Annotated in this window: 47 protein-coding genes (2 of these 47 running past the window's edge); 26 read left to right on the plus strand and 21 right to left on the minus strand. The window is 63.6% G+C overall.

Going from position 1 to position 57,671, the window contains the following annotated elements; translation table 11 throughout:
• From BTHE68_RS32505 to BTHE68_RS32520, 4 genes are all read right to left on the minus strand, one after another.
• On the minus strand, window positions 1-562 hold the 5' portion of the coding sequence (locus BTHE68_RS32505; protein ID WP_162070373.1) for an alpha-ketoacid dehydrogenase subunit beta. The gene continues 455 nt to the left of window position 1, outside the view; the window shows 562 of its 1,017 coding nt (coding positions 1-562); it begins with the start codon at window positions 560-562; its stop codon lies beyond the left edge, outside the window.
• 18 nt (window positions 563-580) lie between these two features.
• Window positions 581-1,576 (minus strand): thiamine pyrophosphate-dependent dehydrogenase E1 component subunit alpha, encoded by a 996-nt coding sequence (locus BTHE68_RS32510; RefSeq protein WP_061177604.1) that lies wholly within the window; start codon window positions 1,574-1,576, stop codon window positions 581-583.
• 24 nt (window positions 1,577-1,600) lie between these two features.
• The gene (locus tag BTHE68_RS32515) at window positions 1,601-2,656 is read right to left on the minus strand and encodes an ATP-NAD kinase family protein (protein ID WP_162070374.1); all 1,056 of its coding nucleotides are present in this window, start codon (window positions 2,654-2,656) and stop codon (window positions 1,601-1,603) included.
• 200 nt (window positions 2,657-2,856) lie between these two features.
• Window positions 2,857-4,863 (minus strand): sigma-54-dependent Fis family transcriptional regulator, encoded by a 2,007-nt coding sequence (locus BTHE68_RS32520; RefSeq protein WP_162070375.1) that lies wholly within the window; start codon window positions 4,861-4,863, stop codon window positions 2,857-2,859.
• Window positions 4,864-5,032: 169 nt separating this feature from the next.
• Here BTHE68_RS32520 and BTHE68_RS32525 point away from each other — a divergent pair, with 169 nt between their 5' ends.
• Complete coding sequence (locus tag BTHE68_RS32525; protein ID WP_061177601.1) at window positions 5,033-5,263, plus strand: hypothetical protein; 231 nt, start codon at window positions 5,033-5,035, stop codon at window positions 5,261-5,263.
• 8 nt (window positions 5,264-5,271) lie between these two features.
• On the opposite strand, the gene BTHE68_RS32530 is transcribed toward BTHE68_RS32525, so the two are convergent.
• Together BTHE68_RS32530 and BTHE68_RS32535 are read right to left on the minus strand one after the other, a co-directional pair.
• Entirely contained in the window at window positions 5,272-6,039 is a 768-nt protein-coding gene (locus BTHE68_RS32530) for an SDR family oxidoreductase (RefSeq protein WP_162070376.1), read from the minus strand.
• Window positions 6,040-6,154: 115 nt separating this feature from the next.
• The gene (locus tag BTHE68_RS32535) at window positions 6,155-6,652 is read right to left on the minus strand and encodes a hypothetical protein (protein WP_162070377.1); all 498 of its coding nucleotides are present in this window, start codon (window positions 6,650-6,652) and stop codon (window positions 6,155-6,157) included.
• Window positions 6,653-7,037: 385 nt separating this feature from the next.
• Here BTHE68_RS32535 and BTHE68_RS32540 point away from each other — a divergent pair, with 385 nt between their 5' ends.
• Window positions 7,038-7,742 (plus strand): glutathione S-transferase N-terminal domain-containing protein, encoded by a 705-nt coding sequence (locus BTHE68_RS32540; RefSeq protein ID WP_162070378.1) that lies wholly within the window; start codon window positions 7,038-7,040, stop codon window positions 7,740-7,742.
• Between the two features lie 191 nt (window positions 7,743-7,933).
• Window positions 7,934-9,481, plus strand: coding sequence for a methyl-accepting chemotaxis protein (locus BTHE68_RS32545; RefSeq protein ID WP_162070379.1), 1,548 nt, complete (start codon window positions 7,934-7,936; stop codon window positions 9,479-9,481).
• Here BTHE68_RS32545 and BTHE68_RS32550 read toward each other — a convergent pair.
• The 4 genes from BTHE68_RS32550 to BTHE68_RS32565 form a co-directional block, all read right to left on the minus strand.
• Window positions 9,472-9,867, minus strand: coding sequence for a hypothetical protein (locus BTHE68_RS32550; protein WP_162070380.1), 396 nt, complete (start codon window positions 9,865-9,867; stop codon window positions 9,472-9,474). The two genes, BTHE68_RS32545 and BTHE68_RS32550, sit on opposite strands and share 10 nt — an antisense overlap.
• A 27-nt stretch (window positions 9,868-9,894) precedes the next feature.
• On the minus strand, window positions 9,895-10,506 hold the full coding sequence (locus BTHE68_RS32555) for a hypothetical protein (protein ID WP_162070381.1): 612 nt from the start codon (window positions 10,504-10,506) through the stop codon (window positions 9,895-9,897).
• 101 nt (window positions 10,507-10,607) lie between these two features.
• Window positions 10,608-12,074, minus strand: a complete 1,467-nt coding sequence (locus BTHE68_RS32560) for a mechanosensitive ion channel family protein (RefSeq protein ID WP_162070382.1) — start codon at window positions 12,072-12,074, stop codon at window positions 10,608-10,610.
• Between the two features lie 110 nt (window positions 12,075-12,184).
• On the minus strand, window positions 12,185-12,955 hold the full coding sequence (locus tag BTHE68_RS32565) for a GGDEF domain-containing protein (RefSeq protein ID WP_162070383.1): 771 nt from the start codon (window positions 12,953-12,955) through the stop codon (window positions 12,185-12,187).
• Window positions 12,956-13,228: 273 nt separating this feature from the next.
• Between BTHE68_RS32565 and BTHE68_RS37075 the strand changes: the two genes are divergently transcribed.
• On the plus strand, window positions 13,229-13,759 hold the full coding sequence (locus BTHE68_RS37075; protein ID WP_232078177.1) for a hypothetical protein: 531 nt from the start codon (window positions 13,229-13,231) through the stop codon (window positions 13,757-13,759).
• A gap of 84 nt (window positions 13,760-13,843) precedes the next feature.
• Here the strand turns inward: BTHE68_RS37075 and rpoD are convergent, their stop codons facing one another.
• The 5 genes from rpoD to BTHE68_RS32595 form a co-directional block, all read right to left on the minus strand.
• A complete protein-coding gene (gene rpoD, locus BTHE68_RS32575) occupies window positions 13,844-15,850 on the minus strand; it encodes an RNA polymerase sigma factor RpoD (protein ID WP_162070384.1) in 2,007 nt (668 codons plus the stop codon).
• A 255-nt stretch (window positions 15,851-16,105) separates the two neighbouring features.
• Window positions 16,106-17,518 carry a replication protein O gene (locus BTHE68_RS32580; RefSeq protein ID WP_502710614.1) on the minus strand — a complete coding sequence of 471 codons (1,413 nt, stop codon included), beginning with the start codon at window positions 17,516-17,518 and terminating at the stop codon, window positions 16,106-16,108.
• Between the two features lie 303 nt (window positions 17,519-17,821).
• Window positions 17,822-18,790 (minus strand): ParB/RepB/Spo0J family partition protein, encoded by a 969-nt coding sequence (locus BTHE68_RS32585; protein WP_162070385.1) that lies wholly within the window; start codon window positions 18,788-18,790, stop codon window positions 17,822-17,824.
• Entirely contained in the window at window positions 18,791-19,969 is a 1,179-nt protein-coding gene (locus BTHE68_RS32590) for a ParA family protein (protein WP_162070386.1), read from the minus strand. It lies immediately after the preceding gene.
• Window positions 19,970-20,142: 173 nt separating this feature from the next.
• Entirely contained in the window at window positions 20,143-21,582 is a 1,440-nt protein-coding gene (locus BTHE68_RS32595) for a site-specific integrase (RefSeq protein WP_232078354.1), read from the minus strand.
• Here BTHE68_RS32595 and BTHE68_RS37080 point away from each other — a divergent pair.
• From BTHE68_RS37080 to BTHE68_RS32660, 14 genes are all read left to right on the plus strand, one after another.
• The gene (locus tag BTHE68_RS37080; RefSeq protein WP_232078366.1) at window positions 21,484-22,227 is read left to right on the plus strand and encodes a hypothetical protein; all 744 of its coding nucleotides are present in this window, start codon (window positions 21,484-21,486) and stop codon (window positions 22,225-22,227) included. The two genes, BTHE68_RS32595 and BTHE68_RS37080, sit on opposite strands and share 99 nt — an antisense overlap.
• A gap of 115 nt (window positions 22,228-22,342) precedes the next feature.
• Entirely contained in the window at window positions 22,343-23,686 is a 1,344-nt protein-coding gene (locus BTHE68_RS32600) for an Nramp family divalent metal transporter (RefSeq protein WP_162070388.1), read from the plus strand.
• A 43-nt stretch (window positions 23,687-23,729) separates the two neighbouring features.
• Entirely contained in the window at window positions 23,730-24,893 is a 1,164-nt protein-coding gene (locus BTHE68_RS32605; RefSeq protein ID WP_162070389.1) for a dienelactone hydrolase family protein, read from the plus strand.
• Window positions 24,894-25,064: 171 nt separating this feature from the next.
• Window positions 25,065-28,532 (plus strand): autotransporter family protein, encoded by a 3,468-nt coding sequence (locus BTHE68_RS32610; RefSeq protein WP_162070390.1) that lies wholly within the window; start codon window positions 25,065-25,067, stop codon window positions 28,530-28,532.
• A gap of 47 nt (window positions 28,533-28,579) precedes the next feature.
• Entirely contained in the window at window positions 28,580-30,910 is a 2,331-nt protein-coding gene (locus BTHE68_RS32615) for a cytochrome P450/oxidoreductase (RefSeq protein ID WP_162070391.1), read from the plus strand.
• A gap of 904 nt (window positions 30,911-31,814) precedes the next feature.
• A complete protein-coding gene (locus BTHE68_RS32620) occupies window positions 31,815-32,996 on the plus strand; it encodes an acetyl-CoA C-acetyltransferase (RefSeq protein WP_162070392.1) in 1,182 nt (393 codons plus the stop codon).
• Window positions 32,997-33,128: 132 nt separating this feature from the next.
• Complete coding sequence (gene phbB, locus BTHE68_RS32625) at window positions 33,129-33,872, plus strand: acetoacetyl-CoA reductase (RefSeq protein WP_162070393.1); 744 nt, start codon at window positions 33,129-33,131, stop codon at window positions 33,870-33,872.
• 160 nt (window positions 33,873-34,032) lie between these two features.
• Complete coding sequence (locus BTHE68_RS32630) at window positions 34,033-34,251, plus strand: hypothetical protein (protein WP_162070394.1); 219 nt, start codon at window positions 34,033-34,035, stop codon at window positions 34,249-34,251.
• A 118-nt stretch (window positions 34,252-34,369) separates the two neighbouring features.
• The gene (locus tag BTHE68_RS32635) at window positions 34,370-34,678 is read left to right on the plus strand and encodes a hypothetical protein (protein ID WP_232078180.1); all 309 of its coding nucleotides are present in this window, start codon (window positions 34,370-34,372) and stop codon (window positions 34,676-34,678) included.
• An 89-nt stretch (window positions 34,679-34,767) separates the two neighbouring features.
• Window positions 34,768-35,205 carry a MarR family winged helix-turn-helix transcriptional regulator gene (locus BTHE68_RS32640; protein ID WP_162070396.1) on the plus strand — a complete coding sequence of 146 codons (438 nt, stop codon included), beginning with the start codon at window positions 34,768-34,770 and terminating at the stop codon, window positions 35,203-35,205.
• 59 nt (window positions 35,206-35,264) lie between these two features.
• Window positions 35,265-36,734: an efflux transporter outer membrane subunit gene (locus BTHE68_RS32645; protein ID WP_162070397.1), complete on the plus strand. Its 1,470-nt coding sequence runs from the start codon at window positions 35,265-35,267 to the stop codon at window positions 36,732-36,734.
• Window positions 36,735-36,761: 27 nt separating this feature from the next.
• Window positions 36,762-37,973, plus strand: coding sequence for an HlyD family secretion protein (locus tag BTHE68_RS32650; protein WP_162070398.1), 1,212 nt, complete (start codon window positions 36,762-36,764; stop codon window positions 37,971-37,973).
• A 60-nt stretch (window positions 37,974-38,033) separates the two neighbouring features.
• Entirely contained in the window at window positions 38,034-39,587 is a 1,554-nt protein-coding gene (locus BTHE68_RS32655; protein ID WP_162070399.1) for a DHA2 family efflux MFS transporter permease subunit, read from the plus strand.
• 115 nt (window positions 39,588-39,702) lie between these two features.
• A complete protein-coding gene (locus BTHE68_RS32660; protein WP_162070400.1) occupies window positions 39,703-39,903 on the plus strand; it encodes a copper chaperone in 201 nt (66 codons plus the stop codon).
• 62 nt (window positions 39,904-39,965) lie between these two features.
• Here BTHE68_RS32660 and BTHE68_RS32665 read toward each other — a convergent pair whose 3' ends face one another.
• From BTHE68_RS32665 to BTHE68_RS32680, 4 genes are all read right to left on the minus strand, one after another.
• Window positions 39,966-41,504, minus strand: coding sequence for an efflux transporter outer membrane subunit (locus BTHE68_RS32665; RefSeq protein ID WP_162070401.1), 1,539 nt, complete (start codon window positions 41,502-41,504; stop codon window positions 39,966-39,968).
• A complete protein-coding gene (locus BTHE68_RS32670) occupies window positions 41,501-42,577 on the minus strand; it encodes an HlyD family secretion protein (protein ID WP_162070402.1) in 1,077 nt (358 codons plus the stop codon). The genes BTHE68_RS32665 and BTHE68_RS32670 overlap by 4 nt, the downstream gene beginning before the upstream one ends.
• Window positions 42,578-42,589: 12 nt before the next feature.
• Window positions 42,590-44,182 (minus strand): MFS transporter, encoded by a 1,593-nt coding sequence (locus tag BTHE68_RS32675; RefSeq protein ID WP_162070403.1) that lies wholly within the window; start codon window positions 44,180-44,182, stop codon window positions 42,590-42,592.
• A 306-nt stretch (window positions 44,183-44,488) separates the two neighbouring features.
• Window positions 44,489-45,163, minus strand: a complete 675-nt coding sequence (locus BTHE68_RS32680; protein ID WP_162070404.1) for an antibiotic biosynthesis monooxygenase family protein — start codon at window positions 45,161-45,163, stop codon at window positions 44,489-44,491.
• Window positions 45,164-45,384: 221 nt separating this feature from the next.
• Here BTHE68_RS32680 and BTHE68_RS32685 point away from each other — a divergent pair, with 221 nt between their 5' ends.
• Window positions 45,385-46,341, plus strand: coding sequence for a LysR substrate-binding domain-containing protein (locus BTHE68_RS32685; RefSeq protein WP_162070405.1), 957 nt, complete (start codon window positions 45,385-45,387; stop codon window positions 46,339-46,341).
• On the opposite strand, the gene mug is transcribed toward BTHE68_RS32685, so the two are convergent.
• Window positions 46,247-46,807 (minus strand): G/U mismatch-specific DNA glycosylase, encoded by a 561-nt coding sequence (gene mug / locus BTHE68_RS32690; RefSeq protein ID WP_162070406.1) that lies wholly within the window; start codon window positions 46,805-46,807, stop codon window positions 46,247-46,249. The genes BTHE68_RS32685 and mug overlap by 95 nt on opposite strands.
• A gap of 15 nt (window positions 46,808-46,822) precedes the next feature.
• Window positions 46,823-47,875, minus strand: coding sequence for a GlxA family transcriptional regulator (locus BTHE68_RS32695; protein WP_162070407.1), 1,053 nt, complete (start codon window positions 47,873-47,875; stop codon window positions 46,823-46,825).
• A gap of 284 nt (window positions 47,876-48,159) precedes the next feature.
• Between BTHE68_RS32695 and BTHE68_RS32700 the strand changes: the two genes are divergently transcribed.
• From BTHE68_RS32700 to BTHE68_RS32730, 7 genes are all read left to right on the plus strand, one after another.
• Entirely contained in the window at window positions 48,160-50,958 is a 2,799-nt protein-coding gene (locus tag BTHE68_RS32700) for a 2-oxoglutarate dehydrogenase E1 component (protein ID WP_162070408.1), read from the plus strand.
• A 57-nt stretch (window positions 50,959-51,015) separates the two neighbouring features.
• Window positions 51,016-52,818, plus strand: coding sequence for a biosynthetic-type acetolactate synthase large subunit (gene ilvB, locus BTHE68_RS32705; protein ID WP_162070955.1), 1,803 nt, complete (start codon window positions 51,016-51,018; stop codon window positions 52,816-52,818).
• Window positions 52,819-52,836: 18 nt separating this feature from the next.
• Window positions 52,837-53,133 (plus strand): ArsR/SmtB family transcription factor, encoded by a 297-nt coding sequence (locus tag BTHE68_RS32710; RefSeq protein WP_162070409.1) that lies wholly within the window; start codon window positions 52,837-52,839, stop codon window positions 53,131-53,133.
• 70 nt (window positions 53,134-53,203) lie between these two features.
• The gene (locus BTHE68_RS32715; RefSeq protein ID WP_162070410.1) at window positions 53,204-56,461 is read left to right on the plus strand and encodes an adenylate/guanylate cyclase domain-containing protein; all 3,258 of its coding nucleotides are present in this window, start codon (window positions 53,204-53,206) and stop codon (window positions 56,459-56,461) included.
• An 11-nt stretch (window positions 56,462-56,472) separates the two neighbouring features.
• Entirely contained in the window at window positions 56,473-56,874 is a 402-nt protein-coding gene (locus tag BTHE68_RS32720) for a hypothetical protein (RefSeq protein WP_162070411.1), read from the plus strand.
• 35 nt (window positions 56,875-56,909) lie between these two features.
• Entirely contained in the window at window positions 56,910-57,329 is a 420-nt protein-coding gene (locus BTHE68_RS32725) for a MarR family winged helix-turn-helix transcriptional regulator (RefSeq protein WP_162070412.1), read from the plus strand.
• Between the two features lie 87 nt (window positions 57,330-57,416).
• Window positions 57,417-57,671, plus strand: partial view of a chloride channel protein gene (locus tag BTHE68_RS32730; protein WP_162070413.1) — the beginning only. The gene runs 1,062 nt beyond the window's last position; the window shows 255 of its 1,317 coding nt (coding positions 1-255); it begins with the start codon at window positions 57,417-57,419; its stop codon lies beyond the right edge, outside the window.

Here is a 57,671-nt window from a genome sequence, read left to right on the forward strand (position 1 = left end):
CGTAGAGGTTCTTGTGCTCGCAGAAGATGACCGGATCGTTGTCGCGGATCGCCTGGATCAGCAGACCTTTGGTGTCGTACGGCGTCGACGGACACACGACCTTCAGGCCGGGAATGTGCGTGAAGAGCGGCGTGAGCATCTGGCTGTGCTGAGCCGCCGCGCGAAAACCCGCGCCGACCATCGCGCGAATCACGACGGGCGTCTCCGCCTTGCCGCCGAACATGTAGCGGAACTTGGCCGCCTGATTGAAGATCTGGTCGAAGCACACGCCCATGAAGTCGATGAACATCAGCTCCGCGATCGGACGCATGCCGCACGCCGCCGCACCGATCGCCGCGCCGATATACGCCGACTCCGACAGCGGCGTGTCGAGCAGCCGGTCGCCGTGCTTCGCGTAAAGTCCCTTGGTCACGCCGAGCACGCCGCCCCACGCGTCCTTTTCGCCGTCCGCGCCTGCGCCGCCGACGATATCCTCACCCAGCACGATCACGCTCGGATCGCGGGTCATTTCCTGATCGATGGCTTCGTTGATCGCCATCTTCATGCTCAGTTTGCGGGCCATGATTGTCGTCTCCAGGATTTAGTATTTGACGTAGACATCGGTGAGCAGATCGGCGGCGCTCGGCAACGGCGCGTCCTTCGCTTCCTGCACCGCGCGATCGATCAGCGCGGCGACTTCCTTGTCGATCGCATCGAGTTCTCCCGGCGCGATCACGTCGGCTTGCGTCACGGCGGCCGCGAATTTCTTCAGGCAGTCCTTGTTCGAGCGGATATCGTCGAGTTCGCCCGGCGCGCGATACGTCTGCGCATCGCCTTCGAAGTGGCCGTAGAAGCGGATCATCTTGCATTCGAGCAGCGCCGGGCCGCCGCCTTCGCGCGCGCGCCGGATCACTTCGCCCGCCGCTTCGTACACGGCGAAGAAATCGGTGCCGTCGACCGTCACGCCGGGAATGCCGAAGCCCGCCGCGCGATCGACATAGCTATCCACCGCCGTGCCGTAATCGCGCGCCGTCGATTCCGCATAGCCGTTGTTCTCGATCACGAAGATCACCGGCAGATTCCACACGGCCGCGAGATTCAGGCTTTCGAGAAAAGTGCCCTGATTGGACGCGCCATCGCCCGCGAAGGTGATGCCGACTTCGCCCTTGCCGCGAAACTTCGCCGCGAGCGCCGCGCCGCAGATCAGCGGCGCGCCCGCGCCGAGAATGCCGTTCGCGCCCATCATCCCTTTGGACAGGTCGGCGATATGCATCGAGCCGCCCTTGCCGTTGCACGAGCCGCCTTTCTTGCCGTAGATCTCCTTCATCATTTCGACCGGATCGACGCCTTTCGCGATGCAGTGCCCGTGTCCACGGTGCGTGCTCGCGATACGATCGCCGTCGCTCAGATGGCTCATGATGCCGACGCCCGCCGCTTCCTCGCCCGCGTACAGGTGCACGAAACCGGGAATGTCGCCGCGTCCGAAATCGACGTGCAGGCGCTCTTCGAAATCGCGGATCGTGCGCATCTTGCGATACACGGTCAGCAGTTCGTCCTTAGAGAGCGGCAAGCCGCCCGCATTTTGCGTAGCTGTCATCTCTGTCTCCTTCGGTGGATGGGTCTAACGGGTATTGCTCGTGGGCCGGCGCATCAGCCCGGACGCCGCCGCGTAGCGCATGCACGCGGCGACATCGATGCTGCGAAAGGCGTTTTCTTTGAGCGTGACGGTCACTTCGTCACCGGGGCCGAACGCGAGCTCGCGTTCGCCGTCGAGCGCGACGATGCCGGTGCGCTGCTTCACGCGATGCGGCACGCCGTCGGTGAGGCGCGTCCAGTTCGCGATCGGCACGGCTTCGATGAGACCCGGCGCGATCGGCGCGTGCAGATCGAATTCGCCGAGGCCGCGCGCGGCCAGTTCGATCGCCACGCCGCCCGGATCGTGGCGCCCGAGCGGTTCGAGCAGACCCGCGATGGCCGACATGCCGATCGCCTGCGGATCGGCGTACGCGACGTAGACGGCGGCGAGCGTGTCGATCTTCCACAGCGCCCGCGCGCCGATGAAATGCTCGTGCGAGATCACGGCATCGACGAGCGCGATGTCGCGACGCATGTCGCCGTTCGACGCGCGGATCTCGATGTCGAGCCGCTTGTTCGACGCGAGCGCTTCGCCCGGCGGTACGCGGCCCGTCGCGTAGAGACCGGCGGCGAGTCCCGAGATGGTCGGCTCGCGCATTTCCGGATACGCGTTGTTGGTGCCAGTGGACAGACCCGCAATCGGCACCTGTCCGCATTCGCGCACGACCGCGCGATGCGTGCCGTCGCCACCGAGCACGATCAGCGCATCGACGCCGGCTTCGCGCATCATCCGCGCGGCGCGAAAGGTGTCGTCGACGCGCGCGGTCACGGGCATATCGAGGAAGTCGACTTTCGCGAGCGCGGCATCAGGGCCTTGCCTGCGCGCGAGATGGCGTTGCAGCATGACCTTCAGGCCTTCGCGGTCCGGCATCATCAGCACGCGCCCGACGCCGCACGACGCGAGCGACGAAAGCAGCCGCAACACGATGTTCACGCGATCCGCGAGCTGCAGGCTGTTCGCGTTCGCGATGACGCGGCGAATATCGCGCGCCGAAACAGGATTGGCGATGATGCCGACGAGCGGCGTCGCGCTTTCAGGCATGCCTGTGTCTCCGTTGTGTGTCGTATGTTTTGTGCGGCGGATAAAGGCAAGCGCCATGCCAATCGGCACGGTGTTTTCAGGCGCGTAAAAACGAGGGATTACCCGCGGAAAACGGGCGCTTCAGAGGGTGCACGGGGCGCCGCCGTGACAGGTGTCACAGCGGCAGGTGTATCGCGGGGTGTACAGGCGTATCGGCCTGCTCAGCGGCCATTCGCGTCGCGTTGATTCGGCGAGCGGATGCCGTAGCGCGCCATGCGCCGGTACAGCGTCATGCGGCTCACGCCGATCTGCCGCGCGACCGCGCTCAGGTTCCAGCTCGCCGCGCGCAGATACTGCATCAGCAACATGCCTTCCGGCGGCAGCCGATGCGGATCGAAATCCTCGATGACGCGCGGCGGCGGTTCGACCGGCGCAGCGGCAGTGGCGGCGCCGCCGAAGCCTTCCGGCAGGTCCTCGACGTCGATCAGGCCGTTCGAGCACACCGCGCGGGCATAACGCAGCACGTTGCAAAGCTCGCGCAGATTGCCCGGCCACTCATGCCGATGCAAGCGCTCGCGCGCCGCGGGCGATAGCGTGACCGCGCCTTCGACGAATTTGTCGACGAGCCAGTCGAGATCGGTGCGTTCGCGCAGCGGCGGCAGCGTGAAGCGCGCGCCGTTCAGACGGTAGTAGAGGTCTTCGCGGAAACGTCCGTCCTGCATGAGCGCATCGAGCGAATGATGGGTTGCGGAAATCACGCGCACATCGACCGATACGGGCCGCGACGCGCCGATCGCGAGCACTTCGCCTTCGGCCAGCACGCGCAGCAGACGCGATTGGAGTTCGCGCGGCATGTCGCCGATTTCATCGAGAAAGAGCGTGCCGCCGTCGGCTTCCTGAATGAGACCTCGCTTTCCCTTCGCGCCCGCGCCCGAAAAGCTGTTCGGCAGATGCCCGAACAGTTCGCTTTCGATGAGCGTCTCCGGAATCGCCGCGCAGTTCACCGCGACGAACGGCCCCGCGCGCCGCGCGCTCGCGCGATGCAACGCCTTCGCGAAGAACTCCTTGCCGCTGCCGGTCTCGCCGTTGACGAGCAGGTTGATCGGTGAATCGACGAGCTTCGCCGCGCGTTCCAGTTGGCGCTTGAGCGTCGCATCGCCGCCGCTCAGCGCGGCCAGCGCCGCGGGCACTTCGACATTGCGTTGTGACACCGCGTTCGTCGCAGGCGTGACGCATGGCGCGGGCGGCATCACGCTCAGATACAGCAGCGCGCCCGATTTCGCGAGCGGCACCGCGCGCAACTCGCTCGGCCGCGAATAGACGAAGCGACCCAGTTCCTCGATGCGTGCATCGAAGAGCGTATCGAACGGCACGCCGATCAGCGACGCCACCAGCTCGCTTGCAAATGCGCCCGGCGCGATCGGCCGGCCGATCTCCGCCGCGAGCATCGCGTGCGCGCGCCGATTGTGTCCGACGATGCGTCCGCTCGCATCGAGCGCGATCAGGTATTCGGGATCGACATCGACGAATTCCGGCGATGTGTTCAGCTTCAGAATCCAGTCCTGCCGATGCGTGCGCAGGAAGTTTGCGTTCTCGATATGTCCAGCGTAGATACGCACGAGCTGCAGCGCCAGATTCTGGCTGTCGCGCGCCTGCGGCGAGGTGAGCGCAGAGATGTCGAGGATCGCGGCGAGCGCGCCGCGCGAATCGAAGAGCGGCGCGGCGGTGCAGGTAAGCGGGATGTGCGTCGCGTCGAAGTGATCGACCTGATGCACCGTGAGCGCCTGGCCCGTCGTGAGCGCGGTGCCGACCGCGCAGGTGCCCGCGCCGGCTTCGCTCCACTCCGCGCCGAGATACAGCCCCGCGCGGCGCAGCGCGGAATCCGTGTTCGCGTCGCCGAGATAGTCGACGGTCACGCCGGACGCATCGGTGAGCAGCACGACATAGCCCATGCCCGCGACATGCTCGTACAAGGTTTCGAGACCGTGACGCGCGATCCGCGCGAAATCGTCGATGCGCTGCTGATGCTCGCGCAGGCGCGTCTGCGTCAGGATGCGCGCTTCCTGCATGCGCGACGGATCGAGTCCGTACTGATGCACGCAACGCCGCCACGAAGACTCGATGATGCTCTCGTGCGTGCGCAGCGGCGCGGGCGCGGACATGGCCGGTTCCGCCCGCGTGGTCGCCGCGACGACTGCCTCGATGTGCTCGCGTTGCCGCATGTCCATCGTGCTCTCCTTTGCGCGCGAACGCGGGATAAACCGATTCGCACGAGCGTGTCTCAGGCCATATGATGCTCGAATCGGCACAACGCGTCATGCGGCGATAGCGCTGCGCCGCAGCAAAAACGCGTGCGGAAACCTCGGCGCATCAGAACGAAAACACAGGAGACGACGGATGGCGAAGATCGCTTACGAAGATTTCGAGCGACAGATCGTGCAGCATCACATCATCAAGGGCAACGTGTACGAGAACGGCGCGGCGCTCGTCGAGCGCGCGAACAGGTGGATCGAGGAGAACGGAGTCGACGTGCTGAACGTCGAGAGCCTCTCGACGTTCGGCGCCGGCGACGATACCAGCGTGAGCCACTGGTACTCGGGCATTCGCGTCTGGTATCGGACGGCGTAGAAGAAGGGTCAGCCGCGCCCGACGAACGGCATCTTGGTGGCCATCACGGTGTGGAACAGCACGTTCGCCTCGAGCGGCAGATTGGCCATGTACAGCACCGACTGTCCGACGAACTTCACGTCCATCATCGGTTCGACGGCGATTTCGCCGTTCGCCTGCGGCACGCCGCGCGACATGCGCTCGGACAGCTCGGTGAACGCGTTGCCGATATCGATCTGACCGACCGCGATGTCGTACTTGCGGCCGTCGAGCGATGCGGTCTTGGTGAGGCCCTGGACCGCGTGCTTCGTCGCCGTGTAGGCCGCCGAGTTCGGGCGCGGCGCGCTCGCGGAAATCGAGCCGTTATTGATGATGCGCCCGCCCATCGGCGTTTGCGCCTTCATCGTGCGGAATGCCTGTTGCAGGCAAAAGAACATGCCGTTCAGATTGATGTCGACGACGTTGCGCCATTGCTCGGGCGTCCAGTCCTCGAACGGTCCGGGGGGATTCGTCACGCCGGCATTGTTGAACAGCAGATCGACGCGGCCGAAGCGTTCGACCGCCGCCTTGAAGAGGTTTTCGACCGATTTCGGATCGGCGACGTCGGTCGGCACGGCGAGCGCGCGCGCCCCAGCGTTCGATTCGCCGATCACCGCTTCGAGCGGCGCGGGACGCCTGCCCGCCAGTACGACCGACCAGCCGTCGCCGAGCAGGGCCAGCGCCGCCGCGCGGCCGATGCCGCTGCCCGCTCCGGTGACGATTGCGATTCGTTGAGACTGGTTGGCTGCATCGGACATATCGGCGTTCTCCTGTCGTTATGCGCGCGACACTTGCGCGCGCTGAATTCGGGAGAACATTATCGACGACTCAGCGCATTTCGGCGCTGATTCAACGCGCGCTTCAACGCGCGTTTCACCGATTACGTGACGCTTCCGTCGTGACCGGCCCCGCCGTGTTGCGCAACGCGCTGCCGTCGCAGAAGACGGCGGTCATCAGCATTGGCACGATCTGCTTCACCACGGCCGTGCTGCCCGCTTCACGCACCTTCTCTTCGACCGTCTCCGACGCGGCGAGCACCACGACGCCGTACGCGGAGTCGTTGATCGGCTGGCCGCTGCCTCGCTTGAACATGTCGTCGCCGTGCTCGTAGCCCAGCACGGCATAGACGCGAAAACCGTATGCCGTGAGTTCACTGCCCTGCGTCGGCTTGAAGGCGTTCACGGAATTCGCCTCGACGCGCATCGGTCGCGCGTCGATGGACTTGTCGGCGACGAGCGGCGCAATGAACCTGTGCGCGCTGGACTTGCAATCGAGCTGGCTTTCCAGAGGGGTTGCGCCGGACAGGCTGGGCAGCAGTCCCCCGACCACGGCAGCGAATGCGGTAAGCGTTGCGAGAGGAGCGGTTTTCATGGCGAGTCAAAACCAACGGTTCGTAAGGGCCGACAGGAATGCTCAGGCATCCTAGTCGATGCAATAAGCGAGCCAGCGAATCTGGCGAATCGGCCCGCACCTCGCGCACGCGCTGCATTATTCCCGCAGGGGCTTGGTTTCTAGTGTTGGTTGACTTCTTGACCTTTGGCGTTACGCGCAATCCTCGTTCTCGTACAGCGATTCCTACAATCGCTTTTGTAGTGAAGTTAAAGACAGGTTCTGCGCTTCGACAGGCGGCGTCTGTACGAGATCCCTCAATCTTCACTTTTCGATGCGGCGATCCGATGACTGCGCGCGCAAGCCGTAAGCAACAGGAAAACGTCGAAATGGTTATATTCGCGGTTCCGACCTTCGAGGACCCTAAATGACCGCGCTTGCCGATTTTCCGATCACCCGCAAATGGCCTGCTCAGCATCCCGAGCGCATCCAGTTGTACTCGCTGCCGACGCCCAACGGCGTGAAAGTCTCGATCATGCTCGAGGAAACCGGCCTGCCCTACGAGCCGCATCTGGTGCGTTTCGATACCAACGACCAGCTTTCGGACGAGTTTCTGTCGCTGAATCCGAACAACAAGATTCCCGCGATCATCGATCCGGACGGGCCCAATGGCGAGCCGTTGCCGCTGTTCGAATCGGGCGCGATTCTCGTCTATCTGGCGGCGAAGAGCGGCAAGTTCATGCCCGACGACGTCGCGAAGCGCTACGAAGCGCTGCAATGGCTGATGTTCCAGATGGGCGGCATCGGCCCGATGTTCGGGCAAGTCGGCTTTTTCCACAAATTTGCCGGCAAGGATTACGAGGACAAGCGGCCGCGCGCGCGTTACGTCGCGGAATCGAAGCGGCTGCTTGCGGTGCTCGAAAAGCGCCTCGACGGGCGCGACTGGATCATGGGCGACGAGTACAGCATCGCGGATATTTCGGTGTTTCCGTGGGTGCGCAATCTGATCGGCTTCTATGAGGCGCGCGAACTCGTGGACTTTCATGAGTTCGGGAACGTGGAGCGCACGCTCAAGGCCTTTCTGGACCGGCCCGCCGTGCAGCGCGGACTCGAGATTCCGAAGCGCAACTGAGTCGGTGCTCGCGCTTCGTGCCCGTTGCAATGCGCGCGGGCACCGGGCGCAAACGTATTCGGCACATGAGGGATGCGGTTGTCACACAACCGTCTTGAACCACCGGTAGATTGCGCTTCTCGAAAAAGTCTGAAGATAGGCCGCTCGCGCCGAACCAGACTTTCCACGCGCACTTTTCTCCTCTACCGCATATGTCGAAGCTCACTGTCAGGGCGCGCCTCGCGATCGTCACGGGCGCGGTCGCCGCCGTGCTCGTCGCGGTCGGCACCGTCGGGTTATTCGGGGTCCAGCAAGGCAATGCCGCGCTGCGTCACGTCTTCGAAGGCCGCGCGCAGGCGCTGCAAACCATTTCGACCATCGACGAACTCATCACGCAGAGCCAGTTCGCGATCAGCGACGCGGTGCTCGATCCCTCGGCGCAAAAAACGCAGACCGTGGTGACGTCGACGCAGCAGCGCATCGCGAATATCGACGCCCTGCTCGGCCGCTATCTGCGCTATCCGCTCGATGCCACCGAAGCGCCGCTCGCCAAACGCCTCGCCAGCGATTGGGCAGCGCTGCGCGACAAGGGTTTTCGCCCGACGGCCAGCCTGCTTGCCGCGAACAATCTTTCGGAAGCGCAGTGGATCGTGACGCAGCAAATCGAGCCGACCGCCGCGCGCGTCAAGAAGGAAACCACCGAATTGCGCGCATTCCAGCTAAGCGCCGCGCAGCAGGAGTATGACCACGCGCAACGCGTAAGCCGTGTCGTGCAGTGGACTGTTGGCGCGTGCATCGCCGCGGGCGTGGCGCTCGTCGGATGGCTGTGCCTTTCGATGGCGCGCGCGCTGATCCGGCAACTGGGCGGCGAGCCGGCGCTCGCGGCGAACGTCGCGCGGCGCGTGTCGCAGGGCGACCTGCTGACGGACGTGCCCGTCGCGCCCGGCGACACGCAAAGCGTGATGCACGCGATGAGCCTGATGCGCAGCCAGCTCGCATCGATGGTCGGCGACATCAAGCGCTCGACCGACACCATCGGCATCGCGGCGGCGGATATCACCGAGGGCAATCACGCGCTGTCCGCGCGCACCGAGGAGCACGCGGCGAGTTTGCAGCAGACGTCGGCGAGCATGGAGCAGATCGCGTCGACGGTGCGCGCGAACGCCGACCACGCGAACCGCGCGCGCGAGCTCGCGAAGGAAGCGTCGGTGCGCGCGAAAGACGGCGAACGCGCCGTCGCCGACGCGATCGCGCGCATGACCGATTTGTCGGCGCGTTCGGCGCAGATCGGGCAGATCACCGGTGTCATCGAATCGATTGCATTCCAGACCAATCTTCTCGCGCTGAATGCCGCCGTCGAAGCAGCGCGAGCGGGATCGCTCGGGCGCGGCTTCGCCGTCGTCGCGGAGGAAGTTCGCGCGCTCGCGCGTCGTTCGTCGGGAGCGGCGAAGGAAATCGCCCAATTGACGCGCGAAGTCAACGCGCATGTCGAGTCGAGCGGATCGACGGTGAAACACGCGGGTTCGACGCTCACCGATCTGCTCGCTTCCGTCGATGGCGTGTCAGCACTCGTCGAAGCCATCGCGACGGCGTCGAGCGAGCAAAGCGGTGGCATCGATGAAGTGAACGACGCTGTCTCGCAGATGGATCGGCTGATGCAGGGTAACGCGGCGCTCGTCAACGAGGCGGCAGCGGCGGCGCTCTCGCTCGATGCGCAAGCGCGCGAACTCAGGCAGACGGTGCAGGCGTTTCAGGTTTGACGTTCTTTCGATTCGGCTCGGCGCTTTGTTGCTGGTCGCCGTGGTTTCGGCGCGACGCCGATGCGCGGATCACGTGAAAGGACAAGCGAGGTAACACGACGGACGACATCCTCGAACGCAGGGTCGCTCTGCTTTACGCAAAGCCATTTCCCGAGGACCTGATGCGGGTGCAAGGCGGGCATTTCCTTGATGAGCGCAGCGTGTCGTTCCTGCGACGTGCATACCAGCAAACCATTCCACGGTTCATCGCGGTCGGCCACGACCAGGCACAGCAGCCCATCGACGTATGCCGCGTCGCAGCCGAACATTCGCTTTCGGAAATATGTCTCGTCGCCTTCGAGAGGCTCGAGAATCCAGAGCAATGAGTTTCTGACCTTGGATGACATCGAATATTCAACTCAGCGTTCGGCGTTCTACCTGTCGTCGGCCCGAGAGCGACGCTTCTTATAGCTCACCGCGACTGGCGCCGATGGCGTGGAAGGCGGCGCATAGGGAGACTCGTCGGGGCCGAACTCCTGCGTGGCCGCAAACAACGCATCGTTGAGCGTTTCCTCAAGGGCCTGCTGCGATTCCTCACCGACGACTGAACTACGCGTTTCGTCGTCGCCCTCTTGGGAGTCTGCTTGGGCAGGCCCCGCGGCGCTCGTCTGAAGACCGTGCGGCGAGCCGGACAGAGCCCACTGCGCCACGAGCTCTTGCGCTCGGGCATAGGAACATGTGATGACACCGCGAACGGTTTCCACCTGCAGTGCGCGCCGAGCCGCAAGCGTCTCTGCGTCGACGTGGTGGTCATCAGCCAGCATGAGCGCAGAGATGTCGAGGGAGTTTGCCTCGCCCGCCGCCAACCTCGCGTTGGTAGCCACCAGCTCTCGCCATCGATCGAACCCGCAACCCGACGCCACGGCTTCGAGCGCCTGATTCAGGCGCAGCGCGTTCTTGCCACCAGCCAGCTCCTGCAGGAGCTCTGCCTTTTCCTGTGCGGCGTCGGACGAAATCAAGTAGCGTGCGCTTACCTCATTAGCCATGCCTATGTCACCCTCTGCGGAAATCTGAAAATCAACTGTCCTGCCGTGCAGACAGGCCTTTCGGCATTATCGTGCGCGTTGGTCGAATTTTAGCTCGCCCGCTAGTCGGACTCATCGTTCAACGAATGCCGGTTCCAGACTGTTGCGAGCAGCCACTGGAACAGCGTGTGGCCCTTTTTCTGCTCATCAGGCATCGGAGCGACGAGCTTACCAAGCTTGTCCTGCCGATATGCAAGTAGCTGACACATCTGCTTCGCAACCTCGGGATGATCCTTGAGAAACGAAGTCATGTCGTCCTTGCCGAGCTGGAACAAGACCGACGGCGTGAGCGTTGCGATGGACACGTGCATCGAGAGCCCCGCGAGCAGCCCCGCTTCGCCGAACGCTTCACCCGGCCCAATCCGAGCGATTTCGCGGCTACCTGCCGACTCGACGAGGGAAACCGACAGCACGCCGGAATGCACGATCGAGAGACTGTCCGGCACGGTGTCCGGCGCCAGAATCTCGTGTTTCTCCTGATACTCGTGTCGGGAGAGGCATTTCGCCAGCCTTGTCACCTCCTCGCCCGACAGGCTGTCGAACAGGCTTACTCGCTTCAGGAGCGCCTCCTTCTCGTCACGCGACGTGAGCGCCGGCGCCGGCACGCCAAGCGCCCGTAACGCTACGTCAGCCGACGCGAGATGGCGGTAGCAGAGGTCGAAGAGTTCGCTTGATACAGCGAGCTTCTGGTTCATGTCGGCCACGAAGGCTACGACTTCGTACTGCACCGAGTTTGCGGTGGTGCGCTTCATCCGGGCGTACGGAGCCGGCGTTGCGAGGATGACATTGCAGCCCGTAAGCGCACGCCCCAAGGCGTCCAGCACCGTTTTCGGTCGCGCCTCGGGTTCGATTTCGAGAATGAGCGACAGCCCGTGGACGTCCCCCGGCCTGCTGTTGTTGGTGATTTTCGCCTTTGCCGCGACAGCGTTCGGCACGATGAGCGTGTTTCCCTGACCCGTCAGTAAGTGCGTCGCGCGCCAGTTCATCTCGACGACCTTCCCTTCAACGTCGTCAATCGTCACCCAGTCACCTATTGCATACGGCTCCGTCGTGTTGATGACGATGCCCGCGAAGACATCGCTGAGCGTGCTCTGAATGGCAAGGCCCAGCACGATAGCGAGTGCGCCCGATGTCGCGACCAGTCCGCGTACGGGCAATTCGAGCACGAAGCCCAAGGCGGCCACTGCCGCAGCGAGAAAGACTACGGCGCCGAACACATCCGAGAAAAGACGCTGCTTTCTCCAGGCGCGCGGCAGCAGCAGGGTGTCGAGCGAAAGCGTGAGCAGACGCGCGCCCATCAACCACCAGATGATTTCGAGGACCTGCCCCAACCAGTGCAGCTCGACCACGTCGATGTAAGGAGCCTGCGTAAAGGGACTAAGGCCAGACGAAAAAAGTATCCAGCTGAGCCCGAAGAAGAGCGCGAGCCGAATGAAGAGTCGTGCCAGGTCGTTCGCGGGCAGCTTCGCGCGCCACACGACCACGTCCACAGCGACAATGGCGAGACCCAGAATCAGGGGGTTCTTCACGGCGGCTCCTCTCGAGGAACGACTTCGAGAGAATACACAGTTGATGCTATCTGCGCGCTAGCGACGGCTCGCGCGCAAGCACGCGGGGCACGTAATCGGAGCCTGTAGACTCAAGTCGTAATAGCGGCTTTGGTCAGTTCGACAGCATGTACGCAATTGCGGCCAGCCGTTTTGGCGGCGTACATCTGCGCGTCGGCCGCTTCTACCAGGTGAGCTGGCGCGATGTCTTCGCCCGGGTTGCATGTCGCCACACCAATTGAAACTGTGATGCATCGATGTTCGTCTGTGATGTGCTGAAGCTGCAGGCCTTGCACCTCCGTCCTGATTGCATCGGCCATCACGGTTGCTGCTTCGTTCGTCACCTTGGGCAAGACCACCACGAATTCTTCACCGCCATAACGGCTGACGAAGTCGACGGAGCGACGAGCCACCCGTCGAACACAGTGCGCGACAGCGACGAGTACTTCGTCGCCGGCGGCATGTCCGAGGGTGTCGTTGAATCGCTTGAAGTGGTCGATGTCGATGAAAAGGACTGAGAGACGCGAGCCACGTTGCCGCGCCCTATCCCATTCCTGAGCAAGATGCGACTCAAGGCTGCGGCGATTCGCAAGCCCGGTAAGCGGGTCGGTAGTCGATAACCGCCTGAGCGTGGTCTCCTTGCTGACCTGCTCTCGAAGCACAAATGCGAAGAGCCAGGAGGCGGAAACTGCCACGGCCCCGAGCGTCGCGGCGAGCACGAGTACCGTTGCATCCCCGAGCGTCATTTGTACCGCATCGAGCAACAAGCTCACCAGACCAAGGACGAGGCCTGTGCCGAGGACCCCGATAATCATTGGATGCACGCCGAGAATCTGCGCCGTTCGGCGCAAGACGAAATGCATGCTGGCGCCCGCTTGACTGCTGCTGGGCGAACTACGGGGCTCAAAGGTTGCCATGACCGGATCTCACCGAATGCCGGGCCCTGATGGGTGCCGGGACCGCCTTACTGCTTCATGGTTTTTGGCCTGAGCAATGATTGACTGATCAAGCAATATGATAAATCGCAAATTGAAACGCACCCGCGACAAGTCGCCGCGTGAGTGCGTATAGCGGACGTTATTCGAGAGCTACATCGATTTTTGGCGCGATGACACGAATTTCGCAACCGGTTCAGAATGGACGACGAAGCAGCGCGCGAATTTCGCACGCCGCGGGAAATGCGTTACGCATCAACCCGTTGGCCCGGCGATGCTCAGGATATCCACATGCTTGTGCACGGAAACTGTGGACAAGCTACGTTCTTCGATGCGATGTCAGACGGTGGTGACGCCATGGATGCCCTTCCCTGCTCTTTTTCCTCTCGCGAATTTCCCCTTCGCTCCATCCGCATGCGACGATTTCCCGCCATTGCGGCGATCGGGCTGATGTGCGTCGCGGCCCACGCGCAGACGCAGTGTCCCGGCTATGTCGAAACAGATGCCGGCAGCGCGTTCGACATCGCTTCGATCATCAGGGATACCGGTTCGCCGCAATCCGCGCTCGACAAGGTGCGTAACGCGGTAGCGCGCGTCGATGCGGGCGGCGGATGCGCGATCTTCCGCGACCGCCTCGCATGCGAAGAGACGCTTACGCTCGCGAACAAGGCCATCGCCGCGCTGCAGGCGTGCGCGTCGTCCCGCGCGCCGAAAAGCACTTCGCACGGGTAGTGAAATAAAAAAAGCGCGTGCCGCCCGATTCGGCGGCACGCGCTTTTGAGTGCGCCCAAACGTAGGTTCGGGCGTCTCGAAGGATCAGCGATCCAGGAACGGACGCAGCTTGTCGGCGCGGCTCGGATGCATGAGCTTGCGCATCGCCTTGCTTTCGATCTGACGAATACGCTCGCGCGTGACATCGAACTGCTTGCCCAGTTCTTCGAGCGTGTAGTCCGAAGCCGTGTCGATACCGAAGCGCATGCGCAGCACCTTCGCCTCGCGCGGCGACAACGCGTTGAGCGCATCGTCGATCGCGGCGCGCATGTTCGCGTGCACCGCAGCGTCCGCCGGCGATGCGGCGCCCTGGTCTTCGATCATGTCGCCAAGCGTCGCATCGGCATCTTCACCGACCGGCGTTTCCAGCGACACTGGCTGCTTCGCGATCTTGAGAATGCCGCGGATCTTCTCCTCCGGCATTTCCATGCGCTCGGCGAGCACCGACGGATGCGCTTCCTGACCGGTCTGCTGCAGGATCTCGCGCGAAATGCGGTTCAGCTTGTTGATCGTTTCGATCATGTGAACCGGCACGCGAATCGTGCGCGCCTGATCGGCCAGCGAACGCGTCACGGCCTGACGCACCCACCACGTTGCGTAGGTCGAAAACTTCCAGCCGCGGCGATATTCGAACTTGTCCACCGCCTTCATCAGACCGATGTTGCCTTCCTGAATCAGATCCAGGAACTGCATGCCGCGATTGACGTACTTCTTCGCAATCGAAATGACTAGACGCAGGTTCGCTTCGATCATCTCGCGCTTGGCCTGACGCATCTTCAACTCGGCAGCCGTCATGCGGCGGTTGATCTGCTTCAGTTGCTGAAGCGGCATCTCGACCACGCTTTCGACGTCGATGAGCTTCTGTTGCTCGGCCTGAATGGCAGGCAAACTGCGCTCGAGCGAGGCGCCGTACTGCTTCGAGCCCGCCGCCGCGCGCGAGGTCCATTCGAGATCGGTCTCGTGACCGACGAACGATTCGACGAACTTGTCGCGTGGCATGCCGCAACGATCCACCGCGATCTGCAGCACGCGACGTTCGATATCGCGCACCTGCGCGACGCGCTGCTGCACGTCCGCGCACAGGCGGTCGATGGTCTTCGCCGTGAAGCGGATCGAGCCGAGCTCGCGCTGGATTTCAGTGCGCGCCTTTTCGACGGCCTTGATCGCGACCGCGCCCGAACCCTTAGGATTGCTTGCCTGTTCCGCCAGCTCGCTCACCCGGGCGAAGATCTCGAGGCAGTCCGCCTTCAACTGCTTCAGACGCGCTTCGTTCGACGCGCCGGCATCAGCGCCGTCCACGTCGTCATCGTCGCTATCGTCGTCGCTGTCGGATTCGTCGGTGTCCGTATCGATGTCGGCTGATTCGCTTGTTTCGGAAGGCGAAATATCTTCGTCTACCGAATCTTCTTCCTTCAGGCCATCGACCAGTTCATCGATCTTCAATTCACCGGACTCGACTTGCGCCGCATCGGCGAGAATGGTCGCGACGGTCGACGGGCACGCCGCGATCGCCTGAATCATCTCGTGCAGACCGTCTTCGATGCGCTTCGCAATGGCGATTTCACCGGCACGCGTGAGCAGCTCGGTCGCGCCCATTTCGCGCATATACATGCGGACCGGGTCGGTCGTACGGCCGAATTCCGAATCGACGGTCGACAGCGCGTTTTCCGCTTCTTCGTCCGATTGCTCGTCGGTGACCACGCTCGGGGCGCTATCGCTCAACAGGAGCGTTTCGGCGTCCGGCGCCTGCTCGTAGACCGCCACACCCATATCGTTGAACGTGCTGACGATGGTTTCCATCGCCGCGGTTTCAGCGAAGTTATCCGGCAGATGGTCGTTGATCTCGGCATGCGTGAGGTAGCCACGCTCTTTGCCCAACTGAATGAGCGCGCGCATCTGGCGCTGACGCTCTTCGTTCTGCTCTGCGGTCATCGCGACATCGGGCTGCATCGTGCCGGTCTGGCCCTTCCCTTTGTTCGCCCGCCGGCCTGGTGCCTTGCGCGCCGGTGCGACGATATCCAGCTCCGAATCTTCCCGATCAAAACTTGCCATACTTTCTCCTCGACAGGTTTGCTCGGCGACGACAGATCCCCGGAGCGAGCGTAACGGCCCGCAATGATATCGATGACAGCTTCGACCACGGACGGCTGCTGAAAATCGCATCGAGCAAAGCACGCAGACCGCATCCGTACGCGGTTTTGCGTTTTCCAATCGCCCATTAAGGCGCAACCTTAGAGTATATCAGCATTTGCTGCGACGCAGCAGGTTTTTCAATACTTTTTGGGTTGCGGTCTTCGGCGGACCCTTTCATTCGAGTAGCGCGCGTGGCCGTCTCATTGAGACGGCATCATCGACAATTTGTTCAGACGAATCACCAAGGCTTGCCTTCGATGCGGCACGCGACACCGCTTGTAAGAGCGAACTCAAACGTGAGGGGCGTGACCGGTCTTGAGAGGCTGGTCGCATGGCGTCCCTCGAAGGGTTAGTTGGGGCACATCCTGCCCGCTTCAAGCGAAGAAACGCTTTGATCTCGCTGAGGTGCGTCTCGAAATTGGGGCTGGATTCGGTGGACCGCGAATTCATCTGGGCCGGCACCGGCGGGATGCGCGAGCGAAAGTGCGATGTGGAAGGCTGACCAGCGACGCGGTCGACCGTCGGGTCGACTGAGACGATGTGTCCTGCATCGAGCGCTGCGACGAAATCCTGCGCCCATGCGCCGGCATGCACGCGCGGTTGTGGCTCGTCGCGATGGTGGATCATGATGGAGCGCGCGTCCTCGGAGATTCGGTAGTTACGAACGCCATCGCGGCTGACGAAGGATTGGCCCGCGAGATTCGTGGCGACGTCAGCGGTGCGCCGCGATTCGGCGAGCTTCTGTTCTTGTGCGACATGGACGTCACGCTGGCTTCGTGCGCGATAGGCGAAGTCGACCGGAGCACGCAAAAGCGTACGGACATAGCTGATCGGATGTGTGGCGCGCTTCAAATGTTTCCAACTGGCCTCGACGATATCGGAAAGGAGTTTGCCGTGGGCCTTCGCCTCGCGCATTAGTTTGAAGATCAGAAACTCACGAAATCCCAGTGGGACGAGGCGCTGAAGATCGGCGGGAAGCCGTCCTGGTTGTCTCTTTTGAGTAGTAGGGATTAGATCCTTATATATAGCACCGTCTGCCACGGTGACAGACGGCGGCACGCAAGAAAAGACGGGGGCGGTCGGGATCGGGTCGTCCTGATGATTGGCGGAGGGCGCTTCGTTGGCGGCAACAGACTCGACGAGACCCAGCAAAGAGGCCGCTTTCTCGGTCAGATGAAGATAGGCGCGGCCGAATAGGCCTGCCGCTCCGTATCGTGTTTGGGGCGGGCGCGTGATGAATCCAGCGAACTCGAGATCGTCCAGGCCGCGATAGAACGTACGCATCGATTGCTGCGCTCGCCCCGTGAGCAATTCTCGACGGGCGAAGATCGGGGCATAGGGACGAGAAGCGTCGACGGTACGCGCCAAAGCCGCGAGCAGCGCACGTGCACGAGCGGGCAGGGCGGCGGTGTGAGTCGCGCGATGTGCGGCTCGAAAGATCACCCAGGGCAGGTTCGATCGATCGCAGGCATAGTCATCGATCGCCTGTTGATCTTCCAGTTCGGAAGGCAGTTCGGGTTCTTGCAGGCGAAAACCAACCTCGCCAGCAACGGAATGTTGCGCGATACGCATGTCAAGTACGTCCATTTCGAAAAATGGAAGACAAACGCTTGACTGCCGATCGCGTTCCGCTAAACTTCGAGATGTGGACTCGTGACCCGATTGGCGTCGGGAAGCGGACCGGGCGATAAGCAGTTAAGCCCGATATTCAAAAGCCTTCGGTTGGCGCCGAAGGCTTTTGTCTTTTTGCAGCTTGTTCGTTACATAGAAGCCTCGTTAGTGCTCTGACGACAAGTCTTTGATTTTCAAGGAAGTTCTACTAGGTTCAACAACTATCGATTCCATCTGTTTCGTTAAGTTGTTGATTTAAAACGAAAACCTAGAAGAGCTTCAATCCTGCTCCGATTCGCTCAACGTTTTGTTGATGAACTCGGCAATCCGTTGACCCCAATGCTCTGCATCGCTTGCATCCTTCTCAAAGAATCGGACGCCGACTACGCCGTTTCGCGTCGAGATCTCGCAAACCTTGCGTCTACCAGAGCGAACCACGGTCGCGCTCGGTGCTGCCGTGCGCGGCTTCTCAGCCGCAAGAGCAACCGCTCTGTCCTGTGTGAAGTTGTCGTCTTCGATCAGCCGACGAACCGCCTCCACAACCTTGTCCGATTTGCCCGCCTCCGTGAGCGCCGCGAGCTTTTGCGCGGCATTGCTCCCCAGCCGCTCTGGCTTCTCCGCGAGCGCGATCTTGGCTGCTTCCGGCAAGGCGTCGAACGAAAAGATTCGCGTGACGTGACTCTTGCTGAGTCCGGCGCTCTCGGAAATCTCAGTGCGTGACAAGCCGCTCAATTCCTGCAGCCGTTTGAAATTCCAATACTTCTCGAAGTCGGTTAGCGAAGGCGAGAGCAGATTCGAGAAGAACGCTGCAAATTCGATTTCACCTTCTTCGATCGACGCGACGTTCGCGCGAATGGTCGTGCGTGCAAGTTCGCGATAGGCGGCGACGCGGTTGTGCCCCGCCACGATCTCAAAGCGATCATCCGGCAGCGCACGCACCAAAATTGGCGTGGCGAGTGCGTGCTGCGCGAGATTGCTTTTGAGTTCCTGAAATTGCTCCGCCGTCAGCTTGCGGCGTCGGCCGGGTACTTCGACGAGCGCATCGAGAGGCACTTCGAGCGCCGCTCGTTCCTCCAGTTGCGATTCGAGTTCCTTGATCCGTGCCTGCGCAGTATTGATGCGATGCTGCGCGTCCATCAAGCGTCCCGGCGACGTGCGCGCCTCCGTACTCACCGGCCGCGCCGGCGTCTCCGCCGGTTTGCTGCCGATGTTCGCTGTCTTGGCGAGGAGTCTGTCCCCGATGCCCATTTATGCCTCCTTCTGATTCCACGCGCGAACGAATTGCGCGTCGAGGTGTTCAGCGAGCCGGTCAAGCGGCTCCTTGAATCGGTTGTATGCGGCAGTGCTGCCGTCGGGCTTCGAAAGGTCATAGACCGTCGACAGCTGCGCAGATGCACCCTTCGGTACGGTCGACTCCGGAATCTCGAACGGCAGCACGCGATCGCCGTACGCCTTCTGAAGCCAGCCGCGCACGACCCGAGAGACGTCGTCGGACTTCGCCTTGGTCATGATCACGTTGACGAAATCGAATCGCTTCTGCTCGAGCACGCCCGGAAGCTTCTTCGCGATATCGGCGAAGAGGTGCCAGAACTGGGTGGAACTTGCGAAGTCGAGCGCCTCGGGCGGGCAGGGCAGCAGAATTGCATCCGACGCCAGCAGCGCGTTGATAGTCAGGTAGCTGAGTGCGGGAGGCGTGTCGATCACGATGGCGTCATACTCATTCGCGAGCGGCATCAAGCCCTTTCGGACAATTTCCCAGAACTCGAACGTGCTATCGTTGAGCACCTTCGCCGGAATTTCGAATTCGGCATCAAAGAGTGACGACGACGCCGGGATGAGATCCAGGTTGTGCCAATACGTCTCCTGCACCGCATAGTGCAGCGTCTCCCGATCACCATAGATGAGTGGAAGAAGGGTCTGATCGTCCGAGATTTCCGCGTCCGGCGCCCATCCGCAAAGCTGGGTGGTGGTGCCCTGCGGGTCACAGTCGATAACGAGCACGCGACGGCCGAGCAGGGTCAACGCCTGCGCGGCAGATACAGCTGTCGTCGTCTTGGCGACGCCGCCCTTGAAGTTCGCAACGGTCACAATTCGCCCGCGCTTACCTTCCGGTCGACGTGTTCGCTCCTTCGTCGCCCTGATCCAGGTCAGTGCTTCTTCGAGGCTGAACTCCTTGCTGCGGCCCGCTCCCTTTGACGTGCCCGCGGGCAAATCGCCCTTGGTTGTCAGGTACTGGAACCGCTGCTTGTCGACTCCGCAGAGCGACGCCACCTGGGCGCTCGTGAATGTCGGCGCGCTTTTGCGCGGATACGGCTCCAACATCGCGTCGCGGATCTGATTGAGAATGTCAGTGGCTTGGGCGGCCACTCCCAAGAGCGTTTCGATCGAAACGGATTGATCGACTTCGGGAAGCCGAGCGCTTAGCATGGAGTTCGCAGTCACTGGCGGGCCTGGGTAAGCAAATAATTCTTCGGTTTGTGGAAAACAAGCTGCAAACCGAAGAATAAACGGCGAACCGGTAAACCTCAAGTAAACTCTGAAGTACTTGAGCGACCCCAGCGGGCATTTTTACAACGCCGAGCGCTTGTGTAAACGCGAATTCAGGACCGCTCTGGCGTTTTCGCGAACGTCGAGGCGCTGCGAATCAGCTTCTCCACGCCTAGAAAGCGGCCAATGTCCTCGTTTTTGAGATACACCGCGGTGGTCGAAAGGTCGGCATGACCAAGTCCAATACTGACCTCGCGCAGTGCCGCGCCGTGTCCGAGCGCGTGCGCGGAGTGGGTATGGCGGAGCCAGTGCGTGCTCGCTCGTTTCAACTCCCGGCCCGTCCCGGGCTCCCGCGCTTCCATGAACACTGCCGCATTTGCGAAGATGCCCTTGAAGATCTTTCCGACACCGTCCGGCGTTAGCGCTCGCCCGCCTCGTGCCTGAGCCAGAATCGGCGTGCCTTCCGGGCAGTCGAGGGGCGCGCAAAGGCCGCGCAATGCGAGATTTTCCCCAAGGGCTTCGACGACGGCCGCCGGCAGGAGCACCGAGCGAGAGGCACCGCGACCCTCGTCGATCGCCAGACGCCAGACGGGGCCGATCACGCCCGATAACCTCCCGACGCTCAGTGCGTCTGTCGTCGCGGCCGCCAGCTCCGCGCGACGCAGGCCGGTGGCGTACGCGAGAAGCAGCGCCAGTCTGTCGCGATGCTCGGAAAACGAATAATCGGAACGTTCGACCGAAAGCAGCACGTTTCTCCACTGCTCCAGGTCGAGCGATCGCGTCGCCGACTCGAACACCGGCGGCGACGTGACGCGCGCGAAACCCGCAAACGGGTTGTCGGCGAGATAGTTTTCACCGACGAGCCATTCGCACAGCGCGCTCAGGATCGAGCGGGCCGTTTCCCGGCTGCGGTCCGAAAGTGGACCGGCGAAGGGTCGCCAGGTGGAGAGACATCGTTCGCTCCGATGAGACGCGATCCATCGAGCCGCCGGCCGAGGGTTCGGCAGAAACGCACCGATATATTCCGCGCATTCCGCCGGATCGAGCGACGAAAACGGTTTGTCTTTCTCGACGAGCGCCCACAGCAGCAGGCGTTCCGCTTCACGTCGGTACGCACGGCGCGTGTGCTCACTGCTCGATCGAGCGTCGAGCCAGGCGGAAATCGCACGGACATCCGTATCGAAACGCGCTCCCGCGCCGGTCCGATTCGACCCTTTTGACCCGTCCAGCCGCGCCGGAACCCGCAATACCTCCAGCGGGGCGATCACGAACACGTCGCTCCCATCGGTTTCGGAACGCGGCGGGGGCGACATTTCGCCGGTTCGCCATTGCCGTCGCGGCACGAGCGCGCGCGGCGAAAACGTGTGCCGCAGAGCCTGAGCGTGAAGTTGCAGCCAGTCGACCACACGTTGCGCGCCCTTCGGACCGAGTCGCGGCACGGCGGCGTACCAGCGATGCCTCCGCCGTTCGATCAATTCGATGACATCCGCGATCGTCGCCAGGCCCGCCGATGTGAGCCGCATCGTGATTGCCGGTTCGAACCAGCCATCGATGGGATGCTCCGGACTTGGGTCCTGCGCGAGCGATGCTTCCATGCGCGCAAGCGCATCCGCCTGCCGGCCCCTCAGCCTTACATTGCGCGCGGCACGCCGATCGAGGGAAGGGGAGGTGACTGGCGGAAATGCCTCTTCATACAGCGCCAGCAGTTCCGATTCACTGTAGACGCCGTCCGGATCGACGTTTTCGCGGAATTCGTCGAGTGTGGGCGCGGCCGTGGCCGGAGGCGGCTCGAAAAGCGGAATGCTGCCAGGACGAAGCCGCAACAGATGCGCGGCTTCCGTGTCACGAGCGCGCCGGGCAAGGACCGACAGCGTGTCACGCAGTGCGTCGATCAGTCGTCGCGTGGCGCGGACATCGGTCCCGGCATCGCCGTACGATGCGTGCAACTGCGCTTCAGACACGCCGTCCAGATAGCCGCGATACAGCGCGAAATGCTGGCGTGTGAGGCGGCTTGGAGCGCGCAGACGCGCGCTATCCGCGACGGAGTTCGTCGCGCCGTCTGCCAAACGGTCTACGGAAGCTGTGGCGTCGGGCCTCATTTATCCTTTCTTTTCAATCATTTGGGCCAAGGTTATCAACCAGCTTCGAATTTGACAACAAAAATCGCTACATCTGATAAGTCGAATTATCAGCATTGAGCGTGACTTTCGACGCGCGTTCTCACCTTCGCACCTGCGCGCGCTTGAATGTTCATCCGCCCCGGCGCATATTTTCAGCACGCCCACTGCCCGTATCCGCAGGAGAAACGAGCCTATGCTTGATCCTGTACGCCCCGCGTCGAAACCGCCCGAGCAGGATGACGCGTTCCGCCCGAGCTTACCGGAGGTGTACGCGTCGGTGCATGTGCCGACGGGCGGTCGATGGATTCGCCGCTTCCTCGCCTTCGCCGGACCCGGCTACATGATTTCCGTCGGCTATATGGACCCGGGCAACTGGGCGACCGACATCGCCGGCGGCTCGCGCTTCGGCTACACGCTGCTCACCGTCATCCTGCTGTCGAATCTGATGGCCATCCTGCTTCAGGCGCTTGCGGTCCGTTTGGGCATCGCGACCGGCCGCGATCTCGCACAGGCGTGCCGCGATCACTATTCGAAGCCGGTGAATTTCGCGCTGTGGCTCGCGTGCGAGGCGGCGATCGTCGCGTGCGATCTGGCCGAGGTGATCGGCACGGCCATCGCGCTGCAATTGCTGTTCGGCATCCCGTTGATTGCGGGCGCGCTCCTGACCGCGCTCGACGCCTTCCTTTTGCTGCTGCTGATCAACAAGGGCTTTCGCTTGCTGGAGGCGTTCGTCATCGCGCTGCTGGTCGTGATTGCGAGCTGCTTCGCGTTGCAGATCGCCGCCGCGGCGCCGCCGCTCGCCGATGTGTTGCGCGGCTTCATCCCGTCGCCGCGCATCGTCGCGGATCGCGAAATGCTGTACGTGGCCATCGGCATCCTTGGCGCGACGGTCATGCCGCACAACCTGTATCTGCATTCGTCGATCGTGCAGACGCGCGCGTACGGCAAATCGGTGCGAGCGCGTCGCGCCGCGATCCGCTGGGCGACCATCGACAGCACGATCGCGTTGACGCTCGCGCTTTTCATCAACGCGGCGATTCTGATCGTCGCCGCTGCCGTGTTTCATGCGAGCGGTCACGACGAAGTCGCGGAGATCGGCGACGCCTTCCATCTGCTGTCGCCGCTTCTGGGCCTGGGCATCGCATCGACGCTCTTCGCCGTTGCGTTGCTCGCGTCCGGCCTGAACTCGACCGTCACCGCGACCCTCGCCGGCCAGATCGTGATGGAAGGCTTTCTGCGACTGCGAATTCCGAACTGGGCACGGCGGCTCATCACGCGCGCGATCGCCATCGTGCCGGTGATTGTCGTGACGGCGATCTACGGCGAGAAGGGCACGGGTCAGTTGCTCGTGCTGAGCCAGGTGATTTTGTCGATGCAACTGCCGTTCGCCGTCATTCCGCTGGTGCGCTTCGTGTCGGACCGTCGCAAAATGGGCGTCTTCGCCGTCTCGCGCTGGACGAGCGGGCTGGCGTGGCTCGTCGCGGCGGTGATCGTCGTGCTGAACGTCAAGCTGCTCGCCGACACGCTGCTGTCGTGAGCGCGCGGTGGCCGCGAACACTACATATAAGGAGACGCACGCAATGAGCGGCAGGTTCATCGACATCACGCTTCGCGACGGCACGGCCATTCCCGCTTACGTGACCCAGCCCGCGAAGGGCTCGGGCCCAGGCATCGTGCTGTTGCACGACGACGCGGGCCTCGATGACTTCATCACGCACACGGCCGATCTTTACGCCGAAGAAGGTTACGTCGTGCTTGCGCCGCGGCTTCCCGACTACGATCCGAAGCCCGGCGGCATCGCGGCGGAAAATTTCGCGGCGCTCGTCGATGCGCTGCGCGCGCTGCCGCAGCATGCGGGCAAGGTCGGCGTGGTCGGTTTCGGGCGCGGCGGACGGCTCGCGACGCGCATCGCCGCGCAGGCCGACGTCGATTGCGCCGCCTGCTATTACGCTGACGATTTCGCCGCCTGCCGCGCCGATATCCCCACGATCCGCTGCCCGATGGTGTTCCACTTCCCCGAACACGGCGCGCCCGAACAGCGCGAAATCGAGGCCGCGTTCGTGGGCAAGCCGCACATCGAGCGGTATGCATATCCGGGCACATCGAGCGGCTTCATCGTTTCGGGCAGCGAACATTACGACAAACCCGCCGCGCTGATGGCGTACTCGCGCACGCTCGCGATATTGCGCAAAGTGCTCGGCCCGCTCTTCGACCTCAATCTGCTGTGGGAGCAGCACTGCTATTTCGAGTTCGGCACGCGCGACGTCGACGCCGTCATGCCGACGATGATCGCCGAGCCCTACGTGAATCACGTGCCAACGATGACGGGCGGCGTCGGTCACGATCAGTTGAAGCGCTTCTATCGGTATCACTTCGTTCATTCGAATCCGGCCGATACCAAGCTGATTCCGGTGTCACGCACGATCGGCGCGGACCGCGTGGTCGACGAGTTCGTGTTTTGTGCGACGCACGACCGCGAAATCGACTGGCTGCTGCCCGGCCTCGCACCGACGGGAAAATACTTCGAAGTCCCGATGCTCGCTGTGATCCGCTTTCGCGGCGACAAGCTCTATAACGAACACATCTATTGGGATCAGGCCTCGGTGCTGGTGCAGATCGGCGTGCTCGATCCCGAAGGGCTGCCGGTCGCGGGCCGTCAGACCGCGCGCAAGCTGATCGATGAAACGCTGCCGAGCAACACGTTGATGCCCAACTGGGCGTCGAGCGAAGGCAAGCCCATCTGAGCCATCCGAGAGACGGCGCGGCGCACAATTCAACGTCCTTTGCATAAGCGCAATGGGTGCACTACTCTGATCGAATTGCTGCCTACCGGCAGCACTAAGCAGACGCGTGCATCGTGGAACGATGCGCCGCACTGCTGAGCAAATCGAAACCGTCCGCAGGCCGAAGATCTCATGCGCCGCTCGTCCCTTCAGGTACGATCGACGCCGCTCGCTCATGCCATCTCGATTGCGTTCGGCGTCTCCATTCTCGTTCGCGCAGTGCCCGCGCTCAGCGCGTGCGACAGCACCGCGCCGCAGTCCGGCAAGAGCGCAACCTGCGATACCCGTCAGCCCAATCCGTCGACCGTTCCGGTCATCGCCGTTGCGGGCAGCGTCAATGTGACGATCAACGTGCTGTCGGGCGCCGAACTCGATATCACCAACCGCAACGGACTTTTTGTCCGCAATACGAGCACGGCGACGAACGCCGGTATCTTGCGCGTGAACGGCGATTCTTTCGACGGCATGACGTCGCAAGGCGCGACGGGACAAAACGTGCTTGTGAACCGTGGCGCCATCTTCACGACCGGCGTGAGTTCCGAAGCGATGTTCAACAGCGCGGCCGCCGTCACGATGCGCAACGCAGCCGGCGGCACGCTCACGACGAGCGGCGCGAACGCCACGGGAATGGGCGATTACGGCAGCCCAGGCGGCGGCACGCTGATCAACGACGGCGCGATCGTCACGAGCGGCTCGGGATCGCCCGGCATGGGCGCGAATACGAGCCGCGACACGCTCATCAACAACGGTTCGATCACGACGACGGGCGGATCGGCGAGCGGCATGACCGTGACCGGCTCGCCCGGCCAGAACGTCGTGACGAACAACGGCACAATCGACGTATCGGGCAACAACGCGCACGGGATCGTTTCGCAGGATGCATCGCCGGGCGCGATCACGAACACCGGATCGATACTCGCACGCGGCACGGGCGGGCGCGGCGTGTCGCTCGCCAATCCCGCGTCGGTCACGAACGCGGCGGGCGCGAGCATCGTGAGCCAGCGCGCGAGCGGCATCGTCGCGAACGGGGGCGGCACGCTGGAGAACGCGGGCACGATTCAAGGCGCGACCGGCGTGACCATCGCCGGCGGCGCCGAGAGCATCAACAACACGGGCACGATTCGCGGCGCGAGCGCGGAGGCGATCGTCGCGAGCGGCAAGATCAATGTGTCGGTCACGAACACAGGCACGATCGCGGGAGGCGCGGGCGTCGCGGTACGCACCGACACCGGCGCCGACACGTTCAACATGAACGGCGGCGTCGTCACGGGACAGATTCGCCAGGGCGACGGCGTCGACGCTTTCACGATGACCGCGGGCCAGGTCGATTCGCTCGATCAGGGCGACGCGCGCGACACGTTCACGATGACGGGCGGGCGCATCGTCGGCGTGTTCGCGAATGGCGATGTCGCGCGCATCACCGACGGGCGCATCGGCAATGTCGATCTGAACGTGGGCGCGAACATCTTCGAGATGTCGGGCGGGCAGATCGACACGAACGTGACCGCCGCGCAGAACGACGACACGTTCACGCTCTCGGGCGGCACGATCGGCGGACGCGTCGATCTCGGCAGCGGCAACAACGCGTTGACGATCACGGGCGGGTCGATCGGGCAGGGCGTTACGACCACGACCGGCACCGACACGCTGACCTGGAGCGGCGGCACGATCGCGGGGCCGGTCTCGCTCGGCGCGGGCAACGACTCCGCCGTGATCCGCAATCTGAACGACATCACGCTCGCCGCGACGACGCGCTTCGACGGCGGTCCGGGCGTCGATGCGCTGACATTCGACAACGTGCAGACGAGCGGCCTCGCGCGCTATGCCAATTGGGAGACGGTGAATGCGACGAACAACACGCAGCTCACGTTCGACGCGAACGGCCTCACGCTCGGCGACGCCGCGACCGGCACCGGCGCACTGAATCTCGATGCGACGAGCACGATTCTGGCGGGCGGCATCGGCAACACATCGATACAGCCGGCGATCGCCGGGCAACTCGTCGCGCTCAACAACGCGGGCACGATCGATCTGACCAACGGCGGCCCGAGCACGAGCGACGCGTTCGTCGTGAACGGCAACTACACGGGCAACGACGGACGGCTGCTCGTGCAGAGCGCGCTCGGCGCGGATGGTGCGCCGAGCGACCGGCTCGTGATCGCGCAGGGCACAGGCGCGGGAACGACGTCGATCGGCGTGACGAACATCGGCGGCACGGGCGGACTGACGGTGAACGACGGGATTCTGGTCGTGCAGGCGACGAACGGCGCGACGACGTCGCCGGGCGCTTTCACGCTTGCGCATTCGATGAACGCGGGCGCTTACACGTACTATCTGTTCAAGGGCGGCGTGAGCGAGGGAACGGCGGACAACTGGTATCTGCGTTCGAGCGTGCCGCCCGCTCCCGCTCCGGCAGTGGCGCCCGCCGTCCCACCCGCTCCGCCCCCGCCGACAACGCCGACAACGCCGACAACGCCGACAACGCCGACAACGCCGACAACGCCAACAACGCCAACAACGCCAACAACGCCAACAACGCCAACAACGCCAACAACGCCAACAACGCCCGCGGCCCCCACGCCGACTGCCGCCGCAGGAACACCGCCGCTTCCAGTCCCACCGCCGCCCGGCTCGGCGCCGATCCCGCTCTATCGCATGGAAGTGCCGGTCTACGCCGAGTTGCCGCCGATCGCGCGCGAGCTGACTATCCAGCAAATCGGCACGTTCCACGAGCGTCAGGGCGAGCAGGCGTTGCTGATGGAAAACGGCGCGCTGCCCGCGGCGTGGGCGCGCGTCTGGGGCGGCCACGCGACGCAGCACAACAGCGGCGCGGCCGATCCCGAGTTCAGCGGCGGCATCGGCGGCGTGCAGATCGGCCACGATATCTACGCCGATACGACATCGAGCGAACATCGCAATCACTACGGATTCTTCTTCAGCTTCGCGCGCGCGAGCGGTGATATCGACGGGTTCGCGCTCGGCTTTCCCAACTCCGACGCCGGCCATCTGTCGATCAATGCGTATAGCGCCGGACTCTATTGGACGCACATCGGCCCGAGCGGCTGGTACACCGACGCGGTGCTGCTCGGCAGCTCGCTCACCGCCGATCCGCAATCGAACCGCGGCGTCGGCGCGACGACGCATGGCAGCGCATTCGCCGCATCGATCGAAGCGGGCTTGCCGCTTCCGCTGCCCGCAGGCCTCGCGATCGAACCGCAGGCGCAACTCATCTGGCAGCACGCCAGTCTCCACGATATCGACGACGGCATCTCGACCGTGTCCTTCGATGAAGCGAGCGGTTTCGTCGGCCGGCTCGGCGTGCGCTTCTACGGTCACGTCGATGCGGCCGGCACAAGCTTCGAGCCGTATCTGCGCGCGAACCTGTGGCGCTATTTCGGCGCGACCGATACCGCGACCTTCGCGGGCACCACCGTCATCCCGACGAGCGTGTCCGCGACGACCGCGCAATTCGGTGCGGGCGTCGTCGCGAAGGTCAGCGCGCGCGGCAGTCTGTCCGCAAACGTCTCGTACTCGACCAATGTCGGGGGCTCGCACCGCAGCGCGATCGAAGGCGGTCTGGGCGTGCGCTGGAAGTGGTGAGCCGTTGCATACTATGGTCACGCTAAAAGAACAATCAGGAGACGAGCATGACCGATGTGGCCGGCGAAGACCGCGCGCCCCGCTGCCCTTTTCATGACGATGCCCGCGCGCCGAACGGCTGCCCCGTGAGCGCGCCCGCGGCGGAGTTCGATCCATTCGGCGACGGCTACAGCCAGGACCCGCCCGAATACGTGCGCTGGGCCCGTGAACAGGAGCCGGTTTTCTGGAGCCCGAAGCTCGGCTATTGGGTCGTCACGCGTTACGACGACATCAAGGCGATCTTCCGCGACAACCTCACGTTCAGCCCGTCGATCGCGCTGGAGAAGATTACGCCGACCGGGCCCGAAGCGAATGCCGTGCTCGCGTCGTACGGCTTCGCGCTGAACCGCACGCTTGTGAACGAGGACGAGCCCGCGCACATGCCGCGCCGTCGCGCGCTGATGGACCCGTTCACGCCGGAAGCGCTCGCGCATCACGAACCGATGGTGCGCGCGCTCGCACGCGAATATGTCGATCGCTTCATCGACGATGGCCGCGCCGATCTCGTCGATCAGATGCTGTGGGAAGTGCCGCTCACCGTCGCGCTGCACTTTCTCGGCGTGCCCGAGGAAGACATGGATACGCTGCGCCTCTACTCGATCGCGCACACGGTCAACACCTGGGGACGGCCGAGGCCGGAAGAGCAGGTCGAGGTCGCCCATGCGGTCGGCAAGTTCTGGCAGTACGCGGGCAAGGTGCTCGACAAGATGCGCGAAGACCCATCCGGTCCCGGCTGGATGCAGTACGGCATCCGCAAGCAGAAGGCACTGCCGGATGTCGTGACGGATTCGTATCTGCATTCGATGATGATGGCCGGCATCGTCGCTGCGCACGAGACCACGGCGAACGCCACCGCGAACGCGCTCAAGCTGCTGCTGCAACATCGCGACGCGTGGCGCGACATCTGCGAAGACCCGAGCCTCATTCCGAACGCGGTCGAGGAGTGCCTGCGTCACAACGGTTCCGTCGCGGCGTGGCGCCGGCTCGCGACGAAGGACGTGACGATCGGCGGCATCGACATTGCCGCGGGCTCGAAGCTTCTGATCGTCACGTCGTCGGCGAATCACGATCAGCATCAGTTCGCCGATGCCGATCTCTTCGACATCCGCCGCGAAAACGCCAGCGATCAGCTGACTTTCGGCTACGGCGCGCATCAGTGCATGGGCAAGAACCTCGCGCGCATGGAGATGCAAGTCTTTCTCGACGAACTCACGCGCCGCCTGCCGCACATGCGGCTCGCCGAGCAGCGCTTCACTTATGTGCCGAACACGTCGTTTCGCGGGCCGGAGCATCTCCTGGTGGAATGGGACCCGGCGATGAACCCGGAGCGCGCCGATCCGTCCGTGCGCGAGGCGCGCGCGGTGGTGCGGATCGGCGAGCCGTCGTCGCATGCGGTGAGCCGCGCGGTGTTCGTCGATTCGGTCGATGCGTGCGCGGATCGTATCGTGCGCGTGGGGCTGGTTTCGGCGGACGGGCGCGATCTGCCGCGCTGGACGGCGGGTTCGCATATCGATGTGGTCTGTGGCGAGACGGGCCTCTCGCGTCAGTATTCGCTGTGCGGCGACCCCGCTGACCGGCGCGCGTTCGAGATCGCCGTGCTGCGCGAAACGCAGAGCCGCGGCGGCTCGGCGTGGGTGCACGACAACGTGAAGCCCGGCGCCCACTGGCGCATTCGCGGCCCGCGCAATCACTTCCGTCTGGACGAAACCGCGAACCGGCTCGTGCTGATCGCGGGCGGCATCGGCATCACGCCGATCAGCGCGATGGCGCGGCGCGCGCGTTCGCTCGGCATCGACTACGAACTGCACTACAGCGGCCGCTCGCGCGCGTCGATGGCCTTGCTCGACGAGATGCGCGCGCTGCACGGCGAACGTCTTTTCGCGTACGTCTCCGAAGAAGGCACGCGCAACGATTTCGCGGCGCTCGCCGTGGACGAGGGCACGCTGATCTACGCGTGCGGTCCGGCGCGCATGCTCGACGCGCTCGGCGTGGCGAGCGCGTCGTGGCCGGAGGACGCGCTGAAGATCGAGCATTTCGAATCGAAACTCGGCACGCTCGACGCGGAAAACGAGCAAGCGTTCGAAGTCGAGTTGCAGGATTCCGGCCTCGTGCTGACCGTCCCGGCCGATCAGACGCTCCTCGCGACGCTCAGGCGCGCGAACGTCGACGTGCAGAGCGACTGCGAGGAAGGACTGTGCGGATCATGTGAAGTGCGCGTGCTCGCCGGGGATATCGATCACCGCGATGTGGTGCTGACCAAAAGCGAGCGCCAGTCGAACAACCGGATGATGGCGTGCTGTTCGCGCGCAAAAGGCAAAAGGATCGTTTTAGCGCTTTGAAAATTCAGCGACGCGTCGAGCCGATTTTCGTTGACGGATGACATTATGTCGCGGCATTACGCAAGCGATTAACTGCATATGGCTTCATCACGCCGTCATATATCAGCGTTAAGACGGTCCAAAACTCTTTTGCGTAAAGACGGATTGGTTATACGCAGTAGTTAATTCGCATATAAAGAACGGGGCGATATGCCCGCTCGGCGTCCACGACAGAAAAGCCCACGACAACAACTCAGCTACGTTTGTATTACGTATTTACCCGCGATTGGCGAAGTGATCATACAACTTGCGCAATTTTCGTCATCATATAGGATGATTAATGAACGCACGTTCGAGCATTGCTGCAATATTCAGCACGATCGGAGCGGGACTTTTTACGCGATCTAGGGTTTATACCTACTAATATGAAATTTTTTACGCATGTTTTGCGTTTAGAATTGTTACTAATTTGGTGCGACGCACAAGCGCGCACGACCGAATAACTTCCAATATGCTCTGCTGCCCGCCGGCGTGAATCTTCGCGCAGCGGAATTGCGCATTCGCGATTCACGGCAGCAAGGCGAAAGAGAAGGCCGGTGCTTAACCTGAGAGATTTATCCAAGGCCCATATAAATGGACCACGCAATTGGCCGCACGTTTGCCGCGTCCCGTTCGGGATTTTTTCTGCGGAACGAACTTCGTCTCACGGGCGAGGTCATCCGCAGTCGGCGCGACGCCTTTTGAAGTCGCTCGCTCATGCATCGGTCGGTCGGACATCGCTCCGCACGCGGCGCTGCGCATCAATCCGCCCGAGTTCGAGTCGAACTCACCCAGTCCATTCGTAATGGATGCGTTTTCGCGTCGCGAGCATTGCATCGCGAACGAAGATTCCGTTCACGCTTTCGCTGTTTGACGAGGATAGAAAATGACTGACGTAGTGATCGTATCGGCCGCGCGTACGGCGGTAGGCAAGTTCGGCGGTTCGCTCGCGAAGATCGCCGCCCCGGAACTGGGCGCAACGGTGATCAGGGCCGTGCTGGAGCGCGCCGGCGTGAAGCCGGACCAGGTGAGCGAAGTGATTCTGGGTCAGGTGCTCGCAGCGGGTTCGGGCCAGAACCCGGCGCGCCAGTCGCTGATCAAGGCCGGCTTGCCCGACATGGTCCCCGGCATGACGATCAACAAGGTCTGCGGCTCGGGCCTCAAGGCGGTGATGCTCGCGGCGAACGCGATCATCGCGGGCGATGCGGAAATCGTGATCGCCGGCGGTCAGGAAAACATGAGCGCCGCGCCGCACGTGCTGCCGGGCTCGCGCGACGGTTTCCGCATGGGCGACGCGAAGCTGATCGACACGATGATCGTCGATGGCCTGTGGGACGTTTATAACAACTACCACATGGGCACGACGGCGGAAAACGTCGCGAAGGAATTCGGCATCACGCGCGAGCAGCAGGACGCGTTCGCGGCGCTGTCGCAGAACAAGGCCGAGGCCGCACAGAAGTCGGGCCGCTTCAACGATGAAATCGTGCCGGTCTCGATTCCGCAACGCAAGGGCGAGCCGCTGCAGTTCAACACCGACGAATTCGTGCGTCACGGCGTGACTGCCGAAGCGCTCGCGGGCCTGAAGCCGGCGTTCTCGAAGGAAGGCACGGTGACGGCGGCGAACGCATCGGGCCTCAACGATGGCGCGGCGGCGGTGGTCGTGATGTCGGCGAAGAAGGCTGAGGCGCTGGGTCTGACGCCGCTCGCGCGCATCAAGGCGTACGCGAACGCAGGCGTCGATCCGAAGATCATGGGCATGGGTCCGGTGCCGGCATCGAAGCGCTGTCTGGAGCGCGCGGGCTGGTCGGTGAACGATCTCGATCTGATGGAAATCAACGAGGCGTTCGCGGCGCAGGCGCTCGCGGTGCACAAGCAGATGGGCTGGGATCAGTCGAAGATCAACGTGAACGGCGGCGCGATTGCGATCGGTCACCCGATCGGCGCTTCGGGCTGCCGGATTCTCGTCACGCTGCTGCACGAAATGCAGAAGCGCGACGCGAAGAAGGGTCTGGCGTCGCTGTGCATCGGCGGCGGCATGGGTGTCGCGCTGGCGGTGGAACGTCCGTAACGAAAGCAATAAACCGGCGCCGCATACGAGCGGGCCCGACGCGATATCAAATCACTATAAGCGTCGAGCCGACAGCGCAGCGCCGGTGCCATTCCGAGCATCATTAACCTGAGAGAATTGAGGAGTATCAGCATGACTAAGCGAATCGCACTGGTGACCGGCGGCATGGGCGGACTCGGCGAGGCAGTCGCCATCAAGCTGCACGACGCAGGCTACGCGGTCGTCGTGACGCATTCGCCGGGCAACGCGAAGGCCGGCGAATGGCTCGCGAGCATGGATCGCCAGGGCCGCAACTTCCGCGCGTATCCGGTCGACGTCGCCGATTACGATTCCGCCCAGCACTGCGTCGCGAAGATCCAGGCCGAAGTCGGCCCGATCGATATCCTCGTGAACAACGCCGGCATCACGCAGGACACGACCTTCAAGAAGATGACCAAGGTGAACTGGGACGCGGTGCTGCGCACCAATCTCGATTCGGTCTTCAACATGACCAAGCCGGTTTGCGAAGAGATGGTGTCGCGCGGCTGGGGTCGCATCATCAACATTTCGTCGGTGAATGGATCGAAAGGCCAGATCGGTCAGACGAACTATTCGGCGGCGAAGGCGGGCATGCACGGCTTCACGAAGTCGCTCGCGCTCGAAGTCGCGAAGAAGGGCGTGACCGTGAACACGATCTCGCCGGGCTATCTCGCGACCAAGATGGTGACCGCGATTCCGCAGGAGATTCTCGACACGAAGATTCTTCCGCAGATTCCGGCGGGACGTCTCGGCAAGCCCGAGGAAGTCGCGGCGCTCGTCGCGTTCCTGTGCTCGGACGATGCGGGTTTCGTCACCGGTTCGAACATCGCGATCAACGGCGGCCAGCACATGAGCTGATGCTGCGTGCGCCGTCTGGCGTTCGCATCGATAAAAACGTCGTTCGCGCGTCGCACGTTCGTCACGTGCCCGCGCGACGATATTCACGCGCGAGACATCACGTTCTCGCGCGTCGATTCAATCTTCATCCGTAACCTTCGCTTTTTCGACGGACCGTGCCATGAACAACCTCGGCGCAGGCACACATCCCTATAGCGTCGGTCATCTCGACTCGGCGATCGAACACCTCGAGCAGGTACTCAGCCTCGAAGGTGCGAATTCGCTTTTCTCCAAGACATACTGGCGCGGACGCGTCGTGCAGGCGCTTGCGACGCCGGGACTCGCGCCCTGTCAGCATTCCCGCTTGCAGCACTTGCTGGAGCGCATCGCGCAGGCTTGAGCGGGAACGACAAACTGCCGTCTTTCCTCTGATCCGTGAAGAAAATCGCGGGCGCTTGTACCATTCGGGCCGTATCTCAAATTCACGGTCCACGGATATGTTTTTTTCCCTCAGATCAATGCTCTCGACGCCGCGCGCGATCGGGACGATCGCACTTACCTGTCTGCTCGCCGCATGCGGTACGACCAACGGCGTTACGGCCGGCGCGAAGCCTGACACGTACACGGTTACCGGCAAGGCGACCGGCACGCGCATGTCGTGGGTGACCGCGCGCAATGCCGCAATGGACGCAGCCACCGATTACTGCAAGCAGCGCTCGCAGCGCGTCGTGGTTCGCTCGGAGGCGACTAGCGGTATTCGTTCGCTCGAAGAGCAGACTGCTACCGTCTCGTTCAGTTGCGTGGCGGAGAGTGCTGCGCGGGGGTGATCGTCTGACACCAAAAAATAGACATTGACAAATTCTGACTTTGCAGTAAATTTACGTTCCATGGAAGTTCGCAGCACCGGAGAACCAACATGGATCACTACACCCCCGAAAGCTTTTCCCTGACCAAGAGCGTCGGCTTCGCCGTCAACAAGGCGCGCAACCTCCTCGTCGGCGAGCTTGACGCAGCCTTGAAGGACCTCGGCATCACCACCCAGCAGACGGGCATTCTCATGTCCATGCGCGGCGGCGTGACGCAAACGCCGTTCGAATTGTCGAAACTGCTCGGCATCGATACCGGCCTCATGACGCGCATGCTCGACAAGCTCGAAACCAGGGGCTTGCTGCAACGCACGCGCAGTCTCGAAGACCGCCGCGTGGTCAATCTCACGCTGACGCGCGAAGGCGAGAAAGTTGCCGACGCGTTGCCGCATATCGTTCCGGTGGTGCTGAACAGGCGTCTCAGGAAGTTCAGCAAGAGCGAGTTCCAGGAACTGCGCCGCCTGCTCGACAAGTTCCTCGAAGACTGAACGCGCGACGCATGCCATCCACGCATTTTTTTTTGCCCATTTATCTGACAGGTCAGAAAATGAAACAGCAATCAAATCCCCATCCGTTGATCTCGCGCGCCGCGAAAACCGGCGTCACGCTGATGTTCGCCGCGGTGCTCTCCGCGTGCGCGAATTACGCCGGCATCCATAGCGACAAGGAAATGGCCCAGCCGCAGGCGTTCGCCACGCAGCAGAGCCTCCCCGCCGACGAAGGCCGCTGGCCCGCGCCCGATTGGGCCGGCCAGTTCGGCGACGCGCAACTGCGCGCGCTGCTCGACGAAGCACTTACCGGCAGCCCGACGCTCGAGCAGGCGCGCGCTCGCATCGCGGCGGCGTCGGCGTATAACGAAACCGCGCGGGCGAACACGATGCCGCAGGTCGGCGCGTCATATTCGTACACACGTCAACGCTTTTCCGAGAACGCGCTCGTGCCGCCGCCGTACGCCGGATCGTGGCAATCCGAGAACAAGGGACTGCTCTCGGCTTCGTATGAACTCGACCTGTGGGGCAAGAACCGCGCGGCGCTCGACGCCGCCGTTTCGCAGGTACAGGCGAGCACGGCAGATGCACAAGCCGTGCGACTGGCGCTCGACGCGTCCATCGCGCGGACGTACAACCAGCTCGCGCGTCTTTATGCGCTGCGCGATATCGCGCAGAACGAGGTCGGCGAACGTGAACGGATCCTGCGCATCACGGCGGGCCGGATCGGCAGCGGGCTCGACACCGAAGTCGAACGCAAGACCGCCGAGGCCGATCTTGCGTCAAGCCGCGCGACGCTCGGCGCGCTGGACGGCCGTATCGTCGCGACCCGCTATCAGCTTGCGGCGCTGCTCGGCAAGGGCCCGGATCGCGGTCTGTCGATTGCGCGTCCGCAACTCGGCATCGGCGATGAGGTGCGCCTGCCCGCCAATCTTCCCGCCGATCTCGTGAGCCGCCGCCCGGACATCGTCGCGGCGCGCTGGCGCGTCGACGCGATGACGCACGACATCAAGGAAGCGAAGGCGGAGTTCTATCCGGACATCAACCTGAGCGCATCGCTCGGGCTGGACGCGTTCGGCTTCGGGCGGCTCCTGACGGCGGCGAGCCGCACGATGTCGGCGGGCCCGGCGATCCATCTGCCGATCTTCGACGGCGGTGCGTTGCGCGCCCAGTTGAAAGGCCGTTACGCCGATTTCGATTACGCCGTCGCGACCTACAACCAGACGCTCGTCACTGCACTCAGCGACGTCGCCACGCAACTCTCGCAGATCCGTTCGACCGACGCGCAACTCGTCGATGCGAACGTCGCGCAGGACGCCGCCCACAGCGCGCAACAGCTTGCGCTCACGCAATACCGCGCGGGTCTCGCGAATCAGCTCACCGTGCTGAACGCCGAGACCAACGCACTCGCGGCCGAACGCGCCGTCGCGAATCTGAAGATGGACCGGCGCGATCAGCAAATCGCGCTCGCGGCCGCGCTGGGCGGCGGCTATGTCGACACATCCGCCGACGCGCTGGCCGCACGCTGATCGACCTTATAGAACCGGAGCACCAACATGAGCGACACCCTCACCACCGAACGCAGCATCACCGAACAACCCCAGCCGGCCGCCGATCTCAAACCGCGCAAGACGCGCAGGCTGCTGCTCTCACTGCTCGCGGCGGCGATCGTGGCGGCGGGCGCGGGCTGGGGCGGCTACTACTACACGACGGGCCGCTATTTCGAATCGACCGACGATGCCTACGTCAGCGGCAATCTCGTGCAACTGACGCCGGAAGTGAGCGGCACCGTAATCGCAGTGAACGCCGACGACACGCAGATCGTGCATCAGGGCGCGCCGCTCGTCACACTCGATGCCGCCGACGCGCAAGTCGCGCTCGCCAACGCCGAAGCGAATCTCGCGCAGACGGTCCGGCAAGTGAGCAGTCTGTACGTCAACAATGCCTACTACGCCGCCACCGTCGCGCAACGTCAATCCGATCTGACGCGCGCGCAATCCGACCTGAAACGCCGCCTGACGATCGCCGAATCGGGCGCGGTGTCTGGCGAAGACATCGCTCACGCGCGCGATGCCGTGAGCGCCGCGCAGGCCGCACTCGACGCGGTGCGTCAGCAATCCGAAGCGAATCACGCACTCACGGACCGCACGTCGATCGAACGGCATCCGAACGTGCAGGCCGCCGCGACCAAGGTGCGCGATGCGTGGCTCGATCACGCGCGCAACACGCTGCCCGCGCCGGTGACCGGCTATGTCGCGCGCCGCTCCGTGCAGGTCGGCGAGCGCGTCGCGCCCGGCACGCCGCTCATGGCGATCGTGCCGCTCGACGGCGTCTGGGTCGATGCCAACTTCAAGGAAGTGCAACTCGCGCACATGCGGATCGGGCAGCCGGTCACGCTGAGCGCCGACGCATACGGCTCGAAGGTGAAGTATCACGGTCACGTCGAAGGCTTCTCGGCGGGCACGGGCGCCGCCTTCGCGGTGCTGCCCGCGCAGAACGCGACAGGCAACTGGATCAAGGTCGTGCAACGCCTGCCGGTGCGTATCCGGCTCGATCAGCGCGAACTGGACGCGCATCCATTGCGTATCGGCCTTTCGATGGCCGTGGAAGTCGCAACGCGCGATGAATCCGGCACGCAACTGGGCGCGGCATCGACCACGTCATATCGAACCGATGTCTTCAGCCGCTACGGCGAAGAGGCGAACGCGGAGATCGAACGGATCATCGCGGAGAACGCGATGCCGCAGAGTTCACAGGCGGCCCGCTGACACGCCAATTTTTTCGACCCAATAGCTGACAAGTCAGTCATAGACAATTCAGGTGAAGCAATGAACCCGACGACTCAACCCGCGCCGCTGCAAGGCGGCAAACTGGTTCTGGCGACGCTCGCCGTCGCGCTCGCGACCTTCATGAACGTGCTCGATTCATCGATTGCCAATGTGGCGATTCCGACCATCGCGGGCAATCTCGGCGTTTCCGTCGATGAAGGCACGTGGGTCATCACGCTTTTCGCCGCCGCCAACGCGATCTCGATTCCGCTGACCGGGTGGCTCACGCAGCGCGTCGGGCAAATCAAGCTGTTCGTGTGGGCGATATTGTTGTTCGTCGTGTCGTCGTGGCTGTGCGGCATCGCGCCGAATCTGCCGACGCTGCTGGCCGCGCGGATTCTGCAGGGCGCGGTGGCCGGCCCGCTGATTCCGCTGTCGCAGGCCATATTGCTCGGTTCGTATCCGAAAGAGAAAAGCTCGACTGCGCTCGCTCTCTGGGCGATGACCGCGACTGTCGGCCCCATCGCCGGCCCCGCGCTCGGCGGCTGGATCACCGATAGTTATTCGTGGTCGTGGATCTTCTACATCAACATTCCGGTCGGGCTGTTCGCGGCGGGCGTGACGTGGGCGATCTATCGCGAACGCGAAACGCCGGTGAAACGCGTGCCGATCGACAAGATCGGGCTGCTCTCGCTGATCGCCTGGGTAGCGTCATTGCAGATCATGCTCGACAAGGGCAAGGATCTCGACTGGTTCGACTCGCCCGTGATCGTCGCGCTGGGCGTTTTCGCGCTCATCAGCTTCGCGTTCTTTCTGATCTGGGAGCTGACGGACAAGAACCCCGTCATCGACATCAAACTCTTCGCGGGGCGCAATTTTCTGGGCGGGACGGTGGCGATTTCCGTCGCCTATGCGGTGTTCTTCTCGAACCTCGTGCTGCTGCCTCAATGGATGCAGGGCTATCTCGGCTACCGTTCCGTCGATGCCGGTCTCGCCACCGCGCCGCTCGGCATTTTCGCCGTGATTCTCGCGCCCGTGATGGGCAAGCTGATGCCGCGCTCCGACGCCCGCGTGCTCGCCACGCTCGCGTTCTTCGGCTTTGCGGCCGTGTTCTTCATGCGCTCTCACTACACAACCGGTGTGGATACGTACACGCTCGTCGTGCCGACGCTGCTGCAAGGCATTCCGACCGCGCTGTTCTTCGTGCCGCTCACGGCGATCATTCTGTCCGGTCTGCCGCCCGCGAAGATTCCTGCGGCGGCGGGGCTCTCGAACTTCGTGCGCGTGTTCGCGGGCGCGGTGGGCACCTCGCTCGCGACGACGGGCTGGAATGACCGGACCATCCTGCATCACGCGCAGCTCGCCGAGCAGGCGAGCGTGCATAACCCCGCGTTCGTCGGCGCGATCGATTCGATGCAGAGCGCGCTCGGCGGCAGTCCGTCGCAGGCGCTGGCATTCTTCGAACGTTCGCTGACGACGCAAGCCGCGATGCTCGGCCTCAACGACATCTTCTGGTTGTCGGCGGTGATCTTCATCGCGATCGTGCCGCTGATCTGGTTGACGAAACCTGGAAAGGGCGCGGGTGCCGGCGCGGCGGGTGCGGGTGGGCATTAGAAAGTGATCCTGAATTTGTACGCGCGACGCAAGACTGTTGGTCCGCGACGGGTGTGCAAATCTTCGATGAATGCGCCTAGATTGAAATCGTTAGTTCACTACTGGAGCCATGCAAATGAAATTCTCGGTCAAGCAGCACATCCATTCCGGCGATATCGCGACGCTCGAGCACGCGATGCGTACCGTCGACGCCGATGCGAAAGTGCACGTCGACATCGACACGAAGACGGTCAGCGTCGATTCGTGGTTGATGCCTGAAGAGTTCATCGTCGCGTTCGTCGATGAAGAGTACGACGTGCGGATAGTCGAGGCGTAGCTAAGAGGCGTCCCAAAAAAAAGGCCGGAGCCCACGCGCTCCGGCCTTTTGCCATCCGCGGTTCAACGCCCCGCGTACCTGCCGTCATAAGTCGTCTCCCACCCACCCCCAAGCGACTTGCACAACGTGATGAGATTTTCCGCGGCCTTGGCCTTGCTCTGTTCGAGATTGCTCTGCGCCTCCAGCAACTGCTTCTGCACGTTGAGCACGTCGAGATAGTCGAGGGCGCCGGCCTTGTATCGCTGTTGCGCGACGGCGAGCGCGCGCTGATTGAGGCTCACCGCCGAGGCGAGCCGCTCGCGCCGTCGCTGTTCGGCGTCGTAGACGAGCAGCGCGTCATCGACTTCGCGCCAGGCATCCAGCACAGTGCGCTTATACAGAATCGCCGCTTCCTGCTGCTGCGCCTCGCGCAACTGCAACGTTCCCTTGAGACGCCCGCCCTCGAAAATCGGAAACGTGATCGACGGCCCGACGACGAACTGCCCCGACGCCCAATCGGCCAGACTGGAAAGCTGCAAGCTCTGGAACCCCGCGCTCCCGTTCAGCGAAATACGCGGATAGAAATCAGCCTTCGCCATGCCGATCGACGCCGTCGCCGCGTGCAACGTCGCCTCGGCTTTCTTGATGTCGGGCCGACGCTGCGCGAGTTCCGACGGAAAGCCGATCGGCACCTGATCGGGCAACTTCGGCACTTCACGCGTTTCGCTGAGCATCTTGCGCAGCGCGCCCGGCTGTTCGCCGAGCAACACGCCGATCGCATTGATGGTGGTATCGCGATGCGATTCGAGCGTCGGAATCAGGCTTTCGATGGTTTCCATCTGCGCCGAAGCGTTGGCGACGTCCAGGTCCGTCGTGACGCCTTCGCGCACCCGAATTTTCGTGAGCCTCACGGCATCGCGGGCGATATCGAGATTCTGTGTCGTGATCTCCAGCAGCGACTGCGTATCGCGCAATTCGACGTAATTGCGCGCGAGTTCCGCGCGGGCCGAAAGCAGGATCGCGTTGCGGTCTTCATAGGACGCGTCGGTCAGCGCGCCCGCCGCTTCGACGCCGCGCCGCACGCGGCCCCAGATATCGATTTCCCAGGACGCATCGAAGCCGGCCTGATACAGGTTGTAGGCCGGCGAGCCCTTGGAGCCGGGCATGCCCGACACACCGAGCGGCGCGTCGCCGGACGCCGATTGCGGCTGACTCTGCGACGGCGTGACGCCCAGCAGCGACAGCACACCGTTCTCGCTGCCGCGTTCGCGATAGTACGACGCCGCGCCATCGAGCGTGGGCAACTGCGCCGCGCCGGCCACGCGCTGTTCGGCGCGGCTTTGACGCAGCCGGGCGGAGGCCGCGGCCACGTCGAGATTGGCGTCGGCGAGACGCTTTTCGAGCGCGTTCAGCACGGGATCGTCGAACAGCGTCCACCAGTCCGAGTTGAAGTCCGCCTGCACCGCCTTGCTCGATGCCTGCGCCGTCTGGGTTCTTTCGAAGACCTCCGGCGTGGCGGACTTCGGAGACTGAAAATCAGGCCCGACCGTGCATCCCGCCATCGCGAAGCTCGCGAGAACGGCGAGAACGATTGCACGAAGAGAAGTATCGGTCGCTTTCATTCTGTGTCGCCTCCTTTCGCGAGTGTTTCGCCGCGCCGGCCCACGGCCACTTCCGCTTCGACCGAAAGCCCCACGCTCAGCGCCGATGCCGCTTCCTGTCCGCGATCGATCGTGATCTTGACCGGCACGCGCTGCACGATCTTCGTGAAGTTGCCGGTCGCGTTGTCGGGCGCGATGGGTGCGAAGCTCACGCCGGTCGCGGGCGCGAGGCTATCGACATGGCCGTTGATGACGACGCCCGGAAAGCTGTCGACCTTGATGTGCACGCGCTCGCCGGGCCGCATCCGCGTGATCTGGTTTTCCTGAAAATTGGCGACGACATACGCATCCGACAGCGGCACGATGGCCAGCACCGGCGCGCCCGGCGTCACGAACGCGCCGACGCGCGCAGAGCGCCGGCCCACCTTGCCATCGACGGGCGCGCGAATCTCGGTGTACGACAGATTCAGTTTCGCCTGCTCCAGCGCCGCCTCGGCGCGCGCTCGCGCGCCCGCGGCCTTGTCGCGTTGGGTGCGCAGCACATCGAGGTTCTGTTCGGTCGTCGTCAATGCGGCGCGGTCGTGCTCCTGCTGCGCAATCTGTTGCGCCAGCGTGCTCGATGCGCGCTGCTGTTCCTGCGCCGTGCCCGCGCCCGTCTCCGAGAGATTCTGATAGCGCGACGCGTTCGCACGCGCGAAGCCGATCGCCGCTTGATCGGAACGCAGGGTCGCGCGCGCCTGCTCGACCAGCGAGGGGTGCCGCGCGATTTCGGCATCGAAGTTCGCGACAGCCGCGCGCGCCGCGTCGACGTCGGCCTGCGCGCTCATCAGCGCGGCGCGATAGTCGCGGTCATCGATACGCACGAGCAGTTGCCCCGCCTTGACCGACTGATTGTCTTCGACCGGCACTTCCGAAATCTGGCCGGCAACGCGCGGTGCCACGAGCGTGAAATCAGCGTGGACATAGGCGTCGTTGGTGGATTCGGTGGTCGAACCGGACAGCAGTCTGACGCATACCCAGGCGATGACGGCGAGCGCGAGCACCGGCGCGGCGATGCGAATGAGTCTGGAGTGGGAGCGGATGAAGGATGACATGGCAAGCGTCCCTTAATGAGAAGACGGCGGAGAAGAAGTCCACGGCGGATAGATACGCACGGGCAACAACGGAACGAGAAACAGCAGCGCGACGGCGACGCAAGCCATCACGCGATAGAGATCCGCCGACATCAGCACGAGCGCCTGCTCATGCACACGATGCGCGAGTTCGCCGATGCCATGCGTCGCATCGATGCTCTGATCGGTGATGAGCGCGCGATTGCCGAGCTGATCGACGAGCACGTTCGAATGAAAGCGCTCGCGCGCCGTGCCGAGACCTTCGATGAGACCCGTCGCCATCGCGGCGGAAAAGGTCTTGAGCGAGTTGAACATCGCCGAGGCGAACGGGCCTTCCGTGGGTGGCAGACCCGTCGTGACGCCCATCAGGATCGCGACGATCACCATCGGTTGCGCGGCGATCTGCAACGACTGCAACAGATAGAAGTTGTCGCGGATCCATTCGGATGTCATGAAGCTGCCTATCGCGCAGGTCGCGATCATCAGACACAGTCCGAGCGCCATCACCCAGCGGGAATCGACACGCTTCAGATTCAGCACGGCGGCGGTCAGCGGAAGCGTGATCAACAGCGGCAGCGCGACGAGGAGCGACAGCGGCGTCGTCTGCAACGCGCGATACGCGTGAAGCCGCGCGAGATGCTGGCCAGGTATCGCGGCAACGCCGACCAGGAGAATCACGGCGCCCGCGAGCGTCGTGAGTCCGTGCGAAAAGTTTCGTCGCTGCAGCAACTGGAGCTTGAAGAACGGCAGCGGATGAAACCATTCGTTGATGAGAAACGCCACCAGCAGCGCGGATCCGCCGATGAACATCACGCGGATGAGATCCGAGTTCAGCCAGTCGAGGCGATCGCCTTGCAGAAAGCCGATCACGAGCATCGCGATGGCCGGGCATCCGGTCAGGAATCCGGACCAGTTGAACGAACGCAGACGTTCGAGCTTGAGCGGATCGTCGGGCAGGCCTTGCTGGATCGCCACGCAGGTCGCGATGCCGAGCGGCACGATCTGCCAGAACGCCATCTTCCAGCTGAAGTACTCGGTCCAGAGCGCGGCGAGCGGCGTGCCGAGCGCCGGTCCGAAAGTCGCGGTCAGCGCATAGCCGGCGAGCCCGTACAGCTTGATTCGGGGCGGAAGATAGCGCAGCGCGACGATGATCAGCATCGGCGGCAGGCAGCCGCCCGCGATGCCCTGCAAAACGCGCAACGCATAGAGCGACGGAAGATTCGGCGCGAATGGGCACAGGAAGCCGAACAGCATCGTGGCCACGACCGCGCCGATCGTGAACCGTTTGAGCGTGAAGGTGATGCCGAACCACGGCGCGAAGACCATCGTCGCGACGTTGGCCGCTTCGAACAGCGTGGTCAGCCAGGTGCCGTCGTCATGTCCGATCGAAAGTGCGCCCTGAATGTCGGCCATCGCGAACGCGGTGACTTGCTCGTTCAGTATTGCGAGCAAGGACGCGAGCAACATCCCGATCAAGCCGATGGCAAGCCGGAGTGAAAGCGTGGCTTCCTTCACGGGAAGCTCTGCGGGTGCCGGCTCGACTATCGCGTCTTGCCGGCCGCTTGCTGTGGAAGTGACGTGTGTCATGAGAGTTCGGTGTCTGAACGTGTTCAACCTGGCATCGCATCCGGGATCGATGATTGATGCGCCGCAACCCGGAATCGGCTTATTGGAATTCTAGAAAGGGAGTGGCGCGAGATGAAGCGGAGACAGGCCGGCTATTGGGCCATTTCGCGTGTGTTTCTTGCCAGCGTCGAGTGCGCGGTTATTCGGGAATGCTATGGAGTATAGGCGCGTCGCGTCCATGCGCGCGCATAAGTGCTCGCCGTTGGAATGAAGCGGCGAGCACGTCCGGTCGTTCTCTTCTGGCGCGCACGTATGGAGACGAAACAATCACGCCTTGCGTTGCGCTTCTTCAAAGAATTGCGGCGCTTCGCGTCGATCGAACATGCCGTATTCACGGATCACGCGAATGTGACGCAGGCGCACATCGCTCGGGCGCGAAGCTTCGCGTTCGAACGATTCGGCCGCCGCCTGATCGCGCCACGTCGCCACGGCGATCACGTCGCCGGGCGTCAGCAGCGCGTGGAACACGTCCCACGCGACGAGACCGGGCGCTGCTTCATCGATGCCCAGCGACCGCGCCACGACATGCGGCCCGGCCTGCGCGATCCAGTCCGGCACGCGTCTCGCGTCGAGCAGCGTCACCGCCTTGCCCGCGCCCGCTTCCGTGACATCGAGCCGTTGCTCGACCAGCGCGTGACCTTCGGGTACATGCGTGTCCGTCACGATCTGCCCGATGCGCAGCCGATAGTCCGCGAACACGCGATCGCGCGCAGCCTGCTGAATCTTGTGATGTTTGGTGGTGGTACGCCACCGCACCAGCGACTTTTCATCGCGCCAGCTCGACAGCGAAAGAAGCCATCCCTCGCGGGTCAGGCTTGCGTAGCGGGTGTTGTCGATGAAGCCGTCGATCGCTTCGAGTTCGGGCCGCAGCATCTTCGCCATGTTGAGATAGGCATCGAACTGGTCGGGAATCGGATTGACTTCGAGCATTGCAGAGAACATGACAGACTCTTCGTTGAGGTTGCACAAATGGGGCTCTTCATTGTCGTAGACGGTGCGTGTTTGTCGAAGGCCGGTCGATACGCAAATCAGGCCAATGAATGCGCGCTTCGGGACATGGCTTCAGAAATGGCCAATCTGTTTCCGATGCGGGCCAAGACGACGCACATTGCGAACATGCCGCTTACACTCCCATTCGAAACGAGTCGTGGCGGGAAATCGGAATGGACAGATTGCGAGAGATGGAAGTCTTCGTGGCGATCGTCGACAGCGGGAGCTTTACGAGTGCATCGGAGAAGCTTGGCTTGTCGACCGCCGCGGTATCGAGGGCGCTCAATTCGCTCGAAGCGCGCACCGGCGCGCAACTTCTCGCACGCACGACGCGCTCGGTGCGGCCCACGGATGCGGGCGTGGCCTATCTCGATGCCTGCCGACACGTTCTCGATGCCGTCGCGGATGCCGAAGCGAACATCGGTGCTTACCACGTCAAACCGGTAGGAACGCTAACTATATCGGCGCCGGTGCTGTTCGGCCAGCGCTTCGTCGCGCCGCTCGTCAATGCCTTTGCGCTGCGCTATCCGGACGTCAGCATCCATGCGGTGTACGCCGATCGCACCACGCGGCTGCTGGAGGAAGGCGTGGATATCGCCATTCGTATCGGTCATCTGGGCGACTCGACGACCTTCGCGGTGCCGCTGGGTTTCGTGCGCCGCTGCACGTATGCGGCCCCGGCCTATCTTCAGGCGCGCGGCGAGCCGGTTCATCCGAGGGAGCTGACGCGCCACGATTGCGTGTCCTTCACGGGCGTGACGAATCCGCTGGAATGGGTCTTCAGGGAGCGCGGCGCGAGGCTGCCAGTGCGGCTTCAGCCGCGCATGATCGTCGATCTCGCGCCGGCAGCGATCGCGGCGGCCAGCGACGGCGTCGGCATCACACAGTTGCTTTCATACCAGGCGATGCCCGAAGTATTGGGACGCAGGCTTCGCCCCATTCTGAAGGCGTTCGAGCCCGAGCCGGTTCCGGTGAACATGCTGCACGTCGAACGACGAGGCGCGAGCGGGAAGATTCGCGCATTTCTGGAATTCGTCACGGAGGCGTTGCGCACGAACCCGCATCTGCGCAGCGAGGACAGGCCACGATCCGCAGTTCGCGGTAAGCGTCCACCAGCGCATCGAGACTGAACGCGCGGTTCAGGCCGCTCGGATTCGGCAGCACCCACGCTGTGGCCCCGCCGAAGGTTTGCGCTTGCAGTCCCCACGCGATCTCGCGCTGGCCGGTCATCGCGGACAAGGCCATCTTCCCGAGGAACGCGATGTATCGCGGCGCATGCTGCTCGATCTTGCGCTCGAATGCCGACGCCGCCGCTTCGATCTCGACACGCGACAGAAGATCCGCTCGCGCGGTCGCACGCGCGACGGCGGTCGTGAGCCCGCATCCGTATCGAAGCATCGCGCGGTCGTCTTCGGGACGAAGCAGCTCCGGGGTAAAGCCGGCCAGATGAACGACGCGCCAGAAGCGATTGCCTCTGCCCGCGAAATGATGTCCCGTCGCGGCGGCGAGCATGCCCGGATTGATGCCGCAGAAAACGACCGATAAAGACGGCGCGAGGATATCGGCGAGCGTGCCCGATGAATCCGTTGCGATCATGAGTGTCCTCAAAGGCTATGCAGCTTCCGCCAGTTCTTCCAGCTCGATGTGCTCGACGACATCGACATCGACATCGACATCGACATGCACACGAGCCGCAGGCTGGATGTCCACCGCGCCGCGAAACCGCTCGCGATACTGCCTCGGCGTGACGTTCAGCCGCCGGGAAAATGTCGTACGCATATGCGTGGCGTTGTGAAAGCCGCACCTGTACGCGACTGTCTTGAGCGGCGCATCGCTTTCCTCGAGCAGCTTCCTCGCCGAGTCGACGCGAACCTGCTCGACGAACGCCGACGGCGTCACCTTCGCATACCTGGCGAACACGCGTGAGAAGGTCCGGCGGCTCACGGAAACGGCGCTCGCCAGTTGCTCGATCGACAGCGCATCGGCTATGTGATCCGTCACGTACCGATGCACCTTGCCGATGAGCGGCGCTTCTTCCTTGTCCGCACCGATATATGGGCTGTATTGCGATTGACCGCCTTCACGCTGAATGTAGACGACGAGCCGCTTGGCGACGCGCACGGCGTGTTCATGTCCCCAGTCCTCGGCGACGAGCGACAGACACAGATCGATGCCCGCCGATACGCCCGCCGAAGTGAACAGCCGTCCATCGCGAATGAAGATGCGGTCGGGTTGCACGCGCGCCTGCGGGAACGCATCGGCGAGATGGCCCGCGTCGGACCAGTGCGTGGTGACCTGCTTGCCGTCGAGCAGACCTGCATGCCCGAGCACGAACGCGCCATTGCAGACCGAGCCGAAGCGCGCCGCGCTGCGTGCCTGCCTGCGCAGCCACGCGAGGAATTCGCGCGGCGGGTCCCAGTCGGGCAACTCCGGTCCGCCGGCGACGAGCAGCAAGTCGTACTGGATATCGGAATCGAGATAGCCGACCGGCACGAGCACCTGCATTCCGTTCGAGCAGGTGACGACGCCCGCCTCGCGACCGACCAGTGAAACCTCGTAGCGCTGATGCGCGGGCAGATGCGTGTTGGCTTCGGCGAACACATCGAGCGGGCCTGCAACGTCGAGTGCCTGCACGCCGTCGAACAGAACAAGGGCGACTTTCATGCTGTGACCTTCATCAGGTGGAACTGTCTACCGCAATCGATGAGCCAGTCTATCCGAAGGCATGCGCCTGACAGACACCGTGACCGGTAAATGACTTTTGCCGCGATGTAACAAACGCGCGCTTCGCGTGCGCGCGCGATGCCGCCATTTCGACGCTGGCCCAAATCGGACATCGAGTGGCCCGACATCGCGCCAGATGGGTGTTTCGTCGCGTCTGCGGCTGACTAGACTTCGTACCAGAGCGGTCGAAGCACACGCCGCGCATCACGCAAAGGACACGCATCATGTTGACCGAAACACGCAGGAGCTCATTTTTGTTCGGCGCCAATGCGCCGTATGTCGAGGAGCAGTACGAGCTGTATCTGACCGATCCGGCAGCGGTCACGGATGAATGGCGCGGCTATTTCGATGCCTTGAGCGAAGCGCCCGCCATCGACGGCAGTGATCGCGATGACGAACCGCACGCGCCCGTGGTGTCCAGTTTCATCGAGTTCGCGAAGCGTCCGCACGGCTTGCCGACATCGCCCGATAAGGGCCTCGCGCTCGCCCGAAATCAGGTGGCGGTGCAGGCGCTGATCGCCGCGTTCCGGACGATCGGCACGCGACGCGCCGACCTGGACCCGCTGCATTGGGAGCCGCCGCGCCCGCTCGCCGAACTCACGCCTGCCTATTACGGCTTGACGGCGGCGGACCTGTCGACTCGCTTCAGCACCGCCGACACGTACTTCTTCGACGAAGACGCGACGCTGCGCGAGATCGTCGCCGCGCTCGAACAGACCTACACCGGCAAGGTGGGTTCGGAATTCATGCATCTGACGGACGCGAACGAGCGGCGCTGGTGGCAGATGAGACTCGAATCGACGCGCGCGACGCCGTCGTTTGCGCTCGCCGAAAGGCGCCGGTTCCACGAACGTCTGACGGCCGCCGAGGGGCTCGAAAAGTATCTTCATACGCGCTTTGTCGGGCAGAAGCGCTTTTCGCTCGAAGGCGGCGAATCGCTCATCGTGCTGCTCGACGAACTGGTGCGTTACGGCGCGTCGAAGAAGGTGCGCTCCGTGGTGATGGGCATGGCGCACCGCGGACGCCTGAACGTGCTGGTGAACATCGCGGGCAAGCCCTTGCATGCGCTCTTCGACGAGTTCGACGGCAAGCACGGCGACACGCTCCCGGAAGGCGACGTCAAGTATCACAAGGGCTACAGCACCGTCGCGCACACCGCCGATGGACCGGTCGAAGTCGTGCTCGCGTTCAATCCGTCGCATCTGGAAATCGTCAATCCGGTCGTGCAGGGCATGGCGCGCGCGAAGGCCGACGCACTCGCATCCGGCGATGCCGGCAGCGTGCTCGCCGTCGAGATTCACGGCGATGCGGCGATGTCCGGGCAAGGCGTCGTGATGGAAACCTTGAGCCTTTCCTATACGCGCGGGCATGGCACGGGCGGGACCGTGCATGTGGTCGTGAACAATCAGATCGGCTTCACGACCTCGGACCCGCGCGACACGCGTTCATCGTTCTATGCGACGGACATCGTCAAGATGATCGAAGCGCCCGTGCTGCACGTCAACGGCGACGATCCCGAAGCGGTGGCCATGGCCGTGCGCCTCGCGCTCGACTATCGCACGGAGTTCGGGCGCAGCGTCGTCATCGATCTGGTCTGTTTCCGCAAGCACGGGCATCAGGAACAGGACACGCCCGCGATCACCCAACCGCTGATGTATCGCGCGATCGCGGCGCATCCCGGCGTGCGGGCGCTCTATGCGCGGAGGCTGATCAGTCAGGGCGCGCTGACATCGGAACAGGCCAGCGCTCAGGTCGACGCGCGACGCGAGATTCTCGATCAGGCCCGCGCCGATGAAACGGACACGCGCTCTGCCGAATCGGAGGCGAGCGACACGCCGCGCTATCTCGCGCCGTCGCAGGAGCGTGTGAGTACGCTGGCGCAACGCGTCGCGAGCGTGCCCGATGGCTATGCGCTTCATCCGTTGGTCGGCAAGATGATCGCGGCGCGTCGCGACATGGCAAGCGGAAAGAAACCGGTCGACTGGGGCATGGGCGAGCATCTCGCCTTCGCTTCGCTGCTCGATGAGAACGTCGATGTGCGGCTGAGCGGACAAGACAGTGCGCGCGGCACGTTCAATCATCGTCACGCGGTGCTGCATGACCAGACGCGCACGAAGCGCGATGACGGCGTGTTCATCCCGCTCGATCATGTCGGCGAAACGCAGGGCCGCTTCACGGTGACCAATTCGATTCTTTCCGAGGCGGCCGTGCTTGCGTTCGAATACGGTTACTCGACGGTGAATCGCGATGCGCTCGTGATCTGGGAAGCACAGTTCGGCGACTTCGCGAATGGCGCGCAGGTCGTCATCGATCAGTTCGTTGCGGCGGGCGCCGCCAAGTGGGGACAGCGCAGCGCGTTGACGCTGTTCCTGCCGCACGGACATGAAGGGGCCGGGCCCGAGCACGCGTCGGCGAGGCTCGAGCGCTATCTGCAACTGAGCGCGCAGGACAACATGCGCGTCACGCAGCCGACGACACCCGCGCAACTGTTCCATCTGCTGCGCATGCAGGCGCTCGCTTCGGACCGGCGGCCGCTCATCGTGATGACGCCCAAGTCCCTGCTGCGGCATCCGGAAGCCGTCAGCGCGCTGGATGAACTGTCGCGCGGCGCGTTCCGTGAAATCCTGCCTGACGAGCATACCGATCCGTCGAATAACGCCAACGTGGAGCGCGTGATCGTGACGTCGGGCAAGGTCTATTTCGAGTTGCTCGACTATCGGCGCAAACATGGCGGCGACGATACGCCGATCATCCGCGTCGAACAGTTGTACCCGTTTCCGTCGCGGCAACTTGCCGCCGAGTTCGCGCGCTATCCGAATCTGAAGCGCGTGATCTGGTGTCAGGAGGAGGCGCGCAATCAGGGCGCGTGGAGCTTCGTCGAACCGCAACTGCGCGAGATTCTGCCTGCGCGCGCGAGTTTGTCGTATGCGGGGCGCGTCGCGTCCGCATCGACTGCGCCGGGGTATCACGCGGTGCACGCGGCGAGACAGGCGGAAGTCGTCGCGCATGCATTTTCGAAGTAAGGCACGGGCCAAGGATCGAACATGAACCACAATCTCAATCACATTGCCGGCGAGTCGATGTCGGGCGCCGACATCATCCTTCGCGTGCTGGCCGAACAAGGCGTCGATACCCTGTTCGGCTACAGCGGCGGCGCGATTCTGCCCACTTACGATGCCGTGTTCCGCTTCAACGAAACGCATGCGGATCGACCCGAGCGGCAGATCCGGCTCGTCGTGCCGGCGAACGAACAGGCGGCGGGCTTCATGGCCGCCGGTTACGCGCGGGCCAGCGGCAAGGTCGGCGTTTTCATGGTGACGTCGGGACCGGGCGCGACGAACGCGGTGACGCCGATCGCAGATTGCAACGGCGACTCCGTGCCCGTGGTGCTGATCTGCGGACAGGTGCCGCGCTCGGCAATCGGCAGCGACGCGTTTCAGGAGGCGCCGGTCTTCAACATCATGTCGGCTTGCGCCAAGCAGGTCTTTCTCGTGACCGACCCGAGCCGGCTCGAACAGACGGTGCGTACCGCGTTCGAAATCGCGCGCACGGGACGGCCCGGGCCGGTCGTCGTCGACGTGCCGAAGGACATCCAGAACTGGCGGGGCCCGTATCGCGGACACGGCACGTTGCAGTTTCGCGGCTACTCCGATCGTCTTCGCCAGGTGGCGAAGGGCGCGCGTCTCGACGAACGCGGTTGCGCCGAATTCTTCGACCTTCTTGCGCGCAGCAGGCGGCCGCTTCTGTACGCGGGCGGCGGCGTGATTGCATCGGGCGCGGCCGCCGAGTTGCGCGCGTTCGCCGAACGCTATCAGATTCCCGTCGTGACGACGCTGATGGGGCTCGGGGCCATGCCGTCCCGACACGAACTCGCGCTCGGCATGCTGGGCATGCACGGCGCGGCGTGCGCGAATTACGCAGTGGAGGACTGCGACTTCCTGATCGCGGTGGGCGCGCGCTTCGACGATCGCGTAGTCGGCGGCCGTCCTGAAGCATTCGCACCGAAGGCAAGGCATGTCGCGCACATCGACATCGACGAAGCGGAGATCGACAAGGTCAAGCGCGCGCACTGGACCCACGTGGGCGATGCGAAGGACACGCTTCGTTCGATGATGACCCTCGGTCCGGCGGCGCGCGCTCCTTCGGACTGGATCGCGGAGGTGACGGCGCTCAAAAGCACGCACGGCATGAACTACGACCGGCATAGCGCCGCCATCCAGCCGCAACGGGTCATCGAGAAGCTCAGCGAAATCACCGGCGGGCGCGCGATCATCAGCACGGGCGTAGGCCAGCATCAGATGTGGGCGGCCCAGTTCTTCGACTTCGCCGAACCGCGCAGCTTCCTCACATCCGGCAGCATGGGAACGATGGGATTCGGCTTGCCAGCGGCGATCGGCGCGCAGTTCGCGCGGCCGGACGCACTCGTGATCGATATCGATGGCGACGGCAGCATCCGGATGAACGTCGGCGAGCTGGAAACGGCCAGCACGTATGGCGTTCCGGTCAAGGTGCTGCTGCTCAACAATTGCGGCGACGGGATGATCCGGCAGTGGCAGCGCCTCTTTTACGACGGGCGGCTGTTCGTGAGCGACAAGGCGCTGCATCGCAAGGATTTCGTGCTGGCGGCGCGGGCCGATGGATTCGATTTCGCCGCCCGCGTGCGAACGCCAGGCGAACTGGAGGACAAGCTCCGAGCGTTCGTGGAGTTCGACGGCCCCGCTTTTCTGGAAGTGATGATCGATCAGAACGCCGATGTGTTTCCGATGGTCGGTCCGGGACAAAGCTATTCGAGCATGATCACGGGTCCGTTCATCCCGTCCCGGCCGGAGCACGTTTCGCCGCTTGCGGCGATCGACGGCGCTGCCGGAACGGACATGTTCTGACGCGCACGGAACAGGATCATGGATGCGAATCGGATACACAAGGCGCTCGCCAATCCGCTGCGCCGCGAGATTCTTGCGTGGTTGAAAACGCCGGATGCGGTGTTCGCGCACGAGCGTGTTGCTTTTGGACAGGGCGTGCCGCTGAACCTGATTCAGGCGCGCAACGGGCTTTCCCAATCGACGGTCTCGGCCCATGTCGCCGCGCTGATCGCGGCCGGACTGCTGGTTTCGACGCGCGTCGGTCAGTTCGTTTTCCTGTCGAGAAACGAGGCGGTCATCGAAGCGTTCATCGGACAGATTGGCCGGGGGCTGTGACGCAGAACACCATCGCGACCTTCACCGCGCGTGCTATCTTTTGAGAGACACTTTCCGCTCGGGAGAGATCGTGGACGTCGCCGCCTGGCTGCGCAGCCTCGGGATGGAACGGTACGAGCCGGTGTTCCGCGAGAACGCCATCGATGCCGACGTGCTGCGCCGTCTCACGGCGGATGATCTGAAGGAACTCGGCATCGCTTCGGTCGGGCATCGCCGCAAGCTGCTCGATGCGCTGGCCGAGCTTCGCCATGCCGCAGCGACACCATGCGAAGCGAAAGGAGAGCGGCGGCAAGTCGCCGTGCTCTTCGCCGACCTGTGCGGCTTCACGGAGATGAGCCGTGAAGCCGATCCCGAAGACGTCGTCGCCGTGCTCGACCGGTACTTCGAGCAGGTCGATCGTATCGTCGATCAGCATGGCGGACACATCGACAAACATGTCGGCGACGCGATCATGGCGGTGTTCGGCGCGCCGGTCGCGCATGGAAACGATCTCGAACGCGCCGTGCGCGCCGCGCTCGCGATCAGGGATGCGATGCCCGGCCTGTCCCGCGCGCTCGCGCGTCCGGTCTTCGTGCATATCGGCATTGCAGGCGGCGAGGTCGTCGCCAGCGGCACCGGCAGCGCGGCGCACCGCGCGTACACAGTAACCGGCGAGACGGTCAATCTCGCGTCGCGTCTCACCGGCGCGGCCGGATCGGGAGAGATCCTGATATCGGAAGCCGTGCGGCGCGCGCTGGCCGATCGCCTCGATTACGTCGCGCGCGGCGAGCTTGCCGTCAAGGGCTTTGCGCAATCCGTCCCGGCGTGGTGCGTTACCGGTTTCCGGCGCTCGATCCGTGAACGCGCGTTCGTCGGCCGCCGCGACGAGCTGCGGCAGTTGCGCGCCATGCTCGAATCGTGCCGCGAAAGCGGCGGCGGGCGCACCGTTGTGCTGCGCGGCGAGGCCGGGATCGGCAAGACGCGGCTCGTCGAGGAAATCGAACGTGTTGCGCGCGATGCCGGATTCGCCTGCCACGGCGGTCTCGTGCTCGATTTCGGCGCGACGACCGGACGCGATGCGATCCAGTCGCTCGTGCGCGGACTGCTGGATTTCGATGAAGATGCCGCTTCGAGCGCCATCGAACGCGCGCTCGCCGATGGCCTGATCGACCCCGGGGACACGCTCTTTCTCGACGATCTGCTCGACTTGCCGATGACCTTCGCGGACCGCGCGGTCTACGAGGCGATGGACAACGCGATGCGGGTGCGCGGCCGATTGCACGTGCTGACCCGGCTGGTCCGGCGCGCGAGCCGCCGGCGGCCCCGGCTGCTGGCCGTCGAGGATATGCACTGGTCGGACGGATCGACGCTGCGGCAGCTCGCAGCGCTCTCCGCGACGGTGGCGCGCTGTCCGGCGATGCTGCTGCTGACCGCGCGCACGCTGAGCGATGCCCTGGACGACGCCCAGTACACGCTCGTCGATCTGGCTCCGCTCAGCCCGAGCGAAGCGCAGGCGATGGCCGAATCGTTTCCCGGCGCGGACGCGGATCTTGCCGGGCGCTGCATCGCACGGGCGGCGGGAAATCCGCTCTTTCTCGAACAGTTGCTCAACGACGCGAAGGAAGGCGCGGGAACCGGCGTGCCCGGTTCGGTGCGCAGTCTCGTGCAGGCGCGGCTCGACCGGCTCGATCCCGCGGACAAGCGCGTCCTGCAGGCGGCCTCGGTGCTCGGCCAGCGCTTCGAGCAGGACGCCGTCGACCATCTCGTCGATGCAACCGGCGCCGGCGCCGCGATGGAATCGCTCGTAACGAGCCTTCTGTTGCGACGTCAGGGCAGCGGATTCATCTTCCATCACGCACTGATCCGCGACGCCATCTACGACGGGCTGCTGAAAAGCGCTCGCCGCGAGCTGCATCGTCAGGCGGCGCAGTGGTACGGCGCGCGCGATCCGGTCTTGCGGGCCGAACATCTCGATCGCGCGGCGGACGACGAGGCGGCGCGCGCCTATTGCGATGCGGCGCGCGCGCAGGCGTCGGCGTATCGCCATGAATCCGCGCTGCGGCTTGTCGAACGTGGACTCGAACTCGCACAAACACAGGACGACCGAGTGGCGCTCGAATGCCTTCGCGGCGATATCCTGCACGACACGGGCGACATGACCTCCGCGCTCGATGCCTTCGAAACCGCGCTCGAAGCCGCCGCGAACGACGCGCAGCGCTGCCGTGCGTGGATCGGGCGCGCGACCGTGAAGCGCGTCATCGACGATCTCGACGGCGCCTGGGCCGATCTCGATTGCGCGGCCGCCGTCGCCCGGGATCTTCCGCGCGAAGCGTCGCGCATTCACTTTCTGCGCGGCAATCTGTGTTTTCCGCGCGGCGATATCGAAGGGTGCATCCGCGAACACGGCCGCAGCCTTGCGCTCGCGCGCGACGTGCAGGATCCCGAACGGGAGGCCGCCGCGCTCGGCGGGCTCGGCGACGGCGAGTACATGCGCGGGCGCATGATCAGCGCACACGACGCATTTAGCCGCTGCATCGAACTTAGCCGATGCCACGGGTTCGGGCGAATCGAAGTCGCCAATCTGCCGATGCGCGCGATCACCGCATGGTTTATCGGCGACGCGAACGCCGGACTCGACGCCGCGCTCGCCAGCGTCAACGCGGCGGAAAAGGTCGGGCATCTGCGGGCGCTTGCCGTCGCGCATCACGCCGCGTGGCATTGCCTGCGCGATCTCGGTGAATGGGAGCGTGCCTGGGAGCACGTCGGTCCGGCGTTGCAGTGCGCGCGGGAATTGAAATCGAGGCGCTTCGAAGGCGAAGCGCTCGCGTTGCGGGCGGAAATGCATCGTGTCGCGGGCCGCCGGCGTGAAGCGCTGGACGATATCGGCGAGGCGCTGTCGATCAGTCGCGAGACCGGCATGACGTATCTCGGCGCAAGCTATCTGGGCGTCCTTGCGCGCGCGACCGATGACGTCGACGTCTTCGAAAGCGCGCTCGCGGAAGGCGAAGCGTTGCTCGCCGCCGGAGCGGTGAGTCACAATCACTTTCTGTTTCGACGTGACGCGATAGACGCATGCATCGACCTCGCCCGCTGGGACGCGGCCGCGCATCACGCGACGGCGCTCGAAGATTACGCGCGCCGCGAACCGTCGCCCTTTTCCGCATTCGTGGTGGCGCGTGCGCGCGCGCTCGTCGCGTGTGGCAGAGGGTATCGGGACGAGGCATTGTCAGAAGAACTGGAGCGACTCAGCGAAGCGGGCAGGAAGATGGGCTTTCTCCACGCGCTGCAGCGCATCGATGGCGCGCGTTCGGGCCAGGCGAATCTGGCAGATTCGGAAGACTGCGGGTGAGGGCATCGATCATGTCGAGCATGTGGAAGCGCCGCATCAGAGTATTCATCCAGCGATTCTGGCAACCGACCAGTGCGTGCATGACCTGCATGCCGGGAAGCTGGAGCAGCATCGCCAACATGGGCCACTGGATGAACGCATTCAAAACGGGGCTTTTTACCGGGATTCTGGCGTTGCTGCTGACGTTCACGCCGGCGGCAAGGCTCTATGAAAACCGCTACGGCAATGCGTTGATCGTAGGTTTGCTGACCATCGTGGGCGATGCCTACTCGCACGAGAGCCACTATCGCTACGCTTACCTCGAACATTTATCGACGGGTGTGGTGTCGGGGTTGTTGGCGCTCGCCGGATCGTTTATTTTCGAGGACCGCGCGCGCCGCGTCCGGGCGCTCTGGGCGCGATTGTTCGGGTAGTACGATTGCGCCACGACAAATCAACGAACCCACTCATGTCATCGAACATCACGCAGAAAGCCGAATTGCCCGACAAGCTGGATCTGGAAGCGATGTCGAACTTCCGCTATGAATTGCGCAAGTTCCTGCGCATATCCGAAGAGATTGCCAACGCGGCCGGGATCACCACGCTCCAGTATCAGCTGCTTTTGCACGTACGCGGTTTCCCCGAGCGGAAATGGGCCACGGTCGGCGAGCTTGCGGAGCGCCTGCAGGCCGCGCCCAACGGCACCGCTGCGCTGGTGTCGCGCTGCGAGGCAACGGGGCTCGTCACGCGCAAGACCGACAAGACCGATCGCCGGCAAGTGCAAGTGCATCTGACGGCGAAAGGCGAGCGATGTCTGCTCAGGCTCGCGGCGCAACACAAGGCTCATTATGGTTCGTTCAGTTGGGTGTTCGGCGCAGGCGAAGCGTGAGCCGATAGCCGCGTAGTCGACCCGCATCGGAAGGACGATGCGAATTTATGTCACAATGTGCCTTAAATTTGAAACGGCCTTTTTTCGATGCGTATTCCTGCATTCATCGACCGACGCACGATCTTGCGCGGCAAGCGGCTGTGGCTGCATTACGGCGTGTTCTGGATCGGCGCAGTCGCGACCGGGCTGATCGCGGTCATGTACGCGCGCCTGATCGATTTCGGGTACGACGCCTTTCTGCGCGCCAACGCGCGCTACTGGTGGCTGCCTTTGTTGCTCACGCCCGCGATCGGCGCATTGAGCGTCTGGCTCACGCGCCGCTTCTTTCCCGGCTCCGAGGGC

This window comes from Burkholderia sp. THE68 (assembly GCF_009938265.1).
In the GTDB taxonomy this organism is placed as follows: Bacteria; Pseudomonadota; Gammaproteobacteria; order Burkholderiales; family Burkholderiaceae; genus Caballeronia.

Bases quoted from the DNA above. Each gene is read 5' to 3' on its own strand.
- BTHE68_RS32510 (WP_061177604.1), bottom strand. From the start codon at position 1,576: ATGACAGCTACGCAAAATGCGGGCGGCTTGCCGCTCTCTAAGGACGAA.
- BTHE68_RS32515 (WP_162070374.1), bottom strand. From the start codon at position 2,656: ATGCCTGAAAGCGCGACGCCGCTCGTCGGCATCATCGCCAATCCTGTT.
- BTHE68_RS32520 (WP_162070375.1), bottom strand. From the start codon at position 4,863: ATGGACATGCGGCAACGCGAGCACATCGAGGCAGTCGTCGCGGCGACC.
- BTHE68_RS32525 (WP_061177601.1), top strand. From the start codon at position 5,033: ATGGCGAAGATCGCTTACGAAGATTTCGAGCGACAGATCGTGCAGCAT.
- BTHE68_RS32530 (WP_162070376.1), bottom strand. From the start codon at position 6,039: ATGTCCGATGCAGCCAACCAGTCTCAACGAATCGCAATCGTCACCGGA.
- BTHE68_RS32535 (WP_162070377.1), bottom strand. From the start codon at position 6,652: ATGAAAACCGCTCCTCTCGCAACGCTTACCGCATTCGCTGCCGTGGTC.
- BTHE68_RS32540 (WP_162070378.1), top strand. From the start codon at position 7,038: ATGACCGCGCTTGCCGATTTTCCGATCACCCGCAAATGGCCTGCTCAG.
- BTHE68_RS32545 (WP_162070379.1), top strand. From the start codon at position 7,934: ATGTCGAAGCTCACTGTCAGGGCGCGCCTCGCGATCGTCACGGGCGCG.
- BTHE68_RS32550 (WP_162070380.1), bottom strand. From the start codon at position 9,867: ATGTCATCCAAGGTCAGAAACTCATTGCTCTGGATTCTCGAGCCTCTC.
- BTHE68_RS32555 (WP_162070381.1), bottom strand. From the start codon at position 10,506: ATGGCTAATGAGGTAAGCGCACGCTACTTGATTTCGTCCGACGCCGCA.
- BTHE68_RS32565 (WP_162070383.1), bottom strand. From the start codon at position 12,955: ATGCATTTCGTCTTGCGCCGAACGGCGCAGATTCTCGGCGTGCATCCA.
- BTHE68_RS37075 (WP_232078177.1), top strand. From the start codon at position 13,229: ATGGACGACGAAGCAGCGCGCGAATTTCGCACGCCGCGGGAAATGCGT.
- rpoD (WP_162070384.1), bottom strand. From the start codon at position 15,850: ATGGCAAGTTTTGATCGGGAAGATTCGGAGCTGGATATCGTCGCACCG.
- BTHE68_RS32580 (WP_502710614.1), bottom strand. From the start codon at position 17,518: ATGGACGTACTTGACATGCGTATCGCGCAACATTCCGTTGCTGGCGAG.
- BTHE68_RS32585 (WP_162070385.1), bottom strand. From the start codon at position 18,790: ATGGGCATCGGGGACAGACTCCTCGCCAAGACAGCGAACATCGGCAGC.
- BTHE68_RS32590 (WP_162070386.1), bottom strand. From the start codon at position 19,969: ATGCTAAGCGCTCGGCTTCCCGAAGTCGATCAATCCGTTTCGATCGAA.
- BTHE68_RS37080 (WP_232078366.1), top strand. From the start codon at position 21,484: ATGCCTCCGCCGTTCGATCAATTCGATGACATCCGCGATCGTCGCCAG.
- BTHE68_RS32600 (WP_162070388.1), top strand. From the start codon at position 22,343: ATGCTTGATCCTGTACGCCCCGCGTCGAAACCGCCCGAGCAGGATGAC.
- BTHE68_RS32605 (WP_162070389.1), top strand. From the start codon at position 23,730: ATGAGCGGCAGGTTCATCGACATCACGCTTCGCGACGGCACGGCCATT.
- BTHE68_RS32610 (WP_162070390.1), top strand. From the start codon at position 25,065: ATGCGCCGCTCGTCCCTTCAGGTACGATCGACGCCGCTCGCTCATGCC.
- BTHE68_RS32615 (WP_162070391.1), top strand. From the start codon at position 28,580: ATGACCGATGTGGCCGGCGAAGACCGCGCGCCCCGCTGCCCTTTTCAT.
- BTHE68_RS32620 (WP_162070392.1), top strand. From the start codon at position 31,815: ATGACTGACGTAGTGATCGTATCGGCCGCGCGTACGGCGGTAGGCAAG.
- phbB (WP_162070393.1), top strand. From the start codon at position 33,129: ATGACTAAGCGAATCGCACTGGTGACCGGCGGCATGGGCGGACTCGGC.
- BTHE68_RS32630 (WP_162070394.1), top strand. From the start codon at position 34,033: ATGAACAACCTCGGCGCAGGCACACATCCCTATAGCGTCGGTCATCTC.
- BTHE68_RS32635 (WP_232078180.1), top strand. From the start codon at position 34,370: ATGCTCTCGACGCCGCGCGCGATCGGGACGATCGCACTTACCTGTCTG.
- BTHE68_RS32640 (WP_162070396.1), top strand. From the start codon at position 34,768: ATGGATCACTACACCCCCGAAAGCTTTTCCCTGACCAAGAGCGTCGGC.
- BTHE68_RS32645 (WP_162070397.1), top strand. From the start codon at position 35,265: ATGAAACAGCAATCAAATCCCCATCCGTTGATCTCGCGCGCCGCGAAA.
- BTHE68_RS32650 (WP_162070398.1), top strand. From the start codon at position 36,762: ATGAGCGACACCCTCACCACCGAACGCAGCATCACCGAACAACCCCAG.
- BTHE68_RS32655 (WP_162070399.1), top strand. From the start codon at position 38,034: ATGAACCCGACGACTCAACCCGCGCCGCTGCAAGGCGGCAAACTGGTT.
- BTHE68_RS32660 (WP_162070400.1), top strand. From the start codon at position 39,703: ATGAAATTCTCGGTCAAGCAGCACATCCATTCCGGCGATATCGCGACG.
- BTHE68_RS32665 (WP_162070401.1), bottom strand. From the start codon at position 41,504: ATGAAAGCGACCGATACTTCTCTTCGTGCAATCGTTCTCGCCGTTCTC.
- BTHE68_RS32670 (WP_162070402.1), bottom strand. From the start codon at position 42,577: ATGTCATCCTTCATCCGCTCCCACTCCAGACTCATTCGCATCGCCGCG.
- BTHE68_RS32675 (WP_162070403.1), bottom strand. From the start codon at position 44,182: ATGACACACGTCACTTCCACAGCAAGCGGCCGGCAAGACGCGATAGTC.
- BTHE68_RS32680 (WP_162070404.1), bottom strand. From the start codon at position 45,163: ATGTTCTCTGCAATGCTCGAAGTCAATCCGATTCCCGACCAGTTCGAT.
- BTHE68_RS32685 (WP_162070405.1), top strand. From the start codon at position 45,385: ATGGACAGATTGCGAGAGATGGAAGTCTTCGTGGCGATCGTCGACAGC.
- mug (WP_162070406.1), bottom strand. From the start codon at position 46,807: ATGATCGCAACGGATTCATCGGGCACGCTCGCCGATATCCTCGCGCCG.
- BTHE68_RS32695 (WP_162070407.1), bottom strand. From the start codon at position 47,875: ATGAAAGTCGCCCTTGTTCTGTTCGACGGCGTGCAGGCACTCGACGTT.
- BTHE68_RS32700 (WP_162070408.1), top strand. From the start codon at position 48,160: ATGTTGACCGAAACACGCAGGAGCTCATTTTTGTTCGGCGCCAATGCG.
- ilvB (WP_162070955.1), top strand. From the start codon at position 51,016: ATGTCGGGCGCCGACATCATCCTTCGCGTGCTGGCCGAACAAGGCGTC.
- BTHE68_RS32710 (WP_162070409.1), top strand. From the start codon at position 52,837: ATGGATGCGAATCGGATACACAAGGCGCTCGCCAATCCGCTGCGCCGC.
- BTHE68_RS32720 (WP_162070411.1), top strand. From the start codon at position 56,473: ATGTCGAGCATGTGGAAGCGCCGCATCAGAGTATTCATCCAGCGATTC.
- BTHE68_RS32725 (WP_162070412.1), top strand. From the start codon at position 56,910: ATGTCATCGAACATCACGCAGAAAGCCGAATTGCCCGACAAGCTGGAT.